General features: G+C 63.6%; 48 protein-coding genes and 2 pseudogenes (2 of these 50 cut by a window edge). 35 read left to right on the top strand and 15 right to left on the bottom strand.

Annotated features, from left to right (window positions below; genetic code table 11):
- From RDW26_RS00910 to RDW26_RS01035, 26 genes are all read left to right on the top strand, one after another.
- Positions 1 to 387: the 3' end of an ATP-grasp fold amidoligase family protein gene (locus tag RDW26_RS00910; protein ID WP_066831763.1), read on the top strand. Its footprint begins 531 nt before the window's first position; 387 of the gene's 918 nt are visible here — the last part of the coding sequence; its start codon lies beyond the left edge, outside the window; it ends in the stop codon at positions 385 to 387.
- A gap of 38 nt (positions 388 to 425) precedes the next feature.
- Complete coding sequence (locus RDW26_RS00915) at positions 426 to 1,499, top strand: polysaccharide pyruvyl transferase family protein (RefSeq protein ID WP_307982132.1); 1,074 nt, start codon at positions 426 to 428, stop codon at positions 1,497 to 1,499.
- Positions 1,500 to 1,528: 29 nt separating this feature from the next.
- Positions 1,529 to 2,692, top strand: a complete 1,164-nt coding sequence (locus RDW26_RS00920) for a sugar-transfer associated ATP-grasp domain-containing protein (protein ID WP_307982134.1) — start codon at positions 1,529 to 1,531, stop codon at positions 2,690 to 2,692.
- A 15-nt stretch (positions 2,693 to 2,707) separates the two neighbouring features.
- Entirely contained in the window at positions 2,708 to 3,697 is a 990-nt protein-coding gene (locus RDW26_RS00925; protein WP_307982136.1) for a glycosyltransferase family 2 protein, read from the top strand.
- Positions 3,697 to 4,875, top strand: a complete 1,179-nt coding sequence (locus RDW26_RS00930) for a Coenzyme F420 hydrogenase/dehydrogenase, beta subunit C-terminal domain (RefSeq protein ID WP_307982137.1) — start codon at positions 3,697 to 3,699, stop codon at positions 4,873 to 4,875. Before RDW26_RS00925 ends, RDW26_RS00930 begins: the two co-directional genes overlap by 1 nt.
- Before the next feature lie 39 nt (positions 4,876 to 4,914).
- Positions 4,915 to 6,330: an oligosaccharide flippase family protein gene (locus RDW26_RS00935; protein WP_307982139.1), complete on the top strand. Its 1,416-nt coding sequence runs from the start codon at positions 4,915 to 4,917 to the stop codon at positions 6,328 to 6,330.
- A 256-nt stretch (positions 6,331 to 6,586) separates the two neighbouring features.
- Entirely contained in the window at positions 6,587 to 7,045 is a 459-nt protein-coding gene (locus RDW26_RS00940) for a hypothetical protein (RefSeq protein ID WP_307982141.1), read from the top strand.
- Positions 7,035 to 7,319 carry a hypothetical protein gene (locus tag RDW26_RS00945; RefSeq protein ID WP_307982143.1) on the top strand — a complete coding sequence of 95 codons (285 nt, stop codon included), beginning with the start codon at positions 7,035 to 7,037 and terminating at the stop codon, positions 7,317 to 7,319. The genes RDW26_RS00940 and RDW26_RS00945 overlap by 11 nt, the downstream gene beginning before the upstream one ends.
- Positions 7,320 to 7,531: 212 nt before the next feature.
- Positions 7,532 to 9,163 carry a recombinase family protein gene (locus RDW26_RS00950; RefSeq protein WP_307982145.1) on the top strand — a complete coding sequence of 544 codons (1,632 nt, stop codon included), beginning with the start codon at positions 7,532 to 7,534 and terminating at the stop codon, positions 9,161 to 9,163.
- The gene (locus RDW26_RS00955; protein WP_307982147.1) at positions 9,163 to 10,143 is read left to right on the top strand and encodes a recombinase family protein; all 981 of its coding nucleotides are present in this window, start codon (positions 9,163 to 9,165) and stop codon (positions 10,141 to 10,143) included. The genes RDW26_RS00950 and RDW26_RS00955 overlap by 1 nt, the downstream gene beginning before the upstream one ends.
- The gene (locus tag RDW26_RS00960; RefSeq protein WP_307982149.1) at positions 10,136 to 11,821 is read left to right on the top strand and encodes a recombinase family protein; all 1,686 of its coding nucleotides are present in this window, start codon (positions 10,136 to 10,138) and stop codon (positions 11,819 to 11,821) included. The genes RDW26_RS00955 and RDW26_RS00960 overlap by 8 nt, the downstream gene beginning before the upstream one ends.
- Positions 11,818 to 13,314 carry a recombinase family protein gene (locus tag RDW26_RS00965; RefSeq protein ID WP_307982151.1) on the top strand — a complete coding sequence of 499 codons (1,497 nt, stop codon included), beginning with the start codon at positions 11,818 to 11,820 and terminating at the stop codon, positions 13,312 to 13,314. The genes RDW26_RS00960 and RDW26_RS00965 overlap by 4 nt, the downstream gene beginning before the upstream one ends.
- 368 nt (positions 13,315 to 13,682) lie before the next feature.
- Positions 13,683 to 14,345, top strand: a complete 663-nt coding sequence (locus RDW26_RS00970; RefSeq protein WP_307982153.1) for a helix-turn-helix domain-containing protein — start codon at positions 13,683 to 13,685, stop codon at positions 14,343 to 14,345.
- 20 nt (positions 14,346 to 14,365) lie between these two features.
- The gene (locus RDW26_RS00975) at positions 14,366 to 15,184 is read left to right on the top strand and encodes an ATP-binding protein (RefSeq protein ID WP_307982155.1); all 819 of its coding nucleotides are present in this window, start codon (positions 14,366 to 14,368) and stop codon (positions 15,182 to 15,184) included.
- Positions 15,185 to 15,205: 21 nt separating this feature from the next.
- Complete coding sequence (locus tag RDW26_RS00980; protein WP_307982156.1) at positions 15,206 to 15,850, top strand: hypothetical protein; 645 nt, start codon at positions 15,206 to 15,208, stop codon at positions 15,848 to 15,850.
- Positions 15,847 to 17,721, top strand: a complete 1,875-nt coding sequence (locus RDW26_RS00985; RefSeq protein ID WP_307982157.1) for a VirD4-like conjugal transfer protein, CD1115 family — start codon at positions 15,847 to 15,849, stop codon at positions 17,719 to 17,721. Before RDW26_RS00980 ends, RDW26_RS00985 begins: the two co-directional genes overlap by 4 nt.
- A 60-nt stretch (positions 17,722 to 17,781) precedes the next feature.
- Positions 17,782 to 18,000: a hypothetical protein gene (locus tag RDW26_RS00990; protein WP_114513233.1), complete on the top strand. Its 219-nt coding sequence runs from the start codon at positions 17,782 to 17,784 to the stop codon at positions 17,998 to 18,000.
- A gap of 9 nt (positions 18,001 to 18,009) precedes the next feature.
- Positions 18,010 to 18,429, top strand: a complete 420-nt coding sequence (locus RDW26_RS00995) for a PrgI family protein (protein WP_302936566.1) — start codon at positions 18,010 to 18,012, stop codon at positions 18,427 to 18,429.
- Positions 18,407 to 21,040 carry a VirB4-like conjugal transfer ATPase, CD1110 family gene (locus RDW26_RS01000; RefSeq protein WP_307982158.1) on the top strand — a complete coding sequence of 878 codons (2,634 nt, stop codon included), beginning with the start codon at positions 18,407 to 18,409 and terminating at the stop codon, positions 21,038 to 21,040. Before RDW26_RS00995 ends, RDW26_RS01000 begins: the two co-directional genes overlap by 23 nt.
- Positions 21,030 to 22,712 (top strand): glucosaminidase domain-containing protein, encoded by a 1,683-nt coding sequence (locus RDW26_RS01005; RefSeq protein WP_307982159.1) that lies wholly within the window; start codon positions 21,030 to 21,032, stop codon positions 22,710 to 22,712. Before RDW26_RS01000 ends, RDW26_RS01005 begins: the two co-directional genes overlap by 11 nt.
- A gap of 12 nt (positions 22,713 to 22,724) precedes the next feature.
- Complete coding sequence (locus RDW26_RS01010; protein WP_114516474.1) at positions 22,725 to 23,450, top strand: hypothetical protein; 726 nt, start codon at positions 22,725 to 22,727, stop codon at positions 23,448 to 23,450.
- 9 nt (positions 23,451 to 23,459) lie between these two features.
- Positions 23,460 to 24,467 (top strand): conjugal transfer protein TrbL, encoded by a 1,008-nt coding sequence (locus tag RDW26_RS01015; protein WP_307982160.1) that lies wholly within the window; start codon positions 23,460 to 23,462, stop codon positions 24,465 to 24,467.
- 238 nt (positions 24,468 to 24,705) lie between these two features.
- Positions 24,706 to 25,203, top strand: a complete 498-nt coding sequence (locus RDW26_RS01020) for a DNA gyrase (RefSeq protein ID WP_114513229.1) — start codon at positions 24,706 to 24,708, stop codon at positions 25,201 to 25,203.
- Positions 25,204 to 25,213: 10 nt separating this feature from the next.
- Positions 25,214 to 28,312, top strand: a complete 3,099-nt coding sequence (locus RDW26_RS01025; RefSeq protein WP_307982161.1) for a VaFE repeat-containing surface-anchored protein — start codon at positions 25,214 to 25,216, stop codon at positions 28,310 to 28,312.
- Positions 28,313 to 28,474: 162 nt separating this feature from the next.
- Positions 28,475 to 29,242 (top strand): class B sortase, encoded by a 768-nt coding sequence (locus tag RDW26_RS01030; protein ID WP_114556989.1) that lies wholly within the window; start codon positions 28,475 to 28,477, stop codon positions 29,240 to 29,242.
- A 101-nt stretch (positions 29,243 to 29,343) separates the two neighbouring features.
- Positions 29,344 to 30,396, top strand: coding sequence for an ArdC-like ssDNA-binding domain-containing protein (locus RDW26_RS01035; protein WP_307982162.1), 1,053 nt, complete (start codon positions 29,344 to 29,346; stop codon positions 30,394 to 30,396).
- A gap of 125 nt (positions 30,397 to 30,521) precedes the next feature.
- Here RDW26_RS01035 and RDW26_RS01040 read toward each other — a convergent pair whose 3' ends face one another.
- The 8 genes from RDW26_RS01040 to RDW26_RS01075 all read right to left on the bottom strand — a co-directional run bounded on the left by RDW26_RS01040 (position 30,522) and on the right by RDW26_RS01075 (position 37,179).
- Positions 30,522 to 31,523, bottom strand: a complete 1,002-nt coding sequence (locus tag RDW26_RS01040) for an Abi family protein (protein WP_307982163.1) — start codon at positions 31,521 to 31,523, stop codon at positions 30,522 to 30,524.
- Between the two features lie 145 nt (positions 31,524 to 31,668).
- Positions 31,669 to 32,238, bottom strand: a complete 570-nt coding sequence (locus tag RDW26_RS01045) for a hypothetical protein (protein ID WP_307982164.1) — start codon at positions 32,236 to 32,238, stop codon at positions 31,669 to 31,671.
- A complete protein-coding gene (locus tag RDW26_RS01050; protein ID WP_307982192.1) occupies positions 32,235 to 33,485 on the bottom strand; it encodes a relaxase/mobilization nuclease domain-containing protein in 1,251 nt (416 codons plus the stop codon). The genes RDW26_RS01045 and RDW26_RS01050 overlap by 4 nt, the downstream gene beginning before the upstream one ends.
- 1 nt (position 33,486) lies before the next feature.
- Entirely contained in the window at positions 33,487 to 33,891 is a 405-nt protein-coding gene (locus tag RDW26_RS01055; protein WP_307982165.1) for a hypothetical protein, read from the bottom strand.
- A gap of 305 nt (positions 33,892 to 34,196) precedes the next feature.
- The gene (locus RDW26_RS01060; protein ID WP_307982166.1) at positions 34,197 to 35,147 is read right to left on the bottom strand and encodes a ParB N-terminal domain-containing protein; all 951 of its coding nucleotides are present in this window, start codon (positions 35,145 to 35,147) and stop codon (positions 34,197 to 34,199) included.
- Entirely contained in the window at positions 35,135 to 35,899 is a 765-nt protein-coding gene (locus tag RDW26_RS01065) for a ParA family protein (protein WP_307982167.1), read from the bottom strand. Before RDW26_RS01065 ends, RDW26_RS01060 begins: the two co-directional genes overlap by 13 nt.
- 132 nt (positions 35,900 to 36,031) lie before the next feature.
- Positions 36,032 to 36,259, bottom strand: coding sequence for a hypothetical protein (locus RDW26_RS01070; protein WP_307982168.1), 228 nt, complete (start codon positions 36,257 to 36,259; stop codon positions 36,032 to 36,034).
- A 548-nt stretch (positions 36,260 to 36,807) separates the two neighbouring features.
- Complete coding sequence (locus RDW26_RS01075) at positions 36,808 to 37,179, bottom strand: YraN family protein (RefSeq protein ID WP_307982169.1); 372 nt, start codon at positions 37,177 to 37,179, stop codon at positions 36,808 to 36,810.
- A gap of 364 nt (positions 37,180 to 37,543) precedes the next feature.
- Here RDW26_RS01075 and RDW26_RS01080 point away from each other — a divergent pair, with 364 nt between their 5' ends.
- From RDW26_RS01080 to istA, 3 genes are read left to right on the top strand one after another with little or no spacing between them, the layout of a single operon-like run.
- Positions 37,544 to 38,050, top strand: coding sequence for a recombinase family protein (locus RDW26_RS01080; protein ID WP_307982170.1), 507 nt, complete (start codon positions 37,544 to 37,546; stop codon positions 38,048 to 38,050).
- Positions 38,051 to 38,110: 60 nt separating this feature from the next.
- Entirely contained in the window at positions 38,111 to 39,370 is a 1,260-nt protein-coding gene (locus RDW26_RS01085; RefSeq protein WP_307982171.1) for a hypothetical protein, read from the top strand.
- Entirely contained in the window at positions 39,367 to 42,888 is a 3,522-nt protein-coding gene (gene istA / locus RDW26_RS01090; protein WP_307982172.1) for an IS21 family transposase, read from the top strand. The genes RDW26_RS01085 and istA overlap by 4 nt, the downstream gene beginning before the upstream one ends.
- Positions 42,889 to 43,292: 404 nt before the next feature.
- On the opposite strand, the gene RDW26_RS01095 is transcribed toward istA, so the two are convergent.
- Positions 43,293 to 44,135: an IS110 family transposase gene (locus RDW26_RS01095; protein WP_307982173.1), complete on the bottom strand. Its 843-nt coding sequence runs from the start codon at positions 44,133 to 44,135 to the stop codon at positions 43,293 to 43,295.
- A gap of 469 nt (positions 44,136 to 44,604) precedes the next feature.
- Between RDW26_RS01095 and RDW26_RS01100 the strand changes: the two genes are divergently transcribed.
- The gene (locus tag RDW26_RS01100; protein WP_307982174.1) at positions 44,605 to 45,066 is read left to right on the top strand and encodes a hypothetical protein; all 462 of its coding nucleotides are present in this window, start codon (positions 44,605 to 44,607) and stop codon (positions 45,064 to 45,066) included.
- A gap of 40 nt (positions 45,067 to 45,106) precedes the next feature.
- Here RDW26_RS01100 and RDW26_RS01105 read toward each other — a convergent pair whose 3' ends face one another.
- Positions 45,107 to 46,336 (bottom strand): ATP-binding protein, encoded by a 1,230-nt coding sequence (locus tag RDW26_RS01105; protein ID WP_307982175.1) that lies wholly within the window; start codon positions 46,334 to 46,336, stop codon positions 45,107 to 45,109.
- A gap of 306 nt (positions 46,337 to 46,642) precedes the next feature.
- Here RDW26_RS01105 and RDW26_RS01110 point away from each other — a divergent pair, with 306 nt between their 5' ends.
- Entirely contained in the window at positions 46,643 to 47,344 is a 702-nt protein-coding gene (locus RDW26_RS01110; RefSeq protein ID WP_307982176.1) for a hypothetical protein, read from the top strand.
- A 1,196-nt stretch (positions 47,345 to 48,540) separates the two neighbouring features.
- Here the strand turns inward: RDW26_RS01110 and RDW26_RS01115 are convergent.
- From RDW26_RS01115 to RDW26_RS01125, 3 genes are all read right to left on the bottom strand, one after another.
- A complete protein-coding gene (locus RDW26_RS01115) occupies positions 48,541 to 48,876 on the bottom strand; it encodes a type II toxin-antitoxin system RelB/DinJ family antitoxin (protein WP_294416130.1) in 336 nt (111 codons plus the stop codon).
- Between the two features lie 1,027 nt (positions 48,877 to 49,903).
- The gene (locus tag RDW26_RS01120) at positions 49,904 to 50,431 is read right to left on the bottom strand and encodes a DUF4411 family protein (protein ID WP_294416128.1); all 528 of its coding nucleotides are present in this window, start codon (positions 50,429 to 50,431) and stop codon (positions 49,904 to 49,906) included.
- Entirely contained in the window at positions 50,431 to 51,573 is a 1,143-nt protein-coding gene (locus RDW26_RS01125) for an ImmA/IrrE family metallo-endopeptidase (protein ID WP_307982177.1), read from the bottom strand. Before RDW26_RS01125 ends, RDW26_RS01120 begins: the two co-directional genes overlap by 1 nt.
- 222 nt (positions 51,574 to 51,795) lie before the next feature.
- Between RDW26_RS01125 and RDW26_RS01130 the strand changes: the two are divergent.
- From RDW26_RS01130 to RDW26_RS01140, 3 genes and pseudogenes are all read left to right on the top strand, one after another.
- Positions 51,796 to 52,185 (top strand): annotated as a pseudogene (locus RDW26_RS01130) (sugar transferase); the annotation flags it as partial.
- Between the two features lie 9 nt (positions 52,186 to 52,194).
- Positions 52,195 to 52,710 (top strand): annotated as a pseudogene (locus RDW26_RS01135) (dTDP-glucose 4,6-dehydratase); the annotation flags it as partial.
- Between the two features lie 159 nt (positions 52,711 to 52,869).
- On the top strand, positions 52,870 to 54,591 hold the full coding sequence (locus tag RDW26_RS01140; protein WP_307982178.1) for an AIPR family protein: 1,722 nt from the start codon (positions 52,870 to 52,872) through the stop codon (positions 54,589 to 54,591).
- A 24-nt stretch (positions 54,592 to 54,615) separates the two neighbouring features.
- Here RDW26_RS01140 and RDW26_RS01145 read toward each other — a convergent pair whose 3' ends face one another.
- Both RDW26_RS01145 and RDW26_RS01150 read right to left on the bottom strand, forming a co-directional pair.
- Positions 54,616 to 55,026 carry a transposase gene (locus RDW26_RS01145; protein ID WP_307982179.1) on the bottom strand — a complete coding sequence of 137 codons (411 nt, stop codon included), beginning with the start codon at positions 55,024 to 55,026 and terminating at the stop codon, positions 54,616 to 54,618.
- Between the two features lie 274 nt (positions 55,027 to 55,300).
- Positions 55,301 to 56,581, bottom strand: a complete 1,281-nt coding sequence (locus RDW26_RS01150; protein WP_307982180.1) for a hypothetical protein — start codon at positions 56,579 to 56,581, stop codon at positions 55,301 to 55,303.
- A gap of 403 nt (positions 56,582 to 56,984) precedes the next feature.
- Between RDW26_RS01150 and RDW26_RS01155 the strand changes: the two genes are divergently transcribed.
- On the top strand, positions 56,985 to 57,671 hold the 5' portion of the coding sequence (locus tag RDW26_RS01155; protein WP_307982181.1) for an AAA family ATPase. It continues 24 nt past the right edge of the window; only the first 687 of its 711 coding nucleotides appear in the window; its start codon is at positions 56,985 to 56,987; its stop codon lies beyond the right edge, outside the window.

The raw sequence follows: 57,671 nt of genomic DNA on the forward strand, positions 1-57,671 counted from the left end.
GAAGGGCATGAGTCCGGTCTGGTCGATTACAAGGTTACCTGCTTCGGGGGCAAGCCGACCCTCATCGAGGTGCATAGGGGCAGGTTCGGCGAGCATACCTGCAACTACTACGATGCCGAGTGGAATCCCGTTCGCATAGACTGGGCTGGAATCCCCGTTTCTCCCGTCGAGGTTGAGCGTCCGGAGAATCTGAAGGAGATGCTTGAGCTGAGCGCCGAGCTTACGCGGGGGATACCGCAAGTTCGCTGTGACTGGTACGTGCTCGGAGAAAGGCTGATATTCGGGGAGCTGACGCTTTTCAACGGGGCGGGGTTGGATCCGATTGACGATGAGAGTGACTCAAAGCTGGGCTCTTTGATTGACCTCGGCCTGGCTCACGGCGATTAATTGTTGGCCGAGAAGATTATCTAAAGGCGGTATGGGACATGAAACTCGGAATCGTTACCTTGTACGGTGACTTCAATTATGGCAATAGACTGCAGAACTATGCGCTGAGCACTGTGCTGCGCGGTATGGGGCACGATGTTGTGACCCTGGTCACAGTTCAGAAGACCTCCGCTATCAAGGGGTTCTACCGAAAGCACTTCGAGAAGGAGGGCGGGAAGATTAGGCTCAAGACTCGCAAGGAGCTCAACAGGGACGCCGCGTTCTCTGAGTTCACGAGCCGCAATATTCCCACCAGGTTCATCAAATCCGAGCGGGGTCTTTCGGGGTCCCTTAACGAGGAGTTCGATTCCTTCGTTGTAGGAAGTGACCAGGTTTGGAACCCCCTCTGGTGGGGTGACGACCTGGATTGCTGCTACTCCAACGACTATCTACTCCGATTCGCGGATGCCGACAAGCGAGTGGCCTACTCGGCGAGTTTCGGCCTGGATTCAGTCCCCGATGTGTGGAAGGCCCTGTTCAAGGATGAGCTCGGCAAATATAGGGCCATAAGCGTACGCGAGGAGGCTGGTGCGAGCATCGTCGCCGATATGGTCGGGAGCAAGCCCGCTGTGACGCTCGACCCCACCATGCTACTTGATGCCGAGGAGTGGCGCGAGGTGGAGGCAGACGTGCGGCCGAGCGGAAAGTACGTATTCCAGTTCAACCTGGGGGAGCGGTCGGACGAGCAGATTGAGCTCGCGCGCCAACTTGCCAGCAGGGGCTATGAAATCATCGACTACATGGACCCGCAGTGTCGTTACTTCGGAGGCGATCCCTCGGAGTTTCTTTCCTTGCTCGACGGCGCGGCGTGCGTTCTCACCGACAGCTTCCACGCCTCGGTCTTCTCCATCCTCTTCCGTCGACCGTTCGCTGTGTTCGGGAGGAAGCATGCCAACGGCTCGAACATGAACAGCCGCATCAACACGCTACTCGGGACTTTCGGGTTTGAGGGGCGCTGGTGCTTGGAAGGCGCAGACGCTGCTTTTAGCTGCGATTTCAGCGGCGTTGACGCAGCCTTGGATGCGTACAGGCGTCTGTCCCTGGATTACCTGAACAAAGCCCTCGTGCGTTAAACGAGCCGATGAACTGCTGAGGATTCACCATGTCCCTTAAGACAACAGTAAAGAACGCAATCTACGACGTCACCGATGATCTGCTCGTCGGCCATGCGCATAAGGTAGAGATAGCGAAGTTCCGAGACCCGAAAAGAACTGCGATTCTCGAGCAGGCCGATTTGACCGATGACCAGAAGCGCGCCATCGACGACTTCTATGTCGAGAACTACGGCAAGAAGATCCCCTATACCTGGCATCGCCACAACCTGGCGATCTCCGGCAACTTCGATGCGCGGTTCTTCCCGGAGCTGCTGTTCATCCCTGAGTTCGAGCGCTACATGAACCAGCCTTCCGAGTACGCGACGGTTTTCGAGGATAAGAACCTCCTCTACCTCTTTGCCGATGAGGCCGATGTGAGGACCACAAGAAGCTTGCTCACGAGAACGGCAGGGATTTACCGCGATGCAAACATGAAAGAGCTTACCGAGCGGGAGGCTCTTGATTTTGCGGGAAGCGTCGGAAAATGTTTCGCGAAGCCGACGGTCGGCACCTGCTCTGGGCAGGGCTGTGGTGCCTATGATTTCGACGACGGCGTCGACAGGGGCACAGGCCTGGAAATCAAGACGCTCCTTGGTGAACTTGGGGCCGATTTCTCCATTCAGGAGCCGATAACCTGCCATCGCTCCATCTCTGCGCTTCACCCAGAGAGCGTTAATACTTTGAGGGTCATGACATATCGATGGCGCGACGAGCTCAGGGTGCTCCCCATGCTCATGAGAATCGGATGTGGGAAGAGCGCGGTCGACAACGCGCACGCTGGCGGCGTGTTCATCGGCGTAAGCGACCAAGGTTTACTTGCGCCCTCCGCCCTCACCGAGTTCAATGAGCGCTTCACCAAGCACCCGGACACCGGCGTCGTGTTCGACGGCTACCGGATATTCGGTGCCGAGAAGGTCATCGACGCTGCTAGGCGGATGCATGCGACTATGCCCCAGGTGGGTATAGTTAGCTGGGACTTCACCGTTGACGAAGACGGTGAGCCCCTCGTCATTGAGGCAAACATCCGGGGGGGATCCATATGGCTACCTCAGATGGCGAATGGCGTGCCCGGGTTTGGCGACGCTACGGCCGACATCCTGCGTTGGCTGCGGTTCATGAATGCGAAGAAGCCGCATGAGCGATTGAATTACAAGTATGGTTATCACGACTAGAGGCAACGGCTATTCATGCAGAATAAGGTTTCAATAATCATCCCTGCCTTCAACGTCGAGGCGTACGTTGAGCGCGGCATCGAGTCGGCGTTGGGGCAGACGTATGAAAACGTCGAGCTCGTTATAGTCGACGACGGCTCGAGCGACGGGACGTGGGGCGTCATCGAGCGCTACGCGTCCGACAATAGGGTTAAATGCGCCCGCCAGGCCAATTCCGGCGTGTCGAAAGCCCGGAACCACGCCCTCAGCATGGCGACGGGCGACTACGCCGTGTTCCTCGATTCCGACGATTGGCTTGAGCTCGACACTTGCGATCAGCTTGTCCGTATGCAGCGGAAACACCCCAACATGCTCGTAGCCGCAGACGCCTATTTCGTCACTATGGATGGGGGCCGCGAGGGCAGGAAAGCGCAGGGTACGAACCTTGCGGCAAGGACGTTTACCCCAGATGAGGCGATTTGCGAGTTTGGGGTGTTCAATTCCGTGCACATCGGCAGCTCGTGTTACAAGCTGTTCTCCATGGACATCATCGAAAAGAACCATATAAGGTTTGACGAGTGTATCTCGCACACCGAGGACGGCCTTTTCGTCTTCGACTACCTCAAGTGCTGCGCGGGACTTTATTACGAGCCGATTCCCCTTTGGAACATCCTTGAGCGGCCGGGCAGCGCCACTACGAGCGGGTATACCCACAAGATGTTGAGCTCGCTCGACGCGATTGGCCAGATGATCTCCAGACCGGGGAATTCTCCCGATGCGATCGCGCACCTCGAGGCCTTCCGCGCTCACGAGGCTCTGAGGGTCTTGGGGCTTGGCATAGACTCGGGCGATATGACGGAGGACGACCGCAGGGCCCTGCTCGATGCCCTTGCGGATGGTAAGGTCGACCGTGCTAGGCTGAGCGGCGTCGACAAGGTGAGGCTGGCGCTTTATCCCAATGCGCCGGCGTTCCTCTCCCGCGTCTTCAACGGCTTTGTCGCGCACGCGAAGAAGGGCGGGAACTGATGGGGAGCGTGCCCAAGATAATCGACCTGGCCGAAAAGTGCTGCGGCTGCGGGGCGTGCGCCGCTTCGTGCCGCACGGGCTGCCTTGCCATGGAGCCGGACGCCGAGGGCTTCCTCAGGCCGCGCCTTAACGGGGCGAGATGCGTTAGGTGCGGGCGCTGCGATTTCGTCTGCCCTGCGCTCCATCCCAAGGATGCCGTGGTGCCCGTCGAGACGGTCTGGGCGAAATCGCGCTCGGGCGAAATACTCGACGCCTCGTCTTCTGGCGGCCTGTTCGGCATGCTCGGGCGCGCCGTCGTCGACTCTGGCGGGCTCGTCGTGGGCGCCGCGTTTGTCGACGGCTGCAAGAGGGTCGAGCACACAATCGCGGAAGACTACGAAGCCCTGCTGGTGCTTCAACGCTCGAAATACGTCCAGAGCTCGGTCGGCTCCGATGTGTACTCTCAGGTTGGAAAGGCGCTTAGGGACGGACGCAAGGTTCTTTTCGTCGGAACGGCGTGCCAAGTCGCGGGCATGAGGAACTACCTGGGCAGGCTTGCCGACTCTGATTTGTTCCTTTCCGTCGACGTGATTTGTCACGGCGTCCCCTCGCCGCTCTTATGGGAGAGGTGGGTCAAGCATGTCGCCTTGTTAGAGGGCGCTGAAATTGACGAAGTCAATTTCCGGAGTAAGACGACCGGATGGTCGTCTTACTCCGTCCTATACTACGTAAGGACGGAGAAAGACGCTTCGCGCGTGCGCGGCGGGCGTTACGGGGACGACTGGTACATGAGGGCGTTCCTCGACAACGTGTCGCTCAGGCCGTCGTGCTTTGGCTGCGCGGCAAAGCGTTCCTGCGGCTCCGACGTGACGCTTGGCGACTTCTGGGGCTTCGCTGATCTCCATTCCGAGATCGATTCCACCAAGGGCGTGTCTGCCGTCTTGTGCAACACCGAGAAGGGCGTGGCCGCCGTACATGCCGTGCTTGATGGGGCCGACCATGGCGTTGCGACATACGGTGAGGTGCTTGCTGGCAATCCCGCGCTCGAAGCGTCGGTTGAGCCGCACCCGCAGCGCCGCGCCTTCATGGCGGCCCTTGTCGACGGCTCCACCATAGAATCGATGATGCGCAGGTGGAGCTTCGAGGACACGTTTTGGTCGCGGGTGAAACGAAAGCTCAAGAGGGTGTTGAAGGGATAAAGCCCCTTTGACAGCCAGTATCGGATTTTGGACAGGTAGATGGAAACAGACAGCAAGTACAAGAAACTCGTCAAGAATTCGGCGGTTTTTTTCATAGGGAACCTCGGCAGCAAGGTCATCACCTTTCTGATTGTCCCGTTCTATACGTACTTCCTCACCACGGAGGAGTACGGCACCGCCGACCTCGTGACCACGACGGTGAACCTTCTTGTGCCGTTCGCCATGATGGGCATGAACGAGGCGGTCTTGCGCTTCACCGTGTCCAAAGAGGTGGATACCAAAGCTATTGCGTCTAACTCCATGCTGGTCGTGCTCGTCGGATGGGCCGTGTGCTGGCTGCTTTCCCCGCTTTTTCACGCGTTCAGCGTTATCGGGGGCAATATCGTCTACTTCCTGCTGCTGCTCTGCCTGACGAGCTTCAACTATGTTTTCATGCAGCTTTTGAGGGGAATCGGCGAGTCAAAGGCCTTCGCCGCGAACGGCGTCGTCATCACCTTCGCAACCGCGATCTCCAACGTGCTCGCCCTCGCCGTATTCCACCTTGGGGTTGGCGGGTACCTCGCCTCGATGGTTATAGCCCAGCTTGTGGGCGCAGTGCACATCGTGATTACTTGTCGGCTTTGGAGGCTGCTTTCTCCGAGGTACGTGAACAAACGTGCGCTGAAGGGGATGCTGACGTACTGTATCCCCTTGATTCCGAACTCACTTATGTGGTGGATCATGTCCGCCTCGGACCGCTACGTGATCCTGTTCTTTATCGGTGCTGGCGCGAACGGCATCTACAACGTTGCCCAGAAGATTCCCTCGATCGTGAACATCGTGTACAACATCTTCATGCAGGCGTGGCAAATCTCGGCCATCGAGGAGCGTGACTCCGAGGACAACGCGAAGTTCCAGTCAACGGTCTTCCGCTGCATCTTCGTTGTGCTTGCCGTTGCCTCTTCTCTTATCGCTGCATCGGCATACCCCGTTTATACCTTCCTCATGAGCTCGGCATACGAGGGCTCGTGGCAGCCGGTGGCGATGCTCTCTCTGGCAAACCTCTTCTCCTGCATTGCGGCTTTCTTCGGCACGACCTACGTCGTGACGAAGGAGAGCAAGAAGGCGTTCTCGACAACGGCGATCGGCGCTGTCATCAACATCGCGCTTACTTTGGCGCTCGTCCCGCTCTTCGGAATCATGGGAGCCGCCGGGGCGACTGCCATCAGCTATGTGGTCATCGCCATCGTGAGGGCTCGTGATACGCGGAAGTTCGTGAAACTAGATTTCCACAAGGGGGAAATCGTTGCCAGCTTCGTACTCATCGGGGCGCAGGTCGTCCTATCGTTTCTTCCGTTTACGCCTGCTGTGCTGGCTATGGAGTTCGCTCTGTTTGCGGCGGTCCTCATCATACTGAGGAAAGGGTGTATCGACATCGTGCGCATGGGCGGCAAGGTGGTCAAGAATCGTAAATAGCGTACTTGGATAAATCTGACTTTTCGGTAAGTTACCTTTTGATTTCCCCGCAACTCAAACCGAGTTGCGGGGTTTCTTGGTCTTTGGGCGGATTATTCGCTGCTGGTTAACGGTCGTTAACTACCGGGGGCGACAATCGTCAAAAGGCCTTCTTTCATCGTGGCCGCCGCTCGCCCTTAGGGCACGTCCAAAATACCTCGTTCTCCGCCTCTGGGCAGGAGCGCAATCCCGCGCTCCCTGACCCAGGGGAGGAAACATGCCCTCATCGCGAAACTGCCGCAGCAGCTACGACTGCATCGTCAAGATCAAGGGCGTCACCACGCGCCCGATACTGTTTAGCCAGCTCATGCGGAGCGACGGAGAGGGGGCGATGAACCCCGAGGAACTGTTCGCAGACGACCGCAGCCCCGCCTCCGAGCAGGAGCGCGTCCATGAGGACGAATTGCACTCGCTCATGCGCAGCATACTGGACTGGGCGATATCGTTCCTGAGCGAGCCAAGCCAGGGCACCATCCGCGCCATCTACTTCGAAGGCAAGACCGTCAAGCAGCACAGCGAGGAGGAGTACGTCACCGTCTACGCAATCTACAAGCGCTTGGCGCGCTCGTATCCCATCATCAGGGAGGTTGTCCTCGAGGAGCTGGAGGGGCTCGATGACGAAACGCGCGCCGAGCTCGAGGCTATGTTTGGGATTGGTGGCCGCGATGAGATGTGAGCAGGTGAAAACCGCACAGGGCAGGGTGCCTTCTTGCAGCGGCAACGAGCCGCTCGTTGCCAGCGGACGTAACGAACTCACGGCTGCCGGCGCGCCGCCGCGTGAGCTTTGGCAGGATGCTTCTGCCGTTGCCCGCGATGAGCCTTGCGTCCGATACGGCTCAATCGGCGTGCGCGTGTCCTACGCCGGCGAGTGCAGCATCGAGGAGGCCGTGTCGCGCTACCTGGCCGCGCGCGAGAACGTGCGCGACGTCATAGGCGACGGGCCGGCCTGACGCGATTCGGCCGGCATAGGCAAACGTTCCATCAACCCTGAGATTTCCGCCTTCGCCGGCGCCAAGCTGCCGAAGGCGTGGTACGATTGCGCCAGACGCATACAAGGGCCCTCGGCGTCGGTTGTTTTCTTGGCGGGAAGCGCAGCGCATCCCGAGGGCATCCTCAGAGCCTCCTGGCGCACGTACAAGCACGTGCAAAAGGAGGCCTTTTCATGCCCAAAACCAAAACGCCGAAACCAGCGGCCAGGGTCTATCGCGCCGCCAGCTACGCCAGGCTCTCCGTCGACGACGAGAGCTACGGCACCAGCGGCTTGGTTCTCAACCAGCATGCCATGATCCGCGACTTCGCCGATGCGAACGGAGGCCTGAGCATCGTCGCCGAGTACTCCGACGACGGCTTCTCGGGCTCCACCTTCGAGAACCGCCCCGGATGGGGCAGCCTGCTCGCCGACGTGGAGGCCGGCAAGGTCGACTGCATCGTGGTCAAGGACCTGAGCCGCCTCGGCCGCAACTATCTTGACGTGTCGCGCTACCTGGACCAGGTGTTCCCGGCGCTCGGCGTGCGTGTGGTGGCCATCACCGACGGCTACGACTCCGCAGCCGAGAAGACGCCGGCCGACGCGCTGATGCTGCCGGTGAAAAACCTCTTCAACGACATGTACTGCCGCGATGCCTCCGCCAAGACCAAGGCGTCGCTTTCCGCCAAGCGCCGCCGCGGCGAGTTCGTTGGCGCCTTCGCTCCCTACGGCTACGCCAAGGGCACCGGCCCCGACCGCGGAAAGCTCGTGGTGGACCCGGAGCCCGCCGGCGTGGTGCGCGGCATCTTCGACGCGCGCATCGGCGGCATGAGCGCCGCCGGCATAGCCGCCATGCTCAACGAGGGCCTCGTGCCGAGCCCCTATGAGTATTTCGCGGCGAAGGGCGCGGCGCGCAGCGCGAACTTCTGCAAGGGGGAGAGGACCGCCTGGGATGCGCGCACGGTGCTGCGCATCCTGTCGAACGAGGCCTATGCGGGCACGCTCGTGCAGGGCAAGACCTGCAAGCCCGATTTCCGGCGCAAGGCGGTGCTCCCCGTCGACGAGTCCGAGTGGGACCGTTCGCCCGGCGCGCACGAGGCGATAGTGGACCCGGCCACCTTCGGCCTGGTGCGCAAGCTGGCGCGGCGCGACATGCGCCTGTCGCCCGGCGCCAAGCGGTCGCTGCCGTTGTCGGGGTTCCTCTTCTGCGCGGATTGCGGCGCGACGATGGCACGGCATGCGAGCCGCTGCTCCGGCGGCAAGCGCTTCTACTATTCCTGCGAGACCCATAGGAAGAACCGCGCCGAGTGCGGCATGCACAAGGTGTGGGAGGACGAGCTCTTGGCGGCGGTGATGCGGGCAGTGCACGGGCACGCCCTCGCGGCGGTCGACGGCGACGGCGCCGTGAGGGGCGCCGAGGCGTACCGCCACGACAGGCGCGCCGAGCTCGTCTGCCGCCTGGAGTCGGTGGAGGGGCGCATCGAGCACAACGGCGACCTACGGCTGCGCATGTACTCCGATTACGCGGCGGGCGTCATCGACAAGGCCCAGTACGCCGAGCTCGCCCGGGCCGTCGACGCCAGGCTGCAGGATTTGAAGGGCGAGAAGGCCGGCATCGAGCGGGAATCGGCCCAGCTAGACGACGTACGCGCGGAGACCTGGGAGCAAACCTTGGCGCGCTACCGCGACGCCGAGGGCCTCGAGCGCGTGATGGTCGTCGAGCTCATCGACAGGGTGCTCGTCGGCGAGGGCGGCGACATCGAGGTGGTCTTCCGGTTCGGCGACCCCGTCGCCGCATATGCCTCGAAGCAAGAGGGGGTGGCGTGATGGCGGGCTTCGACCTCTCCGACGTGCTGGCAGCGGCGCGCGGTGTCCCCGGGGCGCGCGATGACGGCAGATGGCGCTGCGTCGTGTACCTTTCCGCCTACGACTGGATGAGCGGCTGGCTTCGCGTCCCCGACATGGCGGCGCAGTCGGCGGCGTGCAAGGCGTGGCTCGCCGCCCACGATGATGCGCGCAAGGCGGAGACCGTCAGGAACCGCAACGCTGTGCGCAACGTGCGCGCCGCCTTCGACGAGCTCATGCGCGTCATTGAGAACCGCAGGGCCGACTGCGTGGTCGTGCCCGACATAGCGGTGTTCGCGCCGTGCTTCTCGGAGGCCCGCTTTTACGTCGAGGAGGTGCTGGTGCCCATGGGCTTCCGTTTCGCGGACTGCGCGCGCGGCTTCGACACGCAGGGCGGCGACGTGCGGGCGTACTTCAAGGGGCTGCAGACAGAGATGTCCGATGCGCTGGCCCTGCATGCCGAGCACGACAGGCTCGCCTCCGGCGAGCTTATAAGGCGCAACGTCCCCTTCGGCTACGTCTTCGACGAGGACGCGCCCTGCGGCGTGCGCGTGGACGGCGAGGTGGCGGCCTTCGTCCCCAGAATCTTCGAGCTTGCCGCCCAGGGGCGTTGGTGGCGCAGCAAGCTGGAGGGCCAGGTGCGCGAGCTTGGGTGCCCCGGACCCAGGCAGAGGGCCAACGAGCTCTACGGCCACAATCGGCACGCCATGGAAGGCTGGGATTACGCCGCCATCAGGAGCATGGTGACCAACCCCTTCTACACGGGGGACTTCGCCCCCGAGCGCCTTGCCAGCATCCGCATGCGCAAAAGCGGCATCCCGGTCGGGTCGTTCCCCGTCATCGAGGGACACCACCCGGCGCTGGTCGGCCGGGAGCTGTTCGAGGAGGCCAACGAGGGGCTTGCGCGCAACCGCTATGCCTGCCCGACCAAGGCCGAGGGAAGGAGGCCCTGCCGTGGCTAGGAAGTCGAGGAAAGCGGCCGCAGGCGCCGCGGCGGTTCCCGCAGCGCCCGCGGCCAAGGTGTGGAGGTGCGCCGTATATGCGCGGCTGAGCAACAGGAACAACGGGCAGGCGGGCGACGGCAGCCTGCGGGCCCAGGTCGATTTCGTGCGCGACAGCCTGTCGGGCATGGAGGGCGTGAAGGTGGTCGGCGCCTACGAGGACAACGGCCGCACCGGCACCACGTTCGAGGGCAGGGCCGCGTTCGACGCGCTCATGGACGAGGTGCGCGCGGGCGCCGTCGATTGCATCGCCGTGAAGGATTTGAGCCGCTTCGGGCGCAACATGTACGAGACGAGCACCTACCTGGAGCGCATCTTCCCGTTTTTGGGCGTGCGCTTCATCGCGGTGAACGACGGGCTCGACACTCTGCAGGGCGACGGCGGCATCGTCGTGCCCTTCAAGGGGCTGGTCAACGAGATGTACGCGGTGGAGACGTCTCGCAAGGTGTCGGCGGTGAAGCACCGCCAGATGGAGGAGGGGGAGGTCATCTACGGCAACACGTGCTACGGCTACCGCGTGGTGCGCGGCGAGGGCAGGCTCGACGTCGACGACGCCACCGCGCCGTTCGTGCCGCTGGCCTTCTCCATGTTCCTCGACGGCGAGCGGCTGGTCGACATCGCGTCAGCGCTTGCGGAAATGGGCGCGCCAACGCCCGTCGACCACCTGGACGCCCAGTCGTCGGCGGGCTACGCGGGCGTCTGGCGTGACAGGCCGTGGTCGGCGCGCTACGTCGCCAAGATGCTCGACAACCCCGTCTACGTCGGCACGCTCGTGCTCGGCAACACCTACCGGTCGCTTTACGATGGGATTCCCGCGCACACGGTGCCCGAGGGCGAGCGCCTGGTCTTCCCCGATGCGCACCCGGCGCTCGTGCCGGCCGAGGTGTTCGGCCGCGTCCGCGCCAAGCGGCGCGCCCAGAAGGCGGCGAAGCGGGCGCAGGTGGCGGCCAAGGAGGCCGACCGCAACGCCATGCCCGACGAGCTGGCGGGCGTGTTGTTCTGCGCCGAGTGCGGCGGCCGCATGATCATCGACCGCAGGTTCAACCCGAAGACGGGGGAGGCCCGGGGCAGCGTGTACAAGTGCCGGCGGCACCATGGGCGCGGTTGCGGCAACGACGTGCGCGTCGCCGAGCGCGCGCTGCGCATAGCCATCATGGACGAGGTCAGGGTTCAGGTCTCGACGGCGCTGGAGCTCGACCGGGTGCTTCCCGGGCTCAGGGGCAGCGAGGGAGCGGTCGAGGAGAGGAGGCGGCTGCAGGCGTCCGTCGACGCGTTGGCCGCGCGGGCCGCCGCGTTGTCGCGCGAGCGGCAGCGGCTCTACGAGCTGTACGCATGCGGCGGCGTGACGCTGGCCGAGTACAAGGAGATGCAGGCCGAGGCCGACGGGAGGGCGGCCGATTGCCGGGCCGCGCTCGAAGCGGCCAACCGCGAACTCGAGGACTTCGACGCGCTGCTCGCCTCAGACGTCGCGTTCGAGGAGGCGGTCGCGGCGCTGGAGGACCTGTTCACGTTCAGCCGCGACCTGGTGCTGGCGCTGGTGAGGCGCATAGAGGTGGGCCGCGACGGCGGCATCGTGATCGAGTTCAGGTTCGGCGACTGGCGCGACAGGGTGGCTTCTATGGAGCGGAGGCTCGCATGATCGCGCTGTACATGAGGCTCTCGAGGGCCGACGGCGACCTGGAGGGCGAGGGCGCGGTGAGCAATTCCATCGCCAACCAGCGGGCCATCTTGCGTTCCTTTGTCGAACGCGACCCGGGGCTTTCCTGCCAGCCCGTCGAGGAGTTCGTCGACGACGGCTTCAGCGGGTCGAGCTTCGATCGGCCCGAGGTCCAGCGCATGCTCGCCCTGTGCAAGGAGGGGCGCGTCTCCTGCATAATCGTGAAGGATTTGAGCCGCTTCGCCAGGGAGTACATCGACGCCGGCACCTACATTGAGCAGGTCTTCCCTTTCCTGCGCGTGAGGTTCGTGAGCATCGCCGAGAGCTATGACTCGGCCGCGTGCAGCCTCGACTCGGCGGCGCCGGGCATAGCCATACGCAACATAGCCAACGCCGCCTACTGCCGGGACACGTCGATCCGCGTGCGCAGCGCGCTCCAGACGAAGTGGCGGCGAGGGCTACGGCCGCACCCCACGCCGCCGTTCGGCTACATGGTGGACCCAGCCGACCGCATGAGGCTGGCACCGGACGAGCGCTTCGCCCCCGGCGTGCGCAGGCTGTTCGAGCTCGCGGCCGAGCTTGCCGATCCGAAGCTCGTCGCCGCGGCGCTCGACGCCGACGGCATCGAGACGCCGGGCGTGGCGTACCGCAGGCTCGGGCTGTACGGGTACGGCAAGCGCCCCGAGCCGAAGAGCCGCCGCTGGACCGGCACGCAAGTGCAGAAGATCGTGGGCGACCCGGTGTACACGGGGACGCTCGTGACCGGCAAGACGCGTAGGCGCGTCATGAACAGGCATCCGGTCGACGTGGTGCCTGAATCGGAGCGCTACATCACCGAGGGCGCGCACCCCGCGTTGGTCGGAGACGGGCTCTGGCGGGCCGCGCAGGCGTGCCTCAGGACCAGGGAGCACCTCAAGGGAGTGGGGAAGTCCGCGCCGAAAAGCCCGTTCGCGCGCGGGCTTCTCAGGCGGGCCGAGTGCGGGCACTCGCTCAGCTACCGCGCATGGAAGGCGGGCGGCGCCTTCACCTGCAAGTGCGACTGCGCCGGCGGCGACAGGCGGCGGGTGACGGAGGATGAGGTCGCAGACGCCATCGCAGCAGCCATGAGGGAAGGCGGTTCGGTGCCGCGGCCTTGCGCCGAGCATGAACCCGACCGGAGGCCGAAGCCCCGCGTCACGGCGGCGGCGAAGCTCGCGGCCTACGAGCGCTACGCCTTCGGGAAGGCGACCGCCGCCGACCTCGAGGTCCTCGGCTCGCCGGCGGCGGCCGAGCCGCAGCATGCCGCTGCGCCGACCTCGCTGCTCCCGTCCGGCGCGGACCGGCTGCTCGATGCCGACGGCGAGAAGGAGCGGGCGGCGCTTCTCTGCGCGCTGGAGGAACATCGGCTCGACGACGTCGACAGGGCGCTGCTCAGGCGCATCGTCGAGAAGGTGCTGGTGCACGAAGGCCCGCACCTGGAGGTCGTGATGCGCTGACCGCCATCTTCGCATTGTCAAAAACACCGCGCCCTTGACCAGAAGGCGTCAAGGGGCAGGACAACTGCGCTCCTCAAAGCCTGTGGCTGAGGAGCGCAGTGCTTCCGAGCCTGCGGCAAACTCGTCAGCAGCTCGCCAGTGTCGCCCGATGGCCCTCAGCTGCGCATTGCGAGGCGATAGCGCTGGCGCGCACCTTGGGCCATTCCCGATTTTCTCCAGCATTTCCTTTGCCGACGGGCTGGCGCGGTGCCGCTCGTCTACCCGTCTGCGTCCGCCCGATGTCCAAAACTTGCGCGGACGCGCCCTTTGGTTGGGGAAACCCAGGGAAAACCAACGAGGAAAGGCGCAGATATGGGAACGGCTCTCTTGTGGCTCGCCGCGGGCTACGCACTGGGGGCGGCGTCGGCCGCCATGGCGTTTGCGGCGTGGGCGGTGCTGAGGACGTCGTCGGAGTGCTCGCGCGCCGAGGAGGCTGCGATGCTTCCGCCGGCGCCCAGCGGCTTTCGCGGGGGCGACCTGTCGTGACGGTGTTCCGCGTCGAGAAGAACGCCAACTACACGGTGATGTCCAACGAGCACCTGCGCAACCGCGACCTGTCGCTGAAGGCCAAGGGGCTGCTCTCGCAGATGCTGAGCCTGCCCGAGGAGTGGGACTACTCGCTCGAGGGCCTGTCCCGCATAAACCGCGAGGGAGTCGACGCCATCCGCACCGGCATACGCGAGCTCGAGGAGCACGGCTACCTCGAGCGGCGGCGCCTGCGCGACGGCTTCGGTCGCCTGGCCGGCACCGAGTACGTGGTGCACGAGCGCGCCGTCGCCAGGCCTTCGCCGCCAGAGTCCGACGAGCCTGCGTTGGGTTTTCCAATGCAGGTTCCTTCTGCGCAGGAAAGGCCTGCGTTGGCGAACCCAAGGCAATTAAGTAAAGAGAGATCAAGTAAAGACCCATCAAACACGTACCCATCAAAGGGCGCGGAACCGCGCGCGAGGCGCGGCTTGCCGGAGTACGCCTGCGTGGCGGGTGATGTCCTGTGAGGGCGGGCAGGTCTTCGGCCATGGACCCGATCCCCGTCAGCTGCGAGATCGACGAGGGCGACTTCGTCGGCGACGACGGGCTGCTGCGCTGCGGCAAGTGCGGCGCCGGGAAGCAGGTGCGCGTGGATTGGGGCGGCCAGACAGCGATCATGCCCGTGATGTGCAGGTGCCAGGTCGAGGAGGCCGACCGACTCGATGCCGCGCGCAGGGCCGCGGCCCACGTCAGGTCCGTGGAGGGCTCGCCTTCGCACAAGCTCTGCCTCCCCCTGGATCCCGGGCACGAGTTCGGGCTGGGGCGCGACGACAGGAGGGGCTTCCGCATCGTGCGCGAGTACGCCCGCCATTGGGAGCAGATGGCGGAGGGCGGCCATGGGCTGGTGCTGATCGGGCCTCCGGGCACGGGCAAGACCTTCGCCGCGGGCTGCCTGGCCAACTACGTTATGCACGATGGCAAGGTGCCGCTTATGACCAGCGTCTCCCGGGCGGAAAACGTGCTTTGGGACGCCAAGGGCGATGAGCGGACACGCGTGCTGGAGGGCATCCGCTCCTACGACCTGGTGATCATCGACGACCTGGGCGCCGAGCGGGACTCGTCCTACATGGACTCCAGGGCCTTCGACCTGGTTGACGCGTGCTACCGCAGCGGCAGGCCGTTGGTGGTCACCACCAACATACCGCTCGCGCAGCTGAAGCACCCCGGGGGGCTCGCCCGCACGCGCATATACGACCGCGTGCTGGAGCGGTGTCAGCCGGTGATGTTCGACGGCCCCAGCTTCAGGGCGGCGAAGGCGGAGGAGAACCGCGCCGCGGTGCGGCGGATCCTCGACGGCGTCAAGTAAACGGGAAGAAAGGATTTCGAGATGGCGGACGATTTCGGCGACTACTCGGGCGAGAAGCTCTTCGACTGGATCTTGCGCATGGGCCAGGACGCCGGAGGGTCGGCGGCCATGGCCGCGGCTGACAAGCTCAAGGCGGCGCTGGACAACGCGCGCAAGGGCGCGGACGCCCAGGGCCGCGACGGCGCCGGCGTGGAAGCCGGCGGTCGGGAGGCGGGAGGACCCGCGCGATGGGCGAAGCTCGACATGCGCGAGTTCGCCTCCATCGAGGACTGGCCGACGCTGCAGGACATCATCGACGGCAAGCTGGACGACTGCGGTATCGCGCACGACTGGTACAAGGAGGCTCAAGGCGAGACCTACCTGCTGTTCAAGGCGGAGGATGCGCCGACGCTGGTGAGGGCTTTCGACGAGATGTCCCAGGCGGTTGATGTTGCCAAGGAGGAGGCCTCGGCGGAGCTTGCGGCGGAGTTCGCAAGGGCAAGGGAGCGCGCGCGGGACCTGGGCAAGGACCGCGCGCATGGCGATCGCGCGAGGACCGGCGAGAACGAGAGGCTTGCCGACAAGGCCGAGATGGCCAAGGCCGCCGCCGAGGAGCTGCGCAGGAGCGCCCATGAGGTTCCCGATAGGGAGAGGGCGTTCAACAGGGAGAAGGCCCAGGGCCGATGAGGGGCTATTCGAGAGAAGGGCTCATGGCCGCTGGCCTGCTCTCTGCCGCGGCCTTCGCGCTGGGCGACCTCTGCGCGGCGGCGCTCTGCTCCATGGAGGGGCCTTGGGTGCAGAACGTCGGCGCTGCCATGGGGGCCGTGCCGTCCGTCTTGGCGACGCAGGGCGTCTCCGCCGAGCCGAACGCCCTGCTCGGCGGATTCGTTTGCTTCCTCGCGGTATGGCTCGCATGGGCCTACTTGGTGAGATCGCAGGGCAACCGCCGAATCGGCGAGGAGCACGGCTCCGCGCGCTGGGGCACCAAGGCGGAGGGCCTGCGGTTCGCGGACACCGAGGACCCCTTCAACAACGTCATCCTCACCGAGAACTACGGGCTCGCGGTCGACCCCGGCAAGCGCAGAGGCAGGAAGCTGGAGGAGCGGCCCCGAAACGTCCTCGTTATCGGGGGCACCGGCGCCGGCAAGACCTGGAGGTACTCCATACCCAACATCCTGCAGATGAACGCGGACTACTTCGTCATCGACTCGAAGGGCACGCAGCTGCCGCTGCTCGGCAACGCGCTGGTGGGGGGCGGCTACGAGATCAGCTGCATGAACCTGGTGCGCATGTCGGCCTCGGCCGGCGTGAACCCTTTCTCGCTCATCCGCGACGAGGTGGGGATCATCGAGTTCGCGGAGTGCTTCATCGCGAACACCACCGGCGACAAGGACCACGTGGGCGACCAGTTCTGGGTGCAGGCCGAGCGCCTGCTCTACACCGCCCTCATCGGCTACCTGATGTTCTACTGCCCGCCCGAGGACCGCAACTTCGGTGGGCTCGTCACGCTGCTCTCGCTTGCGCAGGCCAGGGAGGACGACGATGACTACACGAGCCCGCTTGACCTGCTGTTCAGGGAGATCGAGACGGGCATGCGCCTGGTGGAGACGGGCGGCGCGCTGGCGGGCGACGGCGCGAGGAAGCCGGGCCGCGCGTTCGGCCGCCAGGCGTCCTCGGGCTTCAGGTGGGTGCAGGTCGGCGAGCCGGTGGGCGTGGACGACGACTTCGTGCTGTGGTGCTACAAGGCCTTCAAGGACGCCGCCGGCAAGACCATGAAGGGCATCCTCATCAGCTGCAACACGCGGCTCATGCCCTTCTCCGTGCCGCAGCTGCGCAACCTCACCGATCACGACGAGCTGGAGCTCTCGAAGCTGGGCGACGCGGGCGGCAAGCGCGCGGTCTTCGTGGTGAGCTCCGACACGTCCTCCACCTTCAGCTTCATGCTGGCCATCACGCTGTGGCAGACGGTGAACATGCTCTGCGACAAGGCGGACGCGCTGCCCGGCGGCTCCCTGGCGCGCCCCGTGCACTTCATCTGCGACGAGTTCGCCAACGTGGGCAGGCTGCCGGACATCGAGCACGTGGTCTCGGTCATCCGCAGCCGCAACGTCTACATGTCCATCATCCTGCAGAGCTTCGCCCAGCTCAAGAGCGCCTACGGCGACGATGCCCAGACCATCGTGGACAACTGCGACACGCTGCTCTACCTGGGCGGCAAGAGCGTGGACACCCAGAAGATGATCTCCGAGATGATCGGCAAGGAGACCGTCGAGGTCAACGCGCAGAACGTGAGCCGCGGCAACGGCGGCTCGACCACCACTAACACCAGCTACATCGAGCGCGACCTGATGCAGGCCTCCGAGGTGGGCCGCATGGGCAGGGACAGGGCGCTCGTGCTGTTCAGCAACGCCGCGCCGCTGCGCGATTCCAAGTACTCCACGCAGAGGCACCCGCGATACGAGCTGCTGGCAGGGCATCCGGGCAGCAGGTACCCCGGACGATTCGACTACGGGGCGTACCTGCAGGAGAGGAGGCGGCGGGAGGCGGCTTCCTCCTAGAACCGAGCGCAACGCAGGCGGCCGCCCGATGCGGGCGGCATACGACAGAAGGGAATCCAAATGCTATCGAACATCATCAGCCTGGTCTCCGGGTGCATCACCTTCCTGGGCGGCTTCGTTGTCGTCTGGGGCGCGGTGAGCTTGGGGCTCGCCATCAAGGACGAGACCCGCGGCGGCGCGCAGATCGCGGGGGCTATCTCCACCATCGCGGGCGGGGCCATCATCATCGCGGCTGCCGTGTACTTCGGCCAGCTGGACACCTCGTGGATGCCCAACTAGGGGGCGCCCATGCAGGTTGTCTACGTGCACAAGGACATCAGCGAGTACGAGGAGAAGGTCGTCGGCAAGCTCTCCGCCCGCGTGGCTGCCTGCGTAGGCGGCGGCATCGCGGCCAGCGTGGCGGCCGCCGCCTTCGCGCACCTGGTCGTTGGGGTGGAGGTGGCCGATGCAACCATGCCCGTGATGATGTGCTCGATGCCGTTCTGGCTGGCGGCCTTCTGGCGGCCCAAGGGCATGAAGCCCGAGGAGTTCGTCCCGCTGGCATACCGGCATTGGGCCGAGGACGGCGTCGTCACCTACGAGCCTGGGTTCTCCCTGGCCGCGGACGCATGGCCCGACGAGAAGCGCAGGAGATTCAACGATCGGAACAGGCTGGCCAAGGGCTGGCGGAAGGGAGGGGAGCGCTATGAGCCCTCGAAAGGCCGGTAAGGAGGACGTCGCCGCCGCCAAGCGGGCCGTCAAGGACGCCAAGGCCGCGGCGAAGGCCGCCGACAAGGAGGCCAAGGCGGCCGCAAAGCGCGCCAGGAAAAGCAAGAGGGCTGCGGCGAGGCCCGGGCATCAGGGCGGCAGGTACGTCCCGATCGAGAAGCGGCTCAGGAACCAGCAGCGCGAGCGCGCCGCCGGCGAGGCCGCGGCCGAGAGGGCCCGCCGCGCAGCCAAGGATGTCTACAGGCTCATCGGCTTCGACGCCCTGTACGCCGACGGCATCGCGCAGGTGGAGCCGGGGCTGTTCAGCCAGACGGTCAGCTTCGGCGACATCAGCTACCAGAGCATGGGAGACGAGTCGCAGAAGTCGGTGTGCCGCCAGATGCGCAAGCTCTACGACGGCCTGACGCCGGACGTGGGGTTGCAGCTTGTGCTGTTCAACCGCCCGCTCACCAAGGGCGAGATGTCGAACCGCAGGTTCTTCGGCCGCGTGGAGGGGCCCGCCGCTCCCTACGCCGCCGAGTACAGCCGCATCCTCAACGACAAGATGGCCGAGGGCGTGTCCAACATCATGCGCGAGCGCTACCTGACGTTCTCCGTCTCCGCCGACACGGTGGAGGAGTCCGTTCCTAAGCTGGCGCGCCTGCGCTCCATGGCGGACGGCGTGCTTTCGGGCATGCGCAGCGGCACCCGCGTGCTGCGGGGAGAGGAGCGCCTGCAGCTGATACGGTCGATGACGCGGCCGGGGCGCGAGCGCGCCGAGTTCGACTACGACGACCTGGGCGTCACCCGCGGAATCACGGCAAAGGACCTGGCGTGCCCCGACACCATGGAGTTCAAGCCCGGCGGGTCCGCCAGCTGCTTCACCAGCGACGGCGTATGGTGCCAGGTGCTGGCGTTCCGCAGCTTCGAGAGCAACCTGACCGACCGCTGCCTGGCGGACATGGTGGACCTCCCCATGCCGCTGGCGATCAGCTTCCATGTGAGGGCCATGAACCCGCGCTGGTCCAAGGACTACGTCCGCCGCCGCTTGAAGTGGATCGACAAGGAGATGTCCGAGGACCAGATGGACGCCGTGAGCAAGGGCTACGACTTCAACCTCATCCCCAGCGAGCTGAAGTTCACCCGTGAGGAGGCCCAGGACGTCTACGAGTGCCTGAAGGGCGACAGCCAGCGGATGTTCCGCTACACGGGGCTGGTGTTCACCTACGCCCCCACCCGCGAGGAGCTGGACGAGCAGGCGATGCACCTGATATCGGTGGCGCAGGCGCAGGGCATAGAGCTCGCGAACCTGGACTACCGGCAGCGCGAGGGGCTGAACTCCGTGCTGCCGCTGGGACGCAACCACGTGAAGGTGGGGCGCTTGATGCTCACCGACGAGATAGCCATCCAGTCCCCCTTCGCCACCTTGGAGCTGAACGACTTCGGGGGCGGCTACTACGGGCAGAACAAGGGCAGCCGCAACCTGGTGATGCTCAACCGCAAGGGCCTGGCCAGCCGAAACGGCATCATAAGCGGCATGCCGGGCAGCGGCAAGTCCTTCGGCGCCAAGCGTGAGATGACCAACACGGCGCTGCTCTATCCCGAGGACGACGTCGTCATCATCGACCCCGCCGGCGAGTTCGGCCTGTTGACCGAGGCCCTCGGCGGCCGCAACGTGGCGTTCGGCCCGGACTCCGAGACGTACCTGAACCCGCTCGACCTAAGCGACGTCTCCGAGCTTTTGGAGACAACCCAGCTGGCCTACAAGATCGAGGCGGTGCTAGCGCTGTCCGCCGCGTCCATGGCGGAGGGCAACGAGGGCCTCTCGGACGTTGAGCGCTCGATCATCAGCCGCTGCGTGGAGAAGGCGTACCTGACCTGCGGCAGGAGCGGAACCGTCCCACAACTGCAGGACCTCTACGACATTCTGAGGCAGCAGCCGGAGCCCGAGGCCGAGATCGTCGCGCTGCGGTTCGAGCGATACGTCTCCGGGGCGCTCTCCATCTTCAACCACCAGAGCAACGTCGCCTTCGACAGGCGCATCACCTGCGTGGGGCTCAAGGACCTGCCCGACAACATGCGCGCTTTCGGCATCATCGCGGTGCTGGAGGCGGTGCGCAACCGCATGTACGCGAACTTCGAGCGCGGCGTGACGACCTGGCTCTACATCGACGAGGTCCAGAGCCTCTTCGGGCACCCTGCCACCATCAGCTACTTCAGCCGGTTCTGGGCGGAGGGGCGCAAGTTCAACCTGATCTGCACCGGCATCACCCAGAACTGCACCTACCTGCTGAGCCACAAGGACGGCCGCAACCTGATTCTGAACTCCGACTTCCTCATGCTGCACAGGCAGTCGTTCGCTGACAAGGCCAAGTGGTCGGAGCTGCTGAACCTCTCGGAGCAGGAGGAGGGCTACATCGACGAGTCGGTCAACCCCGGCGACGGCCTGCTCATAGCGGGCGGGTCCCGCGTGCCCATCGTGGACGACTTCCCCAAGGGCGCGCTCTACGACCTGTTCAACACCAAGCCCGACGAGATTGCCGAGCGCAAGCGCGCCGCCTACTTCGCCAAGCGCGCGGCAGGGTCCGCGGCCGGCGCCGACGAGGCCGAGGCGGCGGGCGATGTCGGGTAGGGGGTCCGGCGCCCGCAGGCAGGGCTTCGCCAGCGCGGAGTCGGTGGAGGCCGGCAACGCCAGATTCGAGAGCAGGGGCGGCGGCTCGTTCAAGGGGCCCGACCAAGGCTCCTTCGCCGAGGGCGGCAAGAGCGACGTTTGCGGAGCGGCCGATGGCGCCCCCGACGCCGCCGTGGCCAAAGGCGGGTTCGCCGGCAGGGCCGGGAGCGCCATCGCGGCCGGCTTCGTCGGGGAGCTTGACGACAGCGACGAGCTCTCCGGGTCCGAAGGCGCCTACCGCGCAGGAAGGGCGGCTGCGGACATCCGGAAGCGGCGCAGGGCAAGGCTCGAGTCCGACCCGTTCGCCCCTGTGGAGGATACCGCCAACGCCGATGCCGTCGCGGCAAAGGAGGCGAAGCGCGCCGCCGGGGAAGTCAGGGCCGTTGCCGGGCCGGGCGGTTCCGCAGAAAGCGCGCCCCGCTCGAAATCCCTGCTGGCAAGGGCCAGGGAAGGCCTTGGCGGCAAGGCCGCCCGCCGATCTGCCGCCACCGGCGGAAAGGCTGCCGGCGGCAGCTCCCTGGGCGAGGCCCGGGCCGCGTCCAACTATGCCAGGTCGCGCGCCGCCCTGCAGGCCGCCGAGGCGGGGCCCGCCGCAGCGAAGGCCGGATTCGGCGGAAGGCTCGCGGCGGCCGTCTCGACCGCTGCGCCCGTTCTGGGCGGGGTCCTGGCGGGCGTCACCGCCTTCGTAGCAGCGAGCCTCATCCTCTCGACGCTCCTGGGCGCAATCGCCGGCTTCTGGCAAGACGAGCAGGACAAGGCCATGATCGAGGGCCTTCCCGGCTTCATCACCTACGACATGGTGCTCGAGGCGCTGGAGTGCCAGGAGGAGTACGGGCATCCCGCAGGCTGCACCATCGCGCAGGTCATCTGCGAGAGCGGCCAGGGCGACGCCATGAGCCAGCTGGCCACCAGGGACCACAACCTCTTCGGCATCAAGTGGGCATCGAGCTTCGCCAGCTGCCCGGAGGTCGCCGGCAAGGCGAGCTGGGCCACCCACGAGGAGGTGGGCGGCCAGGTCGTCACGGTCATGGCCGACTTCACCGTGTTCAAGAGCGACGCGGACTGCATCAGGTTCAGGAGCAGGGTTCTCCTGCAGAACAGCCGCTATGCGGACAACGCGTTCATCAAGGAGGCCATCGCCGACCATGACTCGGACAAGATGGCCGAGGGCCTGAAGGACGCGGGCTACGCCACGAGCTCGGAGTACGTGGAGAGCCTGAAGTCGGTCATGAGGACCTACAACCTGTACCGTTTCGACGGCATGGGCGTCGACGACTTCGAGAAGGGCGCGGCCGGCGGCGACGCCATCGTGCAGGCTGCCTACAGCCAGCTGGGCGTGCCCTATGTCTGGGGCGGTTCGACGCCCGGCGTGGGGTTGGACTGCAGCGGCCTCACCCAGTACTGCTACCGGCAGGCGGGCATAAGCATCAGCCATTACACGGAAGACCAGCTCAAGGAGCTCACCGTCGTACCGCTGTCGCAGGCGCGGCCGGGCGACATCCTCTACAAGTACGGCCACGTGGCCATCTACGTGGGAGGCGACGAGTACATACACGAACCGCGCACGGGCGACGTGTGCAGGAAGGCGACGGGGATCTCGTACTTCACCTGCGCCCTCCGATACACCGGATAAGGAGATTTCGAAATGGAGAAGAAGACGAAGGCATTGGCCGCCATCGCGGCGGGCGCGCTGGCCATCGGGATCGCGCTGTCGGTCGCGAGCTGCGCCCTGCGCTCGGCGGGGACGGACCAGCAGACCGTGCAGGAGGAGGCGCCCGCCGAGGAGGCCGCTCAAGGCCAGGGCGCCGAGGCGCCCGCGGCGCTCACGTCCTACGAGCTCGCCTGCTCCAAGGGCTGGAAGAGCGACGCGGGCTCGCTGCAGATGTCCAAGGGCATGGTCATCGAGAAGGGGGCGGACGGCAAGATCCACGTGCTGACCGTTTCCGAGGTGGAGGAGGCGGACGCCGGCAAGCAGGCCGTGTTCACGGTCGCCGGCACCGACGAGGATTCGCAGGACAGCGTCATCTGGACGCTGATTTTCGACCGGTCCGGCGGCGCGGCAACCATGTCCAGCGACGACTTCAAGGTGAGCAAGAAGTATTCGGAGGACGTTGCCGAGGGCTCCGTATCCGTCAGCGGGATGGACGAGGCATACATAGGCCTCGTCGGCGGCGACGCGGAGCCGCTGCGCAAGGCCCTGGCGGCCTACATGGCCAAGAATGTGCCCCAGGCGGCGTCGGCCTCCTTCGACGGCGAGGCGTCCGTCGACTTCAACGCCAAGACCGTCTCGGCGTCGTTCCATGCCGATGACCCCGCGAGGACCGTCCTCGTGGTGGCGTACGCCGACGGCAAGTTCACCGTGTCGGGCTAGGGGGTCGCTTTGCTTGAGAGAATCGGACGGGCGACGCCGGCGCAGCGGAGATTCCTGCTCTCGCTCGCGGGCAGCGCGCTCTTCTGCGCGGCGATGCTCTGGCTGCCGCAGCCTGCGCACGCCGACATCGCCGACACCGTCAACTCGTGGCTTTGCGGCATGCTGCGGGACTTCTGCAACTGGATCTTCGGAGCCCAAGTGGACGTGCTCAGGTCCATCGGCGCCGAGGGCGTGCTCTCCGCCAGCTTCGAGACCATGCTGGGCGGCTCCGGCACCGTGAGCATGTACGACATCGTTCACGGCGTGTGGGAGAGCGCCATCCTGCCAATCGGCTGCGGGGTGCTCTCCTTCGTGTTCACCGTGCAGCTCATCAAGATCAGCCAGCGCATGGACGGCAGCTCCAGCATGCCGGCGGTGAAGGAGGTCGTCTTCCTGCTGGTGTTCTTCGCCGTGTTCCTGTTCCTGGTGCAGCACTCCTTCGAGCTCATGCAGGCGCTCTACGAGGTGACGCGCATCGCCATCCAGCGGGTGACGGACCTCTTCGGCAACGGCGCGGAGCTCGACATGGGCAAGGTGTCCATCACCACCACCGACGACGATGTGCCGGCGCTTTTGGGCATGGCGGTGGTGGCGCTGGTCAGCTGGGTCGTGGTGCTGGTGGCCTATATCGTGGCGCTTGTGGTGAGCTGGGCCCGCGCCATCCAACTCTACCTGATGGCGGCGTTCAGCCCCATACCGTTGAGCCTCATGGGCCTGGAGGACACCAGGCAGATCGGCATCGGGTATCTGCGCAGCTTCGCCAGCGTGTGCCTGGCGGGCGTCATCATCCTCGTGATTCTCGTAAGCTTCCCCGTGGTGCTGGGCGGGCTCGATGCCGTGAACGCCGGCACGGGCACGCCGATGGACAGCGTCGTCGGAGGCCTGAGCTATGCGCTGCAGTACCTGGCCGTCTGCGTCCTGCTGATACTCAGCCTGGTGAAGAGCGGGGCCTGGGCCCGCGACGTCATGGGCGGATAGGGGTGGGGCGCGAGGCTTCGAAAGGCCCGACCACACGGAGAAGCCAAGGGCGGCACGGACTCCCGTGCCGCCCTTTTTCGGCGCGCCTTGTCCAAACCGCTGCCTTTCCCGGCTTGGGGTAGGGCGGCGCGCCCGCGGACCTTTTCCGGGAAGGAGGGCTTTCTGCCTGCGAGCGCGCCGCCCGTCCGACGAGGCGGGCCGCACGGCCCGCCCGAACCGTTTTTGAAAGGAAGGGCGCATGCCTAACGAGAGCAAGAGCGTCTACGTGACGCTCCACAAGAACTTCGTGAGGGAGGGAATCCCCTACACGGACCGCGAGACGGGCGAACAACGCACGTTCAACTCGGCAACCATGCCCAGGGGCACGTCGATCGACGGCCGGGACGTGAGCTTCTTCGAGTTCTCCCCGCTGTACGTGAACGAGTCGCGCAAGGGGGAGGACTATCGCGACATCCCGTTGCTGAAGGGCCGCGAGGTGTGGCTGCAGAAGACCGTTCTCGGCGAGGACGGGAAGCCGGTGCTGGACGCCGATGGCGGCAAGGTGCGCGAGACGGTCAAGGTCATGCCGGAGCAGGTTCGCTTCGCCTTGGACCAGCAGCGGCAGGATTACCTCGCCTCCTTGAAGCAGCGAAGCCTCCACGACCGGGCCGATGCGGCCACCCGCAGCGCGCTCGGCCGCGCGCAGGATGACCAGCCGCGTCGGCAGGGCCTGGCGCACGACGACATCCCGTTCTAAGGAGGCGGCCATGACAGCGAGAGCAACAGAGACCGCCGCCTTGTCGAAGATCGTTCGAGTCATGATGAGCGTGGCTCTGCTCATCGGTATGTGCGCATCGGCGCCCATGCAGGCGCAGGCCTCCGAGTCCGTCGAGGTGACCGTCGGCGACGACGTCCCCTACGCCGGCTACTTCACGACGCGCATGTGGGCCGACGGCGAGGTGGCCTACTGCGCCGAACCCGCGGCGGGCACGCCCGCGCCGGGGATCTACTCTAAGTCGGACATCTCCGACGGCGACCTGGCCGCCGCGATGTGGTTCAGCTACGGCGCGCCGGGCTTCGACGAGTCCGTGTTCCCGGAAAGGTGGTACGACGGCACGGGTTGGAGCGAGGACAAATACCTGGTGGCGAGCCACGTGCTGCTGTCGTTCGCCTACCAGGGCTCGCGCGGCGAGGCGGCCTATGGGACCAACGCGCAGTTCGAGAAGTGGGCCAAGGACGAGCTCCTCGGCGACACCTGGTCCAAGGTGAAGAACCGCGCGGACGAGGTGTCCACGGGCTTCGAGGCCTTCTCGGTGAAGACCGGCTCTGCGACGCAGGTGCTTGTGAGCTTCACCTGGAAGAAGGGAGGCCTCAAGGTCGCTAAGGAAGATTCGCAGGCAGGCAGCGCGCCCCAGGGCGACGCCAACCTCGCCGGAGCGAGGTTCGACATCGTCAACGCCTCCGGGAAGAACGCGCTGGTCGGCGGGAGGTCCTACGGCGACGGCGAGGTCGTGAAAACCATCGAGGCCGAGTGGGACGCTGCGGCGAAGGCGTACGTGGCCGCCACCGGGTCGGGCGACCTGCCGTGCGGCGCCTACAAGGTCGTCGAGTCGCAGGCCCCCGAGGGGTACCTCGCCTCGGATTGGTCGAAGACGGCAAAGATTAGGGAGAACGGCGAGGTTGTCGACCTGACGGGCGGCGCCTGCAAGGACGACGTCGCCCGCGGCGGTGTGCAGGTCACGAAGTCCGACAGTGAGCTCGGCAAGTCCGAGGCCCTGGGCGGCGACTCCCACGGTGCGCCGGGCTGTGGCTCCACGCTCGCCGACATTGAGTTCACCATAACCAACGAGTCGGCGTCCAAGGTGCTGGTCAGCGGCGAGTGGTTCGAGCCTGGCGAGACGGTGGCCACCGTGACCACGGCGTGGAACGAGGAGGCGGGCGCCTATACCGCGCAGACCGCCGCCGACGCGCTGCCCTACGGCACCTACGCTATCCAGGAGACCAAGAGCAACGACTCTTACCTGCTGACTGACGGAGCCGCCAAGACGTTCCAGATTTGCGAGAACGGCGCCATCGTAAAAGCCTCCTCGGGAGGCGCCGCGCTCGAGTTCTTCGACCAGGTCGTCCGCAACGACCTCGAGATAGCGAAGATGGCCGAGGACACCAACGAGTCCCTGCAGGTCGCCTTCAAGGTTACCAACGAGGCGACAGGGGAAGCCCATGTGGTCGTCACCGACGGCAACGGCAACGTCTCCACGGCATCCTCCTGGAACAAGCACAGCGCCAACACCAACGGCAACGACCGGCTGCTGGACGTTGGAGCGGTCAACGCCTCGGACATGGATTCCAAGGCGGGCGTGTGGTTCTCCCTCGGCGAGGACGGCTCCGTCGCCGAAGTCGACGACGGTCTGGCGGCGCTGCCCTTCGGCAGGTACACGCTCGAGGAGCTGCGCAGCGACTCCAACGAGGGCTACGACCTGATCAAGAAGGCGTTCGTCATCGAGCGCGACTCCTCCGTCGCCAAGGCGGTGTGGATGAGCCTCGATGACAAGGAGGGGCCCAAGGTCCAGACCGAGGCCACGGACGCGTCCGACGGCGACCATGTGGCTCAAGCCTCTGGCGAAGTCACCCTGTCAGACACCGTGTATTACGAGAACCTCAAGACCGACGGCACCGAATACACCGTCACGGGCACCCTTATGCTCAAGTCCACCGGCGAGGCGCTCGTCGGCGTCGACGGCAACCCCGTGACCGCGAGCAAGACCTTCAGGCCCAAGCAGCGCGCCGGCGAGGTGGAGCTTCAGTTCGCCTTCGACGGGAGCCTGCTGGCGGGCGAGGACGTCGTGGCCTTCGAATCCCTGACGTCGGGCGGCGTGGAGGTGGCGGCCCATGCCGACATCGACGATGAGGGGCAGACCGTTCGCCTCGTGGGCATCGGCACCACGGCGACCGACAAAGCGGACGGCGACAAACTCGTCACCGGTGCCGAAATCACCATCGTCGACGAGGTCGCATACGAGGGGCTGACCCCCGGCGTCGAGTACACGCTCGAGGCCGCGCTGATGGATGCCGAGGCCGGCGGTCCCGTGACCGTCGATGGCAAGCAGGTTGCCGGAACCGCAACGTTCGCCCCCGACGAAGCCGATGGCGTCCAGGCGGTGGAGCTCGCCTTCGACGGCACCGGCTTGGGCGGTAAGAGCGTCGTGGTGTTCGAGAAGCTCTTCGCCGCCGGCGTGCAGCTCGCAGCACACGAGGACCTTTCCGACGAGGGGCAAACCGTCACCGTCGTCGAGATAGGCACGAAGCTCACCGACGCCGAAGACGGCGACCAAATCGTCGCCAGCGGCAAGGTCAAGCTCGTCGACACCGTGGAGTACAAGGGTCTCGTTCCTGGCGAAGCCTACACCGCAAACGGTACGCTCGTCGACAAGTCGACCGGCGAGACGCTGGTCGACGCCGGCGGCAACCCCGTGACCGCCACCGCCGAGTTCGCCCCCGAGGCGGCCGAGGGCGTTGTGGAGGTCGCCTTCGAGTTCGACGCGTCCCATCTCGAGGAGGGAGCGGCCCTCGTGGCCTTCGAGCGCTGCCTCGATGCCAAGGGCAACGTCGTCGCCGTCCACGAGGACGTCGACGACGAAGGCCAGACGGTAGTGGTCGACAACCCCGACACCCCCGAAGTTCCCGATGCGCCAGGCGAGAAGCTGGACAAGACCGGCGTGGACCTCATGCCCTATATACTGGGCGCCGGTATGGCCCTCGCGGCGGCATTGGCGCTCGCTGCATACGGTCTGCAGAGGCGCAACCCCGACGATCCCGACCCCGACGACCTCGGGCGCGGAGAGGAAGCGGCGGAGCACGAGGCCTAAGGCCGACGCTCGCCCGAAAGCAGGAAGGCGGCCTCGGGCCGCCTTCCTTGCGGATATGGAGGAAACCATGGAAGGAACCACCCGAAAACCCGGCGTCGAGGACGTCGCGGGGGCGTTGGATAAGACAGGAAGCGGCGGCAAGCGCTCCGATGGCGGGCATCGATGAAGGGCAAGGCCAAGTCGCGCATCGCCCTCGTCCTCGCCGCGGCGCTCGGCTTGGGGGCCGTGGGCGCACTGTCGTCCATGGCTTGGCTGACCGAGAGGGCGACCAACTTCGACCCCGATCCGAGCGGGGTCGCGGCAATTGGCGCCGAAGACGAGGCGGCCGGCGAAAACGACGGCTCCGGGGGCGTCGACTGGGGCTACTGGCAGAGCGTCAACCCAGACATCATCGGATGGGTGACCGTGCCGGGTACCGGCATCGACTACCCGATCGTCCAGGCCCATGAGGGCGACCCCGACCACTACCTCCGCTACGACGCGTACGGCGGCTGGAACTACCACGGCGTGCCCTACCTGCACTGGAAGTGCGCGGATGATGGCCTGCTGGGCGCCGGCAACGCCCTGGTGTTCGGCCACCACCTCGACGACGGCACGATGTTCTCCGCGTTGGCGAGGTTCTCGGGCGCCGGTTACGCGGAGGGGCATTCCCCGATTCTCCTGCGAACTCCGGAAGGTGACGCCAGGCTGAGGGTGCTTGCGGTCGACGTCGTCGATGCCAGCCGCGAGGGCGCCAAGGTGGAGTTCGCCGACGACGCCGAGCATGCGCAATGGCTTGCCCGGGTCGTGGCCGACGCCGACCTGAGCCTCGTCGGAGAGGGCTTCGACTGCTCGTCCGTGAAAAGCGTCGTCACCCTATGCACCTGCAGCTACAACCGCTGGGGCAACGAGCGCACGTTGGTGATATGCGCCGTCGACGCGTTCGGGTGATGCAGGGGCGGGCGCGTTCGGCGCCGATGCGCGCCCGTCGCACGAAGCGCGGCGCGCATGCGATGTGAATCATGGAAGTCTGCACGGGAAAGGCGAGATCGATGGCAAAAGGCAAGGCAAGAGGCGGCGCCGAGGCCGCAGCGAAGCGCGACGAGGAGCTCAGGCAAACCATGGAGCGCCTCGAGGAGGGCGTGAGGGGCGTCTTCGAGTCGGCAAGGTATCGCCGCTACCTTGCCGTCATGTCGCGATTCCACAGCTACAGCGCCAACAACTGCCTGCTCATCGCGATGCAACGCCCGGACGCGACGCTGGTAGCGGGCTATCGGGCCTGGCAAGACAAGTTCGGCAGGCAGGTGAGGAAGGGCGAGCGCGGCATGAGGATTCTCAGCCCGGTCGTGGTCAAGGCGAAAGGGGAGGGCGACGACGTCGGCGAAGCGCGCGACGGCAGCGCCGGGGATGGACCCAGGCGCAGGCTCGCAGGCTTCCGCCTGGCCACCGTGTTCGACGTGAGCCAGACCGAGGGAAGGGAGCTGCCCACCTTGGGGGTCGACGAGCTGACGGGCGGCGTCGCCCGATACGAGGCCGCCATGCGCGCCGTCTCGGAGATCAGCAGGTACCCCGTTTCGTTCGAGGATGTCCCGGGCGGCGCGAAGGGATTCTTCTCGAGGTCCGAGCCCAAGCGCATCGTGATCCAGAAGGGCATGTCCCAAGCGCAGACCCTCAAGACCGCCATCCATGAGCTTGCCCACAGCGTCATGCACGATTTCGAGCCGAAGGGGGAGGGGGCCGCCTTGCCGGGCCGCGCGACCCGCGAGGTCCAGGCCGAGAGCGTCGCCTTCGTCGTCTCGAGCTGGCTTGGGCTCGACACCGGCGACTACAGCTTCGGGTACGTGGCCGGGTGGAGCGAGGACAAGAACCTCTCCGAGCTGAGGGCCTCGCTCGACGAGATACGCGGCGCGGCCCATGGCATCATCGGCGGCATGGAGCAGAAGATGGCCGAGAACCGTGAAACAGAAGGGCTCGAGCGCGTTCGCGCCATCGAGCACGAGCCTGACGCAGCCTGCAGGAGCCTGTCCGAGCGCGCGGCCATCGCCAGGAGGGCGTCCGCCCGCGACGACCGCGCGCCGCGCCTCCCCGACAGGTCCGATAGGTGAGCGCCGGGGCGCTGCATCGCGATGATGCGCGTCCTTGATTTTGCCCTATAAGCCTGATTTTGGGCAAAAAAATAGGGCAGTTTGGCTTTCACCATCCCACCCCTAAAACCCGAAGGTTTTGCGATCTACCGTAAGTCTAGCAATCCAAGGCTCTTTGTCAAGGATCTTATGAAGTTTATCGCGGCTGCCGCTGTCGCGTCCGGGCCTGTTTTTGGCAAAAGGTCGCCGGCTCCCTCGACCGCGTTAAAGAAGCTCCTGAGCTTCTCCGCGTCTCTCTTTCTGGCTGAGCAGCTAGGGACGTCTTGCGCGTAGCGCACCAAGGTGATGGCGATCTCCTGCGCGGCGGCGTTGCGAAGCCATTTCTGTCTCGTCGGCTTGGACAGCCCCAGCTTCGCTACGGCTTCCAAGGTCTTCCTCGACGTGGTGCGCCGGGAGTTCGCGCCCTCAGCGAACGTGTTTATGATGCACGAGCCGTGGGCTGCGCAGTTCCTCACCGACTTTACCTTCTTTAGGTCGTAGTGGGATTGCTCGAAGTCCTTGTCGTCCCACCGTGCGCCGCAGAATCGGATGAAGTCGACGAGCGTGCCGAACGGCACCAGCTCGAGGAAAACCCAAGACGGCATGCGCTTCTCGTATTTCTCGTAAACGGCTTTGGTGTACTTGTTTCTGCCGTTCCTCTCGAGCTCGGCTTCGCGGTAGCTCCTGCTTTTCGGAGTGAGCGAGGCCATGTAGTCGGCGACGATGGCGTACCCGTCTTCGTCGTTGCGTTCGGAGATGTTGCGCTTCAAGTCGACCTTGCAGGAGTGCTCGATGTGCCTCGTCATAACGAACAAGACCTCGCGAAGCATCTCGTCCAGTTCAGCGAAGATGACCAGTTGGGCGAAGTCGAGGTTGGCGTACTCTCCGTTGCGCTTCCCGCCTTGGCGCTTGGCGAACAGCTTTCTGTAGGACGTAAGCTCATAGAAGTCGCACTCGTCCGAGAGATAGGCTGCCGCCCTCTCTTTGCTATATCTATCGAATGTGACGCCCTTTGCCTCCAGATGGGCTATCTGCTGGGCAATGGTGAGCTTTGGCTTGCCGTGGTATCCATTGCCGCTTTCGCTCGTCTGCTCGGGCTTGCCATTCATTTTGCCCCCTGCTTGTCATTGGCCTCTTATATTTTGATTATATCTGCGAATCGCGGCCTTCTGGCCGGCGCGGCCTCACATGAACCATCTGAACACGGCTCGGAAGAGCCATGCGAGGAACGCCCCTGTGGCGACGATGACCCGTCTAATCCATTTCATCGAAACCTCCCTTCCCGCAACCTGCGTCGCCTGCCTGGGCCATCTCCTCGTCTTCGGCCTCCCTGAAGGCGGCTACCGGGTAGCCGAACAGCGGGCAGATCTCGGCCTCGTCGCTGGCGAGCTCGGGGCGGGCGCGTTCCAGGTACCCGAACAGCGCGACGGCCTTGGCGTTGGCGCCGGCGCCCATGGGCCCCGAGTACCACTTCATGCACGCCAGCTCGAACCTGGCGGCGTCCACCAGGCATCCGCCCTGGGACCAGGCCAAGAGCCGGCCGTCTAGGGAAACGCTCTCGACGTCCGGCGCCTCGCTGGAGTCGACGAGCTTGAGCCTGGGCCCGCGGATTCGGTCGGCGTTCGCCGACGCCCCGTCGTCGCTCGGCGCCGATTCCTCCATGTGATGCTCGTAGACGACCAGGTGCTGCCCGCCTTCGCCCCCCTCCCAGACGACGGCGAACTCCGTGAGGATGTTCGCCCTGCCGAACACTGCGCCGCCGGTGAGGCTGTTGCTGTCGAAGCACTCGTGGTGGCCGTCCGTGTACGTCACCTCTAGAATCATCTCGCTCTCCTGTTCCTGTCGTTTCGCTGCTGCTCCTGCTGGATTTGCCGCTGGCGCGCCGCCTGCTCGCCTGCGCGGGCGGAGGCGTCGGCGTGCTGCCTTTGCCGGGCGTGCTGGTCCATGGCGGTCCGGGGCCTTGCACTGGCCGCTTCGGGCAGCAGCCTCAGCTCCCTGGCGGTCTCCTTTGCGAGGCGCAGCTCGTTTGCCGCCTTGTCGTCGCCCCTGCGCCCCATGGTCGCGATGCGGCTGCCGAAGTCGGCCATGCAGCGGATGCCGTACCTCGAGCAGAGCTCGAGCGCCGCCGCCATGCTCTCCAGCTGCGCGTAGTCCCTCACCTCGACCGCCTTCGCCGCGATGGCCGCGATTTGGCCGGGGTCGATCGCCGCGTTGCCCTTCAGGGCGCCTTCGACGGCCTTGCGCCCGTAGGCGAGGCCGAGGTTCTCCCCGCGGATTCTTTTCGATGGGTCTTCCGCCAATGAGTAGAGCCAATCCGCGCGACCGCTTCTTCTTGAGGCTTCGCTGACGTCGACGCCCATCACGCCGAGGGTCTGCAGGTATTCGCCCGGCGTCTCTGCCGTCCTCTTGGCGATCGTCACGCGATTGCGGATGTCGGCCACCCACGAGTAGCCGCCCTTCCCGGCTATCTCGCGCTCGGCCCTCCTGACGTAGACGGCCTGCCTGGTCTTCGGGGCAGCCCTGCTCTTCGCGGCCGACCGCCGCTTCTCTTCATTTGAGACGTCGACGAAGAAGCTCAGCCCGCGTTCTTCGGCGAGCCGTTGGATCGAGGCCTGCATCTGCCGCGGGTCGGGGTTCTGGAATCGGTTGCCCGTGGCGAGGTTGGTGTTGTTGACTACGACGTGGGCGTGCATGACCTCGTTGGCGTTGTCGTCGTGGAACACGGCGGCGCACTCGTAGTCGTCCCAGTTCTCGCGGACCCAGGCCCTCGTCAGCTCCCGCAGCTGCGCGAGCGTCACCTTGTCCTTCGGGTCGGGGGAGACGATGAAGTGCATGTAGGTCCGCGCGCGCTTGCCGCGCCATGGGGTGTCGTTGCCGTTGGCGATGCGGGTGAGGTCCATCTCGGCCGCCCAGTCGACGTCCTGCTTCAGCTCGGGGTCGAGGCCCGCGTCGCGGTCCTCGTCCCACGAGAGGTTGTACAGGTCGACGGCCAAGGCGCGGCCGTCCTTCTGGAGGTAGTCGGAGACGCCGCGGGCGCTGGTGTGCCCGGCTATGGGCTTTATGACGGGCATGCTAGTCACCGCTTACGCTCGTGGAGCCGGCTATATCCGCCAGCACGTATTCGATGACCTGGCGGCCCCGCTCGACCTCCGCAAGCTTTTCCTCCGCATCGGAGAGCATCTCGCCGAAGGCCCGGTACTCGGGCGGGCTGCCGCGCCGGATAAACAGCGCGATGGTGTTCAGGGCGCGCACCGCCTGGTTATAGTGCCGGCCCCACCGGATGAGCTCTGAGAGCATCTTGGCCATGGTCCGGTTGTCGATGACGTAGACGGCGCCTTTGCCGGAGGCGCTGGCCGGGATCCTGATGAGGGTCCGCAGGTATTCGGAGCGGGCCATGCCGGCGCGCTGCGCCGATGCGGCGAGCCGGTCGAGGTCGTCGGAGGTCATGCGGCAGCTGACCATCTCGGGGTAGTCCATGGACTTGCCTCCCTTCGTCGGTTGCGTGTTTCCAGGGGCGCGGGGGATCCCCCGCACGAGGGCGGCCGGCGCGCGGTCTCGGCGCGCCGTGCCACCCGCTGCGGCTGCGGCCCCGGCGGAATGCCGCGGGCGGGGAGGAGGTCGGAGACGCCGCCGCGGCGCTCCGCCGGAACCGCCGCCGCAAGCGCTATCCCGTATTCGTGATACGGGATAGGTAGCTTGCTAGCCCAAGGGGCCGGAACTCAGATTCCGGCCATTTACCAGCGGGCTCAAAATGAGCCCGTGGCTCCGGTCCGTCTGCGGGCTCATTTTGAGCCCGCAGACTCGGCACCGCCGCGGGATCGATCTGAGCCCGCGATCGCGCGCAGGTCGCGCACGCAGCGCTCGATCTCGTCGAGCTGGGAGGCGTCGACGGCAGCGCTCCCGTCGGCTGCGCCCGTCGCTTTTCGCAGGGTCTTGAGGGCCTTGTCGACGAGCTTGCCGACCGCCTCTGCCCCGGGCCCGCCGGCTTCGCGGATCAGCTTGGAGGTGTCCGCCTTGCCGGCGTTCGCGGAGGACTTCTCCTTGTAGAGCCTCGCCTGGGCATCAGGGTCCATGGCGGCGAGCGTGGCGATGTCGGTGTCCGAGAGGTTTCCCTCAATCGCCTCGGACCTCCAGTCCTCGGTGAGGCCCTGCTCGACCCTTCGCGCGGTCTGCTCCTGGCGCTTTATGGTGGCGGGGCTGACGTTGCGGCCCGTCTGGTTGCGGATGATCGCCGCCTTGAGCTCCGCGGTGCGGACTCCCTTCAGCTCCGGGTTCTCGGCGCGCATCCGCTCCACCTGGATGCCGAGCGCCTGCGTGGCCTTGGCCCGCTCGATGACGTTGAGCTCTCGGGTGAAGTAGTTCGCGGTGTGCAGGAGGGTGACCGCCTGGTCGTCGCTGACGCCCTCGACGATGCGGCAGGGCATGCGCCCGAACGCGGGGTCGTCCTTGGCAAGCAGCGCGTAGGCCGCCTTACGCCTGTGGCCCGACAGCATCTGGAAGCCGCCGTCCGGCTTTCGGCGGACCATGGGGATGTCCGTTAGGCCGTCCTTCCTGATGGATTCCGCGAGGCTTTTTATGCCGTCCTCGTCCATGGAGTAGGCGACGTTCGCCGGATGGTCCTCGATGGCCGCCACCTCGATCTCCTCGACGGGGAACCTCTGCTTCGCCTGCCTGTCCTCGTCGAGCACGCCCGCCAGGCTGAAGCGCTTGGCGATGTCGTCTACTCGTCCCATAGCCCAAGCTCCCTTCCCAGGTTCTCGTAGTCGACGGCGGCGCGGTTGCCGGGCATGAACTCCACGATGGGCTTCCATTCCCAGCTGCCCTCCTTCACCTTGGCGGACTCGTGGATCACGGTGCGGAACTGCTGGTCGGGGAAGAAGCGGTCGAGGATCGCCTCGCCCACGGCCTCGGCGTTGGTCATCCTTCCGGGCGCGCAGGTCCGCAGGATCCTCCAGCTGGGCACGGGCAGGCGCAGCTTGGTGGCCACGAGCCGCAGCGAGTCCACTACCGAGGCCGTTCCGCGCATGACGGTGGAGTCCAGCTTCACGGGGATGACGACGTCGCCGCGCCCGCTTGTGGCCACGTAGGCGCAGGGCACCAGCTGCTTTGCGCTGGGGGCGGTGTCGATGATCGCGACGTCGTATTCGCCCGCCACGTCGTCCAGCGCGAAGCGCAGCGACTGCTCGGCAAGCAGCAGCTCGTTCTGGTTGATGAGCGCCAGCGTTGCCGGGATGACGCGCAGGTTGTCGGTTCCGCTGTCGTAGGCCATCTCGTCGGCGGTCATGCCCTCGTAGAGCAGCCCGATGACGTTGGCGCCGTCCTCCGCCTGCTCGTAGAGGCCGAAGTAGTCCGTCGCCGATGCCTGGGGGTCCAGGTCGATAAACAGCGTCCTCTTGCCGTGCCGCGCGCAGAGCGTGGCCAGGTTGACGGCGGTCGTGGTCTTGCCCACGCCGCCCTTGAAATTGCTTACGGTGATGACTCTCACGGTCTTCCTCCTCCTTGGTCGGTTTCGCGCCCGCTGTGATACGGGTCGGATGCTAGCAGCGGGGCGCGCGCCGCTGCCCGTCGGGTCGGCGGGCAGCGAAAGTGTCCAACGCGCCCCGGTTTCCCGGGTCCGTCACGCGCCGGCCTCGGCCAGGGCCGGGATCGCCCTCGAGTTCGCCCTGGCGGCCAGGTACTGGCTCACTGCCTCCTCGAGGCTGCACTCGCCCGCGTAGCTGACCCTGGTCTTGATGCCCTTCGCGCGCGGGGCGCCGCCTCGCGCCGCGACGACGGTCGTTGCGGCCCTTGCGCCCGACGGCTGCGCGATCATCCTGACTCTGTTTCCTGTGGCTGCTGCTTTCATGCTGCGCCGCTCCCTTCTTTTCGTCCGATTCGGCCCTGCCCGGATGCAGGCCCGGCTTGCATTCGCTTGGATGCCGATCCGCGCGCGGCGGCCCCGGCGGAGCCGGCTTCACGAAGGCGAAGCCGTCATCTCCGCCAAACCCGGTTTCCGCAGGGCCCTTCCCCGGGTTTTGCGGGGATGTCGTGTGGGCGGCGCAGCCGGGGCCTTCGCGCGCGACAGCCCCGCGGCGTCTGAGCGCTGCGAGCCCGTCCGGCTTGGAGGACGCGCATGGGATTCCCAAGGGGGCGTGCCCCTTGGGTGGGCGCATGGGGCATGCAGCCCCATGCGCGATGCGGCACCTTTCGGCGGGCTTTCCCGGCGGAAGGGCCAGGCGGCATTGCGGAGCCGGCGCAAGCGCGCCGGAAACCCGTGGCGGGAGGGGTGCAGGGGTCCGGGCTGCCCGGGAGCGCGAGGACGGGTCCCTCGCAGCCGAGGTGCCGCGGCGAGTTGGGAGCACGGAGGGGGAGGAGCCGCCGGCTGCGGCCCCTCCGGTCTTCGAGGGTCGGCCGCTACGCGATGGACTCCGCGAACGAGCCCAGCTTGTTGATGTGGTGCCTGAGCAGGGCCCTGCCGGCGTTGACGACGATCATGTCGATGCCGTCGAAGCGGACCGGGACGTCGCCCTCGGGGGTGTAGCCCTCCAGCCAAGTGGCCGCCAGCAGCTCGAACTGCTGGCGGGTGAGGTTCCCCTCGCTGAAGCCGCCCTCTTCGCGGTTGGCCGCGGTGACGTCGATGAAGACGATGGCGTCCTCGTCCATGGCCACCAGGTCCAGGCGGCCCGCCATGCCCTCGCAGCTCCAGTTTCGGTCCAAGACCTCGTAGCCCTTGCGCTCCACGAATCGGATGGCTGCCTCGACCGCGCGCTCGTGCAAGTTCTTCATAAGTGACCTCCTGAGTCGTTTCCGGCCCGCCCCTTTGGCGTGCCTCGCGGCACGTGGGCCGCATGGGCCCGCGGCCGTGCAAGGGGGAAAGGAGAAGCCGACGGCAGGAGGCGCCGTTGCCCGAAGCCCGCAGGGCGGTTTGTTTTCCCCGGCGTCCCAGGGGGCGGCGGGGGAAAGAAATCGGAGAACGTCGACGGCCCTTGCGCGGTATGAGCGGGGACGTGCGAGCATGCGTGTTCGAGAGCACGGTGGCGGGTCGACGGCGACGGCGCGGGGTCGCCGGGCTTGCGTGCGCGGTTTCGGGGCGTGTTCGCGGTGCGCGGGGGCTCGGGGCTTAGAATGTACGCGAGCGGAAGGAGCGCGAATGAGGGTCGGTTACTGCAGGCCGCCAGCTGGCCATGGTCCGAATAAGCAACGAGAGGCGCTGGAGGCGGCTGACTGCGAGCTCGTGGTGGACGGCGGCATCGCATCGCTGTTGGGGTCGGTCGATGCCGGCGACGTTGTCGTGGTCGCGTCGCTCGGGGCTCTGGGCTCCACCTCCGCGTCCGCGGTGAGGGCAGCGCTCGAGATCGGGGCGAAGGCCGCCGAGCTGGTCGTCCTCGACCAGGGCATCGACACGTCAAAGGAGGAGCACGGGGCGTTCTTCCGGCATGCCGCCGCCATCATGGGCGTCGATGAGGACCGGAAAGGATCTCGGGCGAAGCCCGGGCACACAGGCGGCAAGTCGAAGGTCGACCCCAGCGCCCTGGCCAACGCCATCGGCATGTATCAGAGCGGCGAGCACAAGCTGTCCGAGATCACCGCTGCCACCGGCATCAGCCGTAGCACGCTGTACCGCAACCTGCCGAAGGGCGGCGGCGGCGATGGTTAGCTGCTCGGGGGCGTGAAGGCGAAGGCTCCCGCAAGCCTCCAACCGAATAACTGCAAGATCGTGAGCGCCCAGGGATGCCGGCGCTTCTGCGCCCTGCCAAACTACGAGCACTTCGCAAAGCGCATGGGCGACCAGCGCGGATGGCGGCTGCAGTACGCATATTCCGAGTACGTGGCCGCGTGCCGCGAAGCCGGCGAGAGGCCGTACGCGTACTCGAGCTTCTGCGCGGGCCTGCGCGGATGGCGGCGTGAGATGGGGGCCGCCGGGATTCCCGAGTGGTACCCGGGCGAGTACATGAGAACCTACTGGTCAAGGGGGTCGGCGCAGATCGCCGGCGAGCAGGCGGCGTTCCCGGTGTTCGTCGCAGCGATGGCCTACAGCGACGCCACGTTCCTATACAGGGCTGACGACATGGGGACCAAGAGCTGGATGGCCTGTTGCCAGCGGGCATTCAGGTCGCTCGGCGGCGTGCCGTACGTGACCGACTGCGCGCAGTGCAAGGTCTCGGTCACGGCACGCAGCACGATCGAGGCGTTCGCCCGGCATTATCGGACGGTGCTCTACGGCGCCAGGCCGAAGACTGCGAAGGGAGCGGAGGGCGCCGGGAAGCCGCTGGACGCGAGGACCGTCTCGTACGTCGCAAGGAAGGTGATCGAGGATGTCGCGGGCATGGATTTCGCGAGCTTCGAGGACCTCGATGCCTACGTCGAGGGGAAGCTGGTGGCGTACAACGCCATAGGGTCGGAGGGCGGGCCGGCCCGCTGGACGCTGTTCAAGGAGCGGGAGCTGCCGCAGATGCTGGAGCTTCCGTCGGAGGATGCCGATTTCGCCACGTGGTCGACGCGCGCCGTTCGGGACGACTACCACTTCGTGGTCGACGGCGTGCGCTATTCGGTGCCATGGCGCTGCTCGAATGAGGAAGTGCGCGTCAGCTGGACCGACGGCGAGGTGTGCTCGTACCTCAACGGGGAGCTGGTCGCTCGGCACGAGCGCATGACCGAGATGCGGGGGCGGTGCACGGTGACCGACCCCGCGCACAGGCCGCCCGGGCACCGTTGGTTCGCAAAAAGGATGGACGACAGGTTCCTGGCGCTCGCTAGGGAGGAGGGCCCCAATGTGGTGCGCGTCATGAAGCGCGTGCTCTCCGCCTGCAAGAAGGAAGGCAAGGGGTTCCGCGCCTGCAAGGAGTTGATCGACTTGAGGAAGACGCCGTCGGTTGCCGGGGCCACTTTGGACGAGGCATGCCGCGCGGTCTTGGACGGCGGCGGGGAAATTGGCGTTGCCGAGGTCATGGAGAAGCTGGCCGGTGATGCCGAATGAGCGCGCTGCCCTACAGGGAGATCATCGAGCTGCGCTCGGTGGGGCTCAGCTTCGAGAAGGTCGCCTTCCTCTGCGGCTGCAGCGCCACGAAGGCGTCCTCCATTTCGAGACGAGCCGCCGAGCTGGGTCTGGGCTGGCCCGTGCCGGTGGAGCTCAGCGACGACGAGCTGGCCAGGCTGGTTGACCCCCACGACGCGGCGCGCTGCAACCCCGTCGACCTGGAGGGTATCCAAGGCCGTGCTGGGCGCAGACTGGACGTGGACGACGTCGAGGAGGCATATGCGACGTACGTCGCCCTTTCCGTGGACAGGCCGCCCTATGTCTTTGCGACGTTTCGCGAGAGGTTCGTGCAGCTGGTCAAAGCCCGGGCGAGGGGCGCGAAGATGCTCGTCAATTGGCATCCCGGCGAGGAGGTGCAGGTGGATTGGGCCGGCAGGAAGCTCAGCCTGTACGGCGCCGGCGAGGAGGTGACGCCGGTGTCGCTGTTCGTGGCCACGCTGCCTTACAGCGACAAGACCTTCGTGCGCGCGAGCCTGGAGATGGGCATGCAGTCGTGGCTTGAGCACCACAAGGCGATGTTCGCGTACTTCGGCGGCGCGCCGCTCTTCGTCGCGCCGGACAACCTCGCAACGGGAGTGGTGTTCGACGAGAATCGCGAGCGCTCGATCCACCCGCGCTACCAGGAGCTGGCGGATTACTACGGCGCCATGGTCCTGCCCGCGCGGGTCCGCACGCCCACCGACAAGGCGGCCGTGGAGAGCCATGTGCGCATCATGGCCAACAGCATCGCCGGCGTGCTGGAGCAGATGCGGTTCACGAGCCTCGGCCAGCTCAATCTGGCCATCGCCGAGCTGCTGAAGGTCTACAACGACCGGCCCGTCGTGGCATTCAAGGGGCGCAGCAGGAACGAGATTTTCGAGTCGGAGGAGCGCGAATGCCTGCAGCCGCTGCCGGAGACCGAGTTCGCGCCCGTCACCTGGAGAAAGGTCGGCGTCTCCTTCGACGGCGTGGTGAGGGTGCGCGGCAACTTCTACGGCGTGCCGCCGCGCTATGCCGAGCGCAAGGTCGCCGTGCGCATCGCCGAGGACGCTATCGAGATCTACACCGCCGACAGGCGGCAGTGCATCGCAAGGCATCCGCGCAGGGAGGACGGCGCCGAGACGTTCGAGGGGCTGCCGGGCGTGCACCCCGACCGGTTCAAGCCGCTCGACGTCTGGTGCGAGGAGCATCGCCGCACGCGGATCCTGGAGCAATGGGACTACGATGCCAACGGCGGCAAGGGCCCGCACGACTGCGTCTGCCGCTCTGGCAGGCCAGTCCATTGGAGATGCCCCGACTGCGGGTTCAAGTGGGTGGAGGCGCCCGCCAGGAGAACGGGCCGCTCCTTTGACGACTGCCTGGCCTGCGCGGACGTCGCGTTGGTCCCGGGCAAGAACGATCTTGCCACGGTGAGGCCGGACATCGCCGAGGAGTGGCATCCGACGAGGAACCCGCTGCCCGCGAGCGCGGTCTTCCCCGACTTCAAGCAGCAGGTGTGGTGGCTCGGCAGGTGCGGTCACGAGTGGCGGGCGCCGATTGCCAAAAGGGTCAACAGCCGAGACGGCGCCCTCTGCCCGTACTGCTCCGGCAGGAAGGCCCTCAAGGGATTCAACGACGTCGCGACGCTGTGCCCCGAGCTCGCCGCGCTGTGGCATCCCGTGAAGAACCGGAACCTGACGCCCGACGCGGTGAGCATCGCGAGTCACCGCGAGGTTTATCTGTGGGACGGCGTGATGACGCGCATCTGGAGGCAGAATCCCCGAAAGTGGCTGGAAGAGCACGGCCGGGCCGAACTGCTGGCCCCCTTTGATTCGCTGGTGGAGGAGGCCCGGGTGCTGGATGCCGCCGATGGGCGCGCGGGCTACGCCCTCGGGCACGGCAAGTCCAGCGTCAAGTGGTCGCGCTTTCTGAGGGAGGCGGAGCTCAACGTCAGCTTCGAGGAATGGTGCTTGCGGTTCGGGCATGCGGATTTGCTGGCGCAATGGGACGAGGAGCGGAATGGGCCCCTCAAGCCGTCCGACGTCTCGCGCTGCGATTCCGCCCGAGTGTGGTGGCGCGGCGAGTGCGGCCACAGTTGGCAGCTGTCCGTGAGGACGAGGGCGTTCAACGACGCTGGATGCCCGTACTGCGGCAGGAGGCTGACGCTGGAGGGCTTCAATAGCGCCGAGTGCCTGGACGCGGGCATCTTGCACCTCTGGCATCCCACCAAGAACGGCGACCTGAGGCCTTCGCAGGTCTCCGACCGCACGGCCAAGAGGATCTGGCTGCAATGCCCGACGTGCGGGTACGAATGGCGCGAGAGCCTGCGGGGGACTCGCAAAGAGAGCCGCAAGTGCCCGTCGTGCCATGGGGGAAGGGGACACTATCTCGCCAAGGGCAGCAACGACCTCGGGTCAAAGAGGCCGGACGTTGCCAGGCAGCTCGACCCCGAGCTGAACGGCGGCCTGCGCGCCGAGGACCTCCACGCCCACGCAGGCGCCATGGTGCGGTGGCGCGGATCGTGCGGCCACGTCTGGCGCGAGAAGGTGAGCATACGCTCCATGCGCGTCGACGACAGCTGCCCGTACTGCAAGAACCGCAAGCTGCTGCGCGGCTTCAACGACCTGGCTACTACGCATCCCGAGCTCGTGGCTGAATGGGATTTCGGGCGCAACGGCGACCTGGGGCCCGACGGCGTGAGGTTCAACGCGACTAAGCAGGTCTGGTGGAGGGGAGGCTGCGGTCATGAATGGCAGATGTCACCGCGCCAGCGGGCCGCCGAGGGGCTGGGCTGCCCGTACTGCTCGGGCCATCGCGTACTCGCCGGTTTCAATGACCTCGCGAGCCAGCATCCCGAGCTTCTGGCTGAGTGGGATTGGGAGCGCAACGGCGACCTGAGGCCCGACGGCATCGTCTCCGGCAGTGCGAGGAGGGTCTGGTGGAGATGCGGGCATGGGCATGCATGGCGGATATCCGCCTACAACAGGACCGGCGGTGCTGACCGCGGTTGCCCCTACTGCGGCGACCGCAAGGTGCTGAAAGGCTACAACGACCTGCGGACGACGCATCCCAAGATCGCGAGGGAGTGGAACAAGGAGCGCAACGGCGACCTGAAGCCGACCGACGTGATCGCCAACTCCAACAAGCGCGTCTGGTGGAAGTGCAAGGAGGGCCACGAGTGGTCCGGCCTCATAGCGAACCGAGCGCGCAAGGGCAAGGCGGACCCGGGCTGCCCGTACTGCTCGGGGCGCAAGGTGCTCGCCGGCTACAACGACCTGGCCACCACGCATCCCGGCATAGCGGCGATGTGGCACCCGCGCATGAACAGGCGCTTGAAGCCCGCCGGCGTGCAGGCCATAAGCCGCAAGCCCGCATGGTGGCGCGGCGAGTGCGGCCACGTCTACCAGATGGCCGTCCGCGACAGGGTGAGGGCCAGGCCGGGCTACTGCCCGTACTGCTCGGGGAGGAAGAGGCCCGAGAGGCCGATAAGGCTCGACTAGCCCTCGACCCTTCGGCGAGGAAGGAATGGGGGAGGCGGGTCGGTGCCTCCTGCCTAATTAGCCAGATGCGAGGAGTTGTTAATGCGCGGGTTGATAAAGCATGCATTTCTTCAATGCAGATAGCGAGGTTCGGCACCTCATTGGCTGATGCTTGGGTTGAACTCGATTCCGCCATTAAGCTTGCTGCTGTCACCAAACATGCACGCTCGATTCTCCATTGTGATAGGGCGAGGCTATTTATCTCTTCATTAACGGGGAGACTTGGTTATAGCGATTGAATTGAAGATTGAGTCTTTTTTGCTGAAACGGCAAAAAAGATGATCTGCTGATAGGTGTTGTCGTATGTAGGTTTAGTCAATTGCGTTCTGTCTTTAGGCGGAATATCCGCTGTCACCTAAAGCCCACTAGCCATTTGTGCATGGCAATCGACTGGAGCGACTGGTGAGCAGGCATCGGTAGGTCTCGTCGCGCTCGAGCAGGGCGGATATCTCTGCCGTGGCGGCCTGGAGCTCGGCCGCGTTCTCGGCGATCCTCCGCGCCAAGAGCCTCACCGTGCGGTCCTCGGCGGCGATCGCGGCCGCGTCCGGCCTGGTGGACGACCCCACGGACCCGACGAGCGCGTCCACCTTGCCGCGCCGCGCGCCGCGGGCGAGGGCCGCCGCCCTTCGGCGCCCGGCGTCGGCCACCGACCACGGCCCGCCGAGGACGGCCATGAGCCGCAGCTCGGAGACGTCGGACAGGTCGACCAGCGATTCGAACTCGGGGCACGACTCCAGCAGGATGTTGCGCAGCCTGTTTTTGCACCTGGTATTCTCGCAGGTCAGGAAGTCCCTTTGCGCCGCGAGCGCCCTCGCCGCGGCGATCGCGGGGTCGGGATGGGGGACCGGCAGCAGCGCGTCCGGGATGCCGAGCGCGGTCTTCGCGATGACCATCGCGTCGCGCTCGTCGGTCTTGGCGTCGCCGCCGAACAGCCTGGCGGCCTCGTGGGCGGCCAGGCCCGGCAGGTACGCCGACGGCATTCCCGCCGCCCGCGCGCGGGAGAGCGCGAGCGCGCCGATGTTGCGGACCTGGTCGACGACGACGAGGGCTCCGGGGAATTCGGCGAAAAGCGAGTCGAGGGCGTTTTCCCTGTTGGCTACGGGCTTGCTCGCGAGCACCTCGCCGTCGCGCGTCGCGACGCACGCCCAGTGCGACGACTTCCCGACGTCGAGCCCTATGACGATTTCCGGCCTTCTCGGTGGTGCCATGGTGGTATCCTCCAATCGTCAGGCCGATCGGAAGCCCTCCCTGCGACACCCACATTACCTGGCCGTGGCGCCCGCGCCCGGCAGTTTCCCATCAGTCGTCCGGGGCGGCGAGCGCCTCCGGTGGCAACACCCCCTCCGGGCCCTCTTCGGGGCAGGGGCGGACGGCCATCCGGAGGCGCCCGATCGGCGGCCCCTCGGGGCTTGCCCGTATCGTAGGCAGTGCGCCGAATGCTCGCCACCGAAGTTCATCGGTGGCTTATCTCGGACTGTAATGGGGTCGAACGCGCGCTTCCGCGCCAGGTCGTGCTAGAATGCGGCCATCCGCAGCGCCGAACGCGCCACGAATCTCATCGCCGCGGCGAGGTTCCCGGCCGACTTTTCTCGCAAAACCTAACTCGCACAGCAACAGGTGGCCAAGGTGGCCGGCTATAATGCGAAGCAACAAGGCAGGGAAGGCGGGTCGCAGAACATGGACATATTCGACAAGGATTTCAACCCAATCGGCATCGCCGCAGGGGCCGTCGACGTGGTTGCAAAGGCGGGCGGCGCTGTTGCGAAGGGCGCTGTCGACGTTGTCTGTGGAATAGGCGGCACCGTCGCCGACATCGGCAACCAAATACAGCGCAACATCAACCGCCCCAAGACGCCCTTCAGCTTCGAGGACGGCATTTCCCAAGAAGAGTTCGCACAGATGGCCGACGCCGCCGCCAAAACCATCAAAAGGGTCGTCTCGTGCCGCTGCGACGGACCCATAGCCCGATTTACGGTGCGTTCCCAGAGCAACATCTCGGAATGGGGGTTCAGCGTCGACTTCAACGCATGGGGCCATTTCACCGGCCAGTACTGGATTAAAAGCGACAACGCCGATTCGAAGATACCGGGCGCGATTGCAGAGCGCATGAGCGAGTCAATCAAGGCCCGCATCGCTTAGGCAGGCTGCGGCTAAGACATATTCCCAGCCTAAACGCCCTTCATCGCTCCTCCGTATGAAGGGCGCGGTATTCCTTCAGCAAGTCCACCAAAGTCGCCGATTCCCTCGCACGACGCTCCACACTTTCGTAGCGTTTTATGGAACCGGGCAACTTCTCGGACACACGACGGAAAAACGTCTGGTTTTTACAACGTTCGAGGAACATGCCCCAATTCGATTCAACCCATCTCTCGAAGGCAATCCGCTCGCCCTCGTCCTTATAGGTCGGGACGAGCGAATCGAGCCAGCGGACTTCCTCCAGAGCGCTGGGACCTTCTTTGCTCTCATCGAGTTCGAACATCATCGCGGCGCGCTCGATGGAGCCTTCGAGGTAATACATGTAGAAGTGCGTGTCTTCGGGCGGAACCGCATAGCAGTGGTCGTGAAGTGTGGAAATGGTCGGCGCCGGAATCCACAGATGGTCGGAGTACGCGCCGGGCATCTGGTAAATCATGGTCTGATGGTAGTAGAAGTAGCACGTCCACCAGCTGGGATGCGAGAAGAACGGGCTGGCGAGCATGAAGTACTCAACGGCGTCCCAATCCTCCTCGGGCTTGCGGACGAAAGTGAACTCAGGGAAGTCGACATGATGGAAGCAGTACCCGCAGTACTCCTCATCTCGTGCCAAGACGGGAAGGGTGTGCTTCCACTTCGAGGGGTCTTTTAGCAGCTGCGGAAGCCTTTCAAGGGGGGTCTTGTCCAACCCGAAATGCCTGCGCCATAGTCGCTCGGCAGCGAGAGGGGTCGCCGTCCCGTTCTTAGGTGTGTTGCTGTCCGCGTCTCTCGTGTAAATGGCGCCGGCGCGCACGGTGCTACCGCCGTCTCTGTAGTCTTCTACAAGGTAGTAAGGCATGGCGTCCTCGTCGTGGTCGACAAGGACGACATCGACGCAGGCCCCACGGAGGTCGATTGTGGCAATACGAATTCTCGGCATTCCGTCGGCCCATTTCTTGGAACGCAGTATATCAACGAGGTTTTGCGTAACCAATCGCTTGCCTAAGGCGTCGGCGTCGCCGGTCGGCTCATAGCCCGCCTCTTCATCGACGCCGATTATCAACAACCCCGTCGTCTCCGCGGGATTGTTTGCCATGCAGATGATGTCATGGAGTAGATTGGCCTTGTTGTCGTGCCATTCGCGCTTGAAATCCCAGTAGATGCCTTCGCGCTTGAGGCTGGCGAGGTTTGCCACGAGTTCGGGTAGCGTCCCATCGTCCGTATATTTTAGATTCACCTAACATTCACCTCCTGCAATCGCACCACCATCTAAAGGAACCAAATTAGTCAAATTGGCTCCGAATCAGGCATCTGGGTCACGTTTCATGCTTGCTCTGCAGGGCCCCATCTTCTCCAACGGCGACCGAAACCCCATCGCCCGCAGAAACTCCCTCACGCGCTCCGGCACCCAGTAACCCTCATCAACGTTTTCATGCTGCGCACCAATCACTAGACATCGTTCATGTGGCAATGATGCGTCGCGGTCACAAGCGCGCAGGCCATGCGGATATCATAGCGCCAACGTGTCCCTAAGGAGTGCCCCATGAGCGACTACTACTGCCCGAACTGCGGAGCCGACCTCGGCGACCAAGCGGGCTTCGACCCCGACGAGGGATTCTGGAAATGCATGCAGTGCGGCGAGGAGCTCTACGGCGACGACTCCGTGGACGACTGCTCCAACCAGTTCCCCGGCGTCGTGTGGCGTTGTGACGGCTGCGGCGCAGTCCTCAACAAGCAGAGCGGCTTCGACGACTGGATGTCCGCATTCACGTGCGAGAAGTGCGGCACCCTCAACTTCATCAACGAGAGCGAGATCGAAGACGATTCCAATAATACGGACGACGATGAGGACCGGTCTGCACTAGGCGCCATCGCGAGCTTCCTCGACAGCGCGGCGAACCTGGCGGACACCATCAGCGAAATCAAAGAGCGTCGCTCCGGCGAAGACGATGACGACGAAGCGGCCGCAGGCGAAGAAGAGGAAGCCGATGAGCCCAGCACCGAAGACGTCGGGCAGTTTCGCACAGTCAAGCACGCGAAACCAGGCCGTTCTGGCCGATCGCTCAAAGCGATCCTCCTGAGCCTTGCAGTCACCGTCCTGCTCATCGCATGCATGGTCGCCTGCCCTGACGAGGCGCTCGAGTTACTCAAAGCGCTGGGTAGCGCCTTCATAGCGCTGTTCAACCTCCTGGTAAAGGCGCTCTCTGTCTTCTTCGCCTGGCTCCCAACGCTCTTCGCCCAATAAGCCGCGCGGGGTTGGCGAAGAAAAGCCCCAGCCCGCCCATCCGCTCCGTACCCATGTTTCGTTTGATGAAAAAAAGAGAAGAAGAGCAGGGCGAAGAACAGCCCGCCGTGAACCTTGCGCCGCTACCCGCGAAGCACATCGTCCATCACCGCATACCTAACGGCGTCGATCCGTCAATCGAGTGGACGTTCCCATCGGGTACGTCCAACACCGATATGCACGCGCGGCGTAAATCATGATGCGGCAACGGCGTAAATCGTGGTGCGGCTGCTGCGTAAGCAATACGCGCGGACACGACCGTCCGGTCATGTCCGCGCTTCCGCCCGCAAGGAAAAGAGCAAGGCTTTGGGCCTTGACGGGCATTGGCGCGCCGACGAGGGAAAACGACGCCGTCCGCAATCGGTTCCGCCATCTCGGTAGGCGCAGGGGCGCCCGTCGGCCATTGATGCGGGCTGGACATACGGGCTTCCAACGTCTCAAAGGGTCGGTCAAGGGCGCTCCAAGCAGCGACGAGCAGACGGTTGCCGAGAAGATGCGGTCCCTGCTGCGCTTCGGCGCCGGATCGATGCGGCATAGGGAGGTATTCGACGTCTATCACCGCCTTCGAATCAAAGGAATCGACGTCGGGGTCTGGGTTCCTGCGCGGCCAAGGACATCTTCGGAGACGAGTCGATGCGCGAAGAGGGTTGGGCTGATGCGTACGCTCGTCTTGAGAGGGTCTTCGAGGACAGGTGTTGCGTTCGCCGACTTTCCGGGGCGAAAGACAATTGGCTGGAGCTTCCCGTGGGGAAGGTGACGGCCGGGATTCTTTCCAAGGTGAGGAAATATATGACGAAGCGCTAGGACCCCCTGGTTGAGCGGCACCATTTGGCTTGATTTGATTAAAGATTGTGTAGCCGCAAGCTGCCTGCGAAGAATCGTCCCATTGGGAAAATGCCCCAATGGGACGATTTGCTATCCGATTTAGAGGTAGCTTTTCGGAGCCGGTTCATCGCCAATGGCGGTCGGCATGAGTTGTAAAAGCTTTGAGGTCCAAACTCCAGAAGGCAGATAGTTCAGTTATCCAGTCGGAGCATTTCTGCAGGTAATCTTGTTTTTTCGTCTTGACAAAAGGGATGACGCTCGTAGGCCCTTGGCCTACGAGCGTCGGCTAGTGTCCTACGCGTTGGGCATCAAGATCCAGACGGGCATGCATGTCACTCCCCGGCCCTGAAGGGGATCATGCCGCTCGCGACGGTCTCGAGGGCGAGGATCCTGACGGCGACGGAGAACGATATCCCCATGCCTGCCAGAACGGCCATGGCCTCCTCGGCGACCTCCTCCGGCAGCCTTACCGACGTCACGGCGGTCTTGCCCGACATCTCGAAGTCGACCGACCTGACCTCAAAGGGAATGGCCCGCTTTCGAACGAGCTGGTAGGCGAAGCTCTTCACCGCCGACGTGTAGTCCAGGCCTATGCCCTCGAGCGTTCTCGAGAACTCGTCCTTGAGGTTGGTGTCGATTCTCGCGGACACCTTTTTGCATGCGCGCATCTCCTCTTCCTTCCTGTTGCCGCCTTCGCTGCCGGGGCTTGCGCATCTCCGGTTCGTCGGAGCCTCCACTCAGTGGCGCCGCCCGGCGCTTTTTGGACATCGGGTCCCGACAGGCGGCGAGGTGCCGTCGAGCGGAGGTTCCCCTCGATGCCGATCGGCCTGCCGCCGATGCAAGGCCCCCTTGCTCGGCTTGGATGCCGCCGTGCGCGGGCACGAGGAGGGAGGGGCGGATTCGCGAAGGCCCGGCAGGGCCGGCACCTCCACCGATTTCCGGATCTGGCCGCAGGCCGTTCGGGAACCTGTGGAGATGTCGCGCGTGCGCCCCGCAGCGACGAGGTCTGCGCAACAGCCCCCGCGGCGGATGAGCGGCTGCCGGCCGGAGGGGTTGCAAGGGGAGGAGGCGAGGAACGCTCCCCTTGCCATGGGACCGGCGGGCGTGTGCTCGGGATGGTTGCTCGACTGGCAGGACGCAGCGAAGGCGGACGACGGCCAGCGGGCAGGTCCTCGACCCCGCTGCCGAGCGTGTTATTTACGCGGCATGGGCTCCTGGCCAGGCATGCTGCTTCAAAGGCGTCCTTGCCGATTCGCTTCTTGGCGTGCGTCAACTGTGCTGCCGAAAAGGACGCGTGCCTTGCAGTTGTCGGATCGTCGAGGCTTGCACCTCGCCATTTCTTCATCTGGACCAATAGTTATCGAACGTCTCAATCCGCATATAGACGAGTCGGATGATCGGGGCTGCTGGAGACGGGCTCCGTTTGCGCCTCGGGGTTTGGCCTACTGCCCGGCGCGCTTTGCATGCTGCCTGCGTTCCTGGGGAACACGCCGCTGTTGGGCGAAAAATAGGCGGAACCACTTTGCGATTCCGCCATACAAGGCCCGTGTGCCTTTTCTGCTTGCTTGACGTTATGAATCACCGGCATCGACGGTCGACGGGTTTTGCCTGGAAAGCCCAAACATACGCTTAGGAGGTGTCATTGGCGTCCGGTCGGCCTTGCCGCGATGGGCCCAGCCTCGCTTTTCCGAGTCTCTAGCTTTGGGCTTTGTTTTTCGAGTAGACGAAGCGGGCTTGCTCTGAGCGGAGAAACTCAATGACGTTGACGTGGTGGACGTCGAAGTGGTCGCAGACGTCCACCAACGACGCCTTCTTCTTGCTGGGCTTCGGAGCCTCCTGCGTGACGACGCAGCCACCGTGCGCCATCGCGTATGCGACGAGCCAGGGGTCTGCAACCGTCTCGGCGAGGAAGTCCGAGGCGACGTTCGGCTTGTAGTCGCCTCGGACGTATTCCGCAACCTTCATGTACGCCTTCACCACCTCGGCATCGCCGAGGCTGTCTTTGAAGGATGACCGTTCGAGGTTGCCCTTTACCCAATCGGACAGGTCATCGCCGCCGACGACGAGCTCGTCGTAGACATGGCGAATGCTGAGAGACCGCTCTGCGTTGAAGTCGTCGACCATGAAGTCCCAGAAGCCGGGGCAGATGTCGAACGCGTAGTAGCGGTTCTTCGACTCGATGAACGCGTTGGAATCGATCAGGTAAGGCGGGTAAGGCGCCACTATACGAACATCCCCTCTCGCTTGTAGTAGTCGGAGAAGCTGCCGGCGCTCATGCCGGTGAGCCGGTAGGCGTCGGAGTAGAGCAGCCTCTCGGACTTGAGGGCCAGGTACACGGTCTCGGGGAAGAGCTTGCCGAGATGGTTCTTCTGCAGGGTGTAGAAGGAGGGCCCGGAGGTTTTTGCGCGCTCTCCCTTATTGGGAGGCAGGGAGGACAGGCGGGCCCTGTAATCGTCCAGCCTCCTGAAGAACTCCGCCTTGCTGATGAGCTTCAGGTCCTTCGCCCTGCGCAGGCACACGATCTCGCTCACCTTGGTGAAGCGCATCATCTCCTTGATGGCCCCGTCGTTGTCGAACCGGTCGAAGAGGCGGAAGGCCAGGGAGGAGGGGACGAGGAATTCGGCCGCGATCTCGTCGCAAATGGTCTCATTGCTCTCGTCGAGCTCGGCGTCGTCCAGGCCGCTCTCGTTGAAGAGCAGGTGGGCGAACTCGTGGGCCAGCGTGAACAGCTGGGCGGAGCGCGCGTCCCTGGTGTTGATGAAGATGACCGGCGCGTAGGCGTCGGTCAGGACGAAGCCTCTGAACTCCTTCACGTCGAGCGTTCTTTTGCTGCTGTTGCCGACGTAGCTTCCGGCGCAGACGTAGACGCCGGTCGCCTCGATGGCGTCGCGTAGCGCGCGAACGGCGGCGTCGCTGGCCAGGCTCTTCGCCCAGCCGACCTCGAGATTGATGAGGGAGCGCATGGCGGCCACGCACTCGGCGACGGAGGTCATGCCCTTGCAGCTGCCGACGAAGGAGAGCCTGTCGGCACCGTCGTCCTCCAGATACTCGGAGAGCCAGTCCTGCCGGGATTGCATCAGGTTGATCGTGTCGTAGAGCTCCGGGCTGGGGTCCTTCGGCGCTTCGGAGGTCACGGTGCGGAAGTCGGGGATCTGGAGGCCCAGGTCGGGTAGCTCGTCTTCGTAGAAGTACGGCAGCAGGACGTGCGTGGCCTTCGCCAGCTTCTGCATCTGCTTGGCCGTCGGCTCTGCGTCGCCGGTGACCCACAGGGGCGCCTTCTTGGAGATGCCCGTCATGTCCTCGGGCGTCTTGCCGCAGCGTTTGATGGCCCACTCGATAACCGCGGGATTCGGCGTGTCCCTCATGGCGTTCACCTCCTTCTTCTGAAGACAACAATATATCGCAATCTCTTGCGTGGCGCAGCGTGCGCGCGGCGCAGGTTGGCGGAATTCGCATCTCTCCGCCATCTCGCCGCGCACTTTGCCTGCCGAGGACTGCAAATACCATAAGAAGCCTTCTAAGGGCCTGAATTGAGCATTATGGGCGTATCCGCAGAAGCGCGCTTTGGCGACTGTCCCCGCGTTTTCATGCGCCTTGATGCCGTTTGTGAAGAACCGTCTCATTGGGAAACGGGTCCCAATGAGACGGTTTCGGCGGGCATCAAGGGTGGAAATCGGCGCGCTTCGAGCGTTTGGAATACCTCAGCATTTCGATTGCCTTATGCGCTCCTAGTGGCCCTAAACGACCCGTCGAAATCGCCATCGACCCCCGCTACCTGCGCAAAATCACCTGCACGACCTTGCGTTTTCGTCTTGACAAAAGGGATGAGCGTCGTGGGCCCGCGCCCCGCGCTGCCGAACGAGGTTGCAACCTACAACGACTACCAGCGCCAAAGGCTGCTTGTGAAGCCCGGCATGACCTGCTACTGGCAAACCCGCCGCAACCGCGACTCCATAACCTTCGACGAGTGGGTCGATTTGGATCTGTGGACGAGGATCTACGGCTTGCGTACCACCATCAGCAACTGCAGCAACAACTACGGCCCCTACCAGCACGTGGAGAAGTTCATCCCGCGCCAGATAACGAACATCATCGACGGCGTGCGCCCCAAGCTCTACGGCACGGGCGAGAACGTGCGCGACTGGATCCACACCGAGGATCACAGCTCGGCCGTGTGGACGATACTCACCAAAGGCCGCGCGGGCGAGACCTACCTCATCGGCGCAGACGGGGAGAAGGACAACATTACGGTGCTCAGGATGATCCTCGAGATGATGGGTAAGGACCCCGACGATTTCGATTGGGTCAAGGACCGCCCCGGCCACGACCGCCGCTACGCCATCGACTCGACCAAGCTGCGGCGCGAGTTCGGCTGGAAGCCCCGGCACAACGACTTCGCCGAGGGCCTGCGCCAGACCATCGAGTGGTATCGGGATAACGAATCCTGGTGGCGCCCGGCCAAGGCTGCCACCGAGGCTCGCTACGAGGCGCAGGGGCAGTAAAGCAAACTCATGCAGAAACAGTAAGGCCCATGATTCGCGGGTCTTACTGTTTCTGCCTGTAAATTATTTGTTGACGAAAAAGTTAGAGGTCCGAGCGGCTAAGCTAATTGACTGATAAATATTTGATGAGATTGGTGATTTTGTCCGATTGGAGATTAGATGTCTAATTTGACTAACGAGCAAGTGCTCGTAAAGCAATTCTTCAAGGGCGATTATGAAGAGCAGAGCTCCTATGGGAGCGAGGGCTCTTTTTTTGAATACATCTCAGTCGATAAAGTTCTCGCGCACTATGATCTGACTGCTGAAGAAATTGAAAGCGGTCTTGTTGGCAGGTCGAGAGACGGTGGGTGTGACGGTATTTATGTTTTCTTAAATGGAGAAATTGTCAGGGAAGATGAAGAAACTGTTCTGAAAACGATAAATGGTGAATCTTCGATTCAAATTTACATTATCCAATCTAAAACTACGACATCATTTAAGGAGGATGTCTTTCTTAAATGGAAAGACATTTGTACCGACCTCTTGCAATTTGCGCATAGAACGGAAGATTATTCTGCAAAATATGATGAAGGCGTCTTAGCAAAATTTGAACAGATTAAGACGGCGATCACTATTGCAGCACGTAAGTCGGCTCGGATTGAAGTGTCTTTTTATGATGTTTCTTTTGCTTCGGAAGTGCATCCGAATGTCGAATTGCAAAAGGAAAGCCTCGTTGCGCTGGTTAAAAATTTTTTGCCAATACAAAGTCTAAATGTGAGTGTCGAGTTTTTTGGGGCCAAGGAACTGGTTGAGATTTGGAATCCACCTGCTTTACGAGAACTGAGCTTGCGCTTTCCTCCAGGGTCGCTTATCGCGGTTCCAGGACGGACAGACTATGTTGGATTGGTTTCTTTAGCTTCATATCAGGAGTTCCTGATTGGCGAAAACGGAAAGTTGAGGAACTTTTTATTTGAAGCGAATATTCGTGACTATCAAGGAAGCGTTCAGGTTAATAGGGAAATCAAAAGGACCCTCGAAAACAATAAGACAGATGATTTTTGGTGGCTGAACAATGGTGTTACGATTTTGGCGAACAGGGCATGGCAGGTAACAGGCGGCGAAATCAGAATGGAGGACCCGAGGATTGTTAACGGTCTCCAAACCACCTATGAAGTAAATTGTTATATGACAGAGCACGAAAACCCAGCGGATTGTCGAAATATACTTGTTCGAATAATCGTGCCCGAAAGTGACGAAACTAGGGATAGGGTCATCATGGCGACGAATAGCCAGACCACTATAAAGAAAACGTCCCTACGTGCAACGGATTCGATTCAATTGCAGATTGAACAATATTTCAAGCCAAGAGGCCTCTATTACGATAGACGAAAAAACTATTACAAAAACCTAGGGAAAAAGCGAGAGGATATCGTAAGCATTGATTTTCTTGGCCAGTGTCTGATGACTTTATTGCTTAAGCAACCGGACCAGGCGAGGGCGCGACCATCTACTCTATTATCAGATGACGCAAAGTACAATAAGCTGTTTCCTCGTAATGGGAATTTACAAGCTTTTTTTAACGTAGCATGCATTGGTAAAAAGGTATTTGGAATTCTGTCATCCTTTCAAGATGAGTACAGCCAGTCGCAAATTAGCGATATTCGTTTTTATGCGCTATTGGTGACGGTTGCTATGAAAGTCGGGACAATCGAAATAACTAATTCATTGCTCGAAAATCTGTCTATCGATGACATTATCGAAAAGGACGTCCGTTCGGCAGCGGCATTTGCTTTTAAAGAATATCGTGATTCTGGCGGAGATGCCAAGGCGGCAAAATCAAGTGAAACTACAGCGAAGCTATTGAAATCACTAAGATTTGAATTATGTAAGAGGAGTGATTGAGTTGCTGTTTTGTGGATTCTCGCTTTAATCAATTCGATGGTGTCTGGAAGATACCTGTTGGGCTAATTGCGATGTAAACGTCAAAACGACAGCGCAGGAACGAGAAAACTCCCGGACTTTTCCAATCGGTTTTTGAGAATGACCTGGTCCTTCGATGTGCCAGTGGCGCCCGATGATGTCCTCGGGGAAGAAGCTGCCGGACCGCAGCTTCGGTATGCGCATTGTGATGTCGCCCACGCATGTGACCAGGTTGTGCTCGCGGTAGCCGTTGCGGCTGTTGGTGCCGCCGGTGCACGGCTGGTCTGTTTCAGCGTGCATGATGGCGCTCACGACGTTCTCGGCGAGATGCCTTATGAGCTCCCTCGGCTTGATCAACTCGTCCTCGAACCTCGGCACCGGGGCTTGCGAGGACATGCTTTCTGCTAGACTCTCCATTGCGGTCTTCGTCCTTTCCAAGAATCCGTTATGTCGCAATTTCAGATTCTAGGGTGAAGGCCGTCGCCCTACGGAAATCTCCTCAAACCGCTTGCTTGCACCAGCTTTCCCGACGCGATCTGAACGGCATGAGGTGGGTCGCGACAGGTTCGATGCCGTGGTTGCCGCCGAATCGGCCGACTCTACCTTCGCGCGGAGCTGCTCGAGTGATTTGCCGTATGCACGACGGGTGTGTCGAAAACGCTGCTTTTGAGGCCGTTGCGCATCACTGTTATTACGGGCGATAGCGTTCACCATGGGGTATTGTCTCATTGATTTCGCAATTATGTTTAAAGGCAATTTCGTAAAGTGCGATCCGGGAGAGCATATACAGCTCCTCATCGGAATCGTTGTCGTAGTCGAACACGATGTGCTTTCCGAGAACTCTATCCATCTCTTCAAGCTTAGCTCTTCCCCAGATGGCATTGCTTTTTCCTGATGCCCCGTCGAGGTAGTTGATTTTCTCGAGGTTGTAGCTAAATTCTGCCAGTTCGTGGCAGTCGCAGTAGCAGTATTCAAGATGTAAAGCCCAATCCGTGTTGCCACTCTCGATTTCTGTATGGTTGGCGTCTAATCGGGACATGTTTTGCAGGACGTTGCGCTGCGATTCGATGGCGAAGCGCCAAGCGTTTTTGTATCTTTCGGCAGCGATTTTGTTCGCAGGGTTAGACGGGTTGAATAGCAACGCTCTTTTTGCGAAGTCGTATACATAGGCATTGTTTGCACCGAATCGTTCGATTTCGGCATTTTTGAGGCGTTCGACGTAGGAAGGCTCTGATTCATTTTCAGCGCGTGCGGGAACGGGAATGGTACGAAATTCCTCAATCCTGCTTTCTTGGAATCTCTCCAATGTACATCCTATTTTGTTAAGAAGGCTATAACGGTATTTGATATGCGCAAAAACCTGGTCGATGTGGATGCAAATATCCTTGCCCCAGCTGTTTGCCTCGTTGATGAAAGCGTGTCCATGTAGATCGCAGTTCCAAAACGATCCCAGAAAGTTTTTGTTCACCCAAACTAAATAGGGACAAGTAACTATATCGGCTGTATGGAACACGTTCTTGTAACGATTCGTTTCGACGGGGTGCACGGCGCACAGAGAACGCAGAAATTCAAAGTATTTTTTATCGGTACCCTCTCCATTTAGGCCAACCATATTGAACGCATCGGTCCGCGCATCTTCTTGGCTCAAATCGACGCCAAGAATTTTAGCAAGCATATCTATGCTGTCGAGCACTACTGAGGCGTTGTTGATGAAGTTAATGAAATCGAATGCGCTACCGTGTTCCATCTTGCCAAGTACCTGATCGTTCAGGTATCCCACGGTATCACGAATGCGGTGTTCGCATGCGCAGATACAGTCCCAAGTGGGAACACCTCGGTAGCTTTTCTTTTTGAAGGCTTTCTCCATAAAAGAAATTTGCTCCGAAATATGTTCGTGGGCATTAAGCGAGGCATGGAACTCTTCAATCAAATCAGGATCGAGGTGTATCTGGAATGATTTTTGCTTTTTCATGATTGCACTCGGTTTCTCTGGGCGGGAACGACTTTAGTATATCGTTGAAATAGGGATCTGCGCGACATGGGTGTCATTCCACCCACTGAGTAAAAGCGTCTGTGGTTTCGGTCTCGGATGCTTTTCGATATGAGCACATCGTGGTTTATTCGGCGGTCTATGTGGTCATTGGAGTTGCGGCTCTTTGACTTTTGCGGTGGTGCAATCTTGCGGGGCTCTAGCAGCTAGCAAAAACTAAAGATGCGCTATTGCTCATTATTTTTCCGGCTACCGGAATGAGGTTGATGTTAAAAACAACGTCAACAATAAAAGTGCGTAATGGGGCTGATCTGCCGATTCCTCCGTTCATTGAGTGGAATTGCAACATATGCTAAACGCTCAATGAAAAAGCAAGGAGGGAGCGGTGGAGATTCGCGGAGACATGTACCCCAACGGACTCATAGATTGTATGCGTAATGGAACGATTAAAGTCATCGCGAGCATTAGGCGTTGTGGTGAGGCGCACCCATTGCTGATCTTTTTTGAGAGCTATCTTAGGAACGAGGTTGGCGTTGACGATGGGCATATTGTTGAGGTTGCGCTAGATGACGAAGGAAATGCGCGTCTCCGTGATTCGTCTGTTTTGAACGACTTCCTTGGATTCAGGATTGCCGACAAAAATCTCCCTATTATGTTTTGCTTGATGAGGTGCAGTATGCCATTTCGGACGAAGAGCTCAAAGGCAATGCCACCGCGATTATACGGAGCGCTCAACGGCTTGCTGCGCATGCGCAACGTCGATGTTTACGTTGCAGGTAGCAATTCCAGGTTGTTGTCATCCGATGTGATGACACAGTTCCGCGGTCGCGGTGACGAGGTAAGGGTGCGGCCGTTGTCGTTTTCTGAATTCATGCAGGGTTTCGAAGGCGATAAATACGAAGGCTGGGCCGAGTACGTTGCATACGGAGGAATGCCGCTTACGAATCCTCCCAAGATTGAGGTGACGTTCAAGTCTGTTTTGAAGTCAAAGATAAGCACGAATACGATTTCTTCGTATATAGGGCATTTGGAAGAGTCATTCCTTATCGAGGAAGCGCGGCGTTACGACGTT

The sequence above is a fragment of the uncultured Senegalimassilia sp. genome (assembly GCF_902464545.1).
Taxonomy (GTDB): Bacteria; Actinomycetota; Coriobacteriia; order Coriobacteriales; family Eggerthellaceae; genus Senegalimassilia.

Bases quoted from the DNA above. Each gene is read 5' to 3' on its own strand.
- RDW26_RS00965 (WP_307982151.1), top strand. From the start codon at position 11,818: ATGATCGCGCTGTACATGAGGCTCTCGAGGGCCGACGGCGACCTGGAG.
- RDW26_RS00950 (WP_307982145.1), top strand. From the start codon at position 7,532: ATGCCCAAAACCAAAACGCCGAAACCAGCGGCCAGGGTCTATCGCGCC.
- RDW26_RS00985 (WP_307982157.1), top strand. From the start codon at position 15,847: ATGAGGGGCTATTCGAGAGAAGGGCTCATGGCCGCTGGCCTGCTCTCT.
- RDW26_RS00930 (WP_307982137.1), top strand. From the start codon at position 3,697: ATGGGGAGCGTGCCCAAGATAATCGACCTGGCCGAAAAGTGCTGCGGC.
- RDW26_RS01010 (WP_114516474.1), top strand. From the start codon at position 22,725: ATGGAGAAGAAGACGAAGGCATTGGCCGCCATCGCGGCGGGCGCGCTG.
- RDW26_RS01060 (WP_307982166.1), bottom strand. From the start codon at position 35,147: ATGGGACGAGTAGACGACATCGCCAAGCGCTTCAGCCTGGCGGGCGTG.
- RDW26_RS01080 (WP_307982170.1), top strand. From the start codon at position 37,544: ATGAGGGTCGGTTACTGCAGGCCGCCAGCTGGCCATGGTCCGAATAAG.
- RDW26_RS00980 (WP_307982156.1), top strand. From the start codon at position 15,206: ATGGCGGACGATTTCGGCGACTACTCGGGCGAGAAGCTCTTCGACTGG.
- RDW26_RS01150 (WP_307982180.1), bottom strand. From the start codon at position 56,581: ATGAAAAAGCAAAAATCATTCCAGATACACCTCGATCCTGATTTGATT.
- RDW26_RS01035 (WP_307982162.1), top strand. From the start codon at position 29,344: ATGGCAAAAGGCAAGGCAAGAGGCGGCGCCGAGGCCGCAGCGAAGCGC.
- RDW26_RS01075 (WP_307982169.1), bottom strand. From the start codon at position 37,179: ATGAAGAACTTGCACGAGCGCGCGGTCGAGGCAGCCATCCGATTCGTG.
- RDW26_RS00945 (WP_307982143.1), top strand. From the start codon at position 7,035: ATGAGATGTGAGCAGGTGAAAACCGCACAGGGCAGGGTGCCTTCTTGC.
- RDW26_RS01070 (WP_307982168.1), bottom strand. From the start codon at position 36,259: ATGAAAGCAGCAGCCACAGGAAACAGAGTCAGGATGATCGCGCAGCCG.
- RDW26_RS00995 (WP_302936566.1), top strand. From the start codon at position 18,010: ATGCAGGTTGTCTACGTGCACAAGGACATCAGCGAGTACGAGGAGAAG.
- RDW26_RS01030 (WP_114556989.1), top strand. From the start codon at position 28,475: ATGAAGGGCAAGGCCAAGTCGCGCATCGCCCTCGTCCTCGCCGCGGCG.
- RDW26_RS01110 (WP_307982176.1), top strand. From the start codon at position 46,643: ATGAGCGACTACTACTGCCCGAACTGCGGAGCCGACCTCGGCGACCAA.
- RDW26_RS01025 (WP_307982161.1), top strand. From the start codon at position 25,214: ATGACAGCGAGAGCAACAGAGACCGCCGCCTTGTCGAAGATCGTTCGA.
- RDW26_RS01040 (WP_307982163.1), bottom strand. From the start codon at position 31,523: ATGAATGGCAAGCCCGAGCAGACGAGCGAAAGCGGCAATGGATACCAC.
- RDW26_RS01115 (WP_294416130.1), bottom strand. From the start codon at position 48,876: ATGCGCGCATGCAAAAAGGTGTCCGCGAGAATCGACACCAACCTCAAG.
- RDW26_RS00915 (WP_307982132.1), top strand. From the start codon at position 426: ATGAAACTCGGAATCGTTACCTTGTACGGTGACTTCAATTATGGCAAT.
- RDW26_RS01140 (WP_307982178.1), top strand. From the start codon at position 52,870: ATGTCTAATTTGACTAACGAGCAAGTGCTCGTAAAGCAATTCTTCAAG.
- RDW26_RS00925 (WP_307982136.1), top strand. From the start codon at position 2,708: ATGCAGAATAAGGTTTCAATAATCATCCCTGCCTTCAACGTCGAGGCG.
- RDW26_RS00940 (WP_307982141.1), top strand. From the start codon at position 6,587: ATGCCCTCATCGCGAAACTGCCGCAGCAGCTACGACTGCATCGTCAAG.
- RDW26_RS01045 (WP_307982164.1), bottom strand. From the start codon at position 32,238: ATGATTCTAGAGGTGACGTACACGGACGGCCACCACGAGTGCTTCGAC.
- RDW26_RS01000 (WP_307982158.1), top strand. From the start codon at position 18,407: ATGAGCCCTCGAAAGGCCGGTAAGGAGGACGTCGCCGCCGCCAAGCGG.
- RDW26_RS01050 (WP_307982192.1), bottom strand. From the start codon at position 33,485: ATGCCCGTCATAAAGCCCATAGCCGGGCACACCAGCGCCCGCGGCGTC.
- RDW26_RS01145 (WP_307982179.1), bottom strand. From the start codon at position 55,026: ATGGAGAGTCTAGCAGAAAGCATGTCCTCGCAAGCCCCGGTGCCGAGG.
- RDW26_RS00935 (WP_307982139.1), top strand. From the start codon at position 4,915: ATGGAAACAGACAGCAAGTACAAGAAACTCGTCAAGAATTCGGCGGTT.
- RDW26_RS01125 (WP_307982177.1), bottom strand. From the start codon at position 51,573: ATGAGGGACACGCCGAATCCCGCGGTTATCGAGTGGGCCATCAAACGC.
- RDW26_RS01055 (WP_307982165.1), bottom strand. From the start codon at position 33,891: ATGGACTACCCCGAGATGGTCAGCTGCCGCATGACCTCCGACGACCTC.
- istA (WP_307982172.1), top strand. From the start codon at position 39,367: ATGAGCGCGCTGCCCTACAGGGAGATCATCGAGCTGCGCTCGGTGGGG.
- RDW26_RS01095 (WP_307982173.1), bottom strand. From the start codon at position 44,135: ATGGCACCACCGAGAAGGCCGGAAATCGTCATAGGGCTCGACGTCGGG.
- RDW26_RS00975 (WP_307982155.1), top strand. From the start codon at position 14,366: ATGGACCCGATCCCCGTCAGCTGCGAGATCGACGAGGGCGACTTCGTC.
- RDW26_RS01020 (WP_114513229.1), top strand. From the start codon at position 24,706: ATGCCTAACGAGAGCAAGAGCGTCTACGTGACGCTCCACAAGAACTTC.
- RDW26_RS00990 (WP_114513233.1), top strand. From the start codon at position 17,782: ATGCTATCGAACATCATCAGCCTGGTCTCCGGGTGCATCACCTTCCTG.
- RDW26_RS01005 (WP_307982159.1), top strand. From the start codon at position 21,030: ATGTCGGGTAGGGGGTCCGGCGCCCGCAGGCAGGGCTTCGCCAGCGCG.
- RDW26_RS01100 (WP_307982174.1), top strand. From the start codon at position 44,605: ATGGACATATTCGACAAGGATTTCAACCCAATCGGCATCGCCGCAGGG.
- RDW26_RS00920 (WP_307982134.1), top strand. From the start codon at position 1,529: ATGTCCCTTAAGACAACAGTAAAGAACGCAATCTACGACGTCACCGAT.
- RDW26_RS00955 (WP_307982147.1), top strand. From the start codon at position 9,163: ATGGCGGGCTTCGACCTCTCCGACGTGCTGGCAGCGGCGCGCGGTGTC.